Source organism: Shewanella sp. Shew256, from assembly GCF_002196695.1.
Lineage (GTDB): Bacteria > Pseudomonadota > Gammaproteobacteria > Enterobacterales > Shewanellaceae > Shewanella > Shewanella mangrovisoli.
Window position 1 is genome coordinate 1 of the sequence record NZ_NAJR01000002.1, and the last position, 57,671, is coordinate 57,671.

48 protein-coding genes and 1 pseudogene (1 of these 49 running past the window's edge) are annotated in these 57,671 nt (G+C 45.5%); 32 read left to right on the plus strand and 17 right to left on the minus strand.

Annotated features, from left to right (window positions below):
* Nucleotides 1-716: 716 nt before the first annotated feature.
* Genes B5P39_RS02895 through B5P39_RS02905 form a run of 3 tightly spaced genes read left to right on the plus strand, consistent with a single transcriptional unit; the run spans nt 717 to nt 3,915 of the window.
* Complete coding sequence (locus tag B5P39_RS02895) at nt 717-929, plus strand: OadG family protein (RefSeq protein ID WP_441347601.1); 213 nt, start codon at nt 717-719, stop codon at nt 927-929.
* Nucleotides 930-940: 11 nt separating this feature from the next.
* Nucleotides 941-2,776 (plus strand): sodium-extruding oxaloacetate decarboxylase subunit alpha, encoded by a 1,836-nt coding sequence (oadA, locus tag B5P39_RS02900; protein WP_088210407.1) that lies wholly within the window; start codon nt 941-943, stop codon nt 2,774-2,776.
* An 8-nt stretch (nt 2,777-2,784) separates the two neighbouring features.
* Nucleotides 2,785-3,915 (plus strand): sodium ion-translocating decarboxylase subunit beta, encoded by a 1,131-nt coding sequence (locus B5P39_RS02905; RefSeq protein ID WP_088210408.1) that lies wholly within the window; start codon nt 2,785-2,787, stop codon nt 3,913-3,915.
* 49 nt (nt 3,916-3,964) lie between these two features.
* Here B5P39_RS02905 and B5P39_RS24650 read toward each other — a convergent pair whose 3' ends face one another.
* The gene (locus tag B5P39_RS24650; RefSeq protein WP_176399848.1) at nt 3,965-4,132 is read right to left on the minus strand and encodes a hypothetical protein; all 168 of its coding nucleotides are present in this window, start codon (nt 4,130-4,132) and stop codon (nt 3,965-3,967) included.
* Nucleotides 4,133-4,290: 158 nt separating this feature from the next.
* Entirely contained in the window at nt 4,291-5,544 is a 1,254-nt protein-coding gene (locus tag B5P39_RS02910; RefSeq protein WP_086903826.1) for a dicarboxylate/amino acid:cation symporter, read from the minus strand.
* 287 nt (nt 5,545-5,831) lie between these two features.
* On the opposite strand from B5P39_RS02910, the gene B5P39_RS02915 reads away from it, so the two are divergent.
* From B5P39_RS02915 to B5P39_RS02935, 5 genes are all read left to right on the plus strand, one after another.
* On the plus strand, nt 5,832-6,257 hold the full coding sequence (locus B5P39_RS02915) for a YqaA family protein (protein ID WP_088210409.1): 426 nt from the start codon (nt 5,832-5,834) through the stop codon (nt 6,255-6,257).
* Between the two features lie 142 nt (nt 6,258-6,399).
* On the plus strand, nt 6,400-9,249 hold the full coding sequence (locus B5P39_RS02920) for a M16 family metallopeptidase (protein WP_088210410.1): 2,850 nt from the start codon (nt 6,400-6,402) through the stop codon (nt 9,247-9,249).
* 183 nt (nt 9,250-9,432) lie between these two features.
* The gene (gshA, locus tag B5P39_RS02925) at nt 9,433-11,082 is read left to right on the plus strand and encodes a glutamate--cysteine ligase (protein WP_088210411.1); all 1,650 of its coding nucleotides are present in this window, start codon (nt 9,433-9,435) and stop codon (nt 11,080-11,082) included.
* Entirely contained in the window at nt 11,082-11,543 is a 462-nt protein-coding gene (locus tag B5P39_RS02930) for a hypothetical protein (RefSeq protein WP_088210412.1), read from the plus strand. The genes gshA and B5P39_RS02930 overlap by 1 nt, the downstream gene beginning before the upstream one ends.
* Nucleotides 11,544-11,699: 156 nt before the next feature.
* Nucleotides 11,700-12,317, plus strand: coding sequence for a transglycosylase SLT domain-containing protein (locus B5P39_RS02935; protein WP_086903831.1), 618 nt, complete (start codon nt 11,700-11,702; stop codon nt 12,315-12,317).
* 48 nt (nt 12,318-12,365) lie between these two features.
* Here the strand turns inward: B5P39_RS02935 and B5P39_RS02940 are convergent, their stop codons facing one another.
* The 4 genes from B5P39_RS02940 to dauA form a co-directional block, all read right to left on the minus strand.
* A complete protein-coding gene (locus B5P39_RS02940; RefSeq protein WP_011717980.1) occupies nt 12,366-13,628 on the minus strand; it encodes a sensor domain-containing diguanylate cyclase in 1,263 nt (420 codons plus the stop codon).
* 152 nt (nt 13,629-13,780) lie between these two features.
* Nucleotides 13,781-14,878: a 5-(carboxyamino)imidazole ribonucleotide synthase gene (purK, locus tag B5P39_RS02945; protein WP_088210413.1), complete on the minus strand. Its 1,098-nt coding sequence runs from the start codon at nt 14,876-14,878 to the stop codon at nt 13,781-13,783.
* Nucleotides 14,878-15,369, minus strand: a complete 492-nt coding sequence (gene purE, locus B5P39_RS02950) for a 5-(carboxyamino)imidazole ribonucleotide mutase (protein WP_011626975.1) — start codon at nt 15,367-15,369, stop codon at nt 14,878-14,880. The genes purK and purE overlap by 1 nt, the downstream gene beginning before the upstream one ends.
* A gap of 243 nt (nt 15,370-15,612) precedes the next feature.
* Entirely contained in the window at nt 15,613-17,385 is a 1,773-nt protein-coding gene (gene dauA / locus B5P39_RS02955) for a C4-dicarboxylic acid transporter DauA (protein ID WP_176399849.1), read from the minus strand.
* A gap of 225 nt (nt 17,386-17,610) precedes the next feature.
* Here dauA and B5P39_RS02960 point away from each other — a divergent pair, with 225 nt between their 5' ends.
* From B5P39_RS02960 to B5P39_RS02975, 4 genes are all read left to right on the plus strand, one after another.
* Entirely contained in the window at nt 17,611-19,488 is a 1,878-nt protein-coding gene (locus B5P39_RS02960; protein ID WP_088210415.1) for a vWA domain-containing protein, read from the plus strand.
* A 44-nt stretch (nt 19,489-19,532) separates the two neighbouring features.
* On the plus strand, nt 19,533-20,135 hold the full coding sequence (locus B5P39_RS02965; RefSeq protein WP_088210416.1) for a sigma-70 family RNA polymerase sigma factor: 603 nt from the start codon (nt 19,533-19,535) through the stop codon (nt 20,133-20,135).
* Nucleotides 20,128-20,853 (plus strand): hypothetical protein, encoded by a 726-nt coding sequence (locus B5P39_RS02970; protein ID WP_088210417.1) that lies wholly within the window; start codon nt 20,128-20,130, stop codon nt 20,851-20,853. Before B5P39_RS02965 ends, B5P39_RS02970 begins: the two co-directional genes overlap by 8 nt.
* Before the next feature lie 222 nt (nt 20,854-21,075).
* A complete protein-coding gene (locus tag B5P39_RS02975; RefSeq protein WP_011717974.1) occupies nt 21,076-21,612 on the plus strand; it encodes a hemerythrin domain-containing protein in 537 nt (178 codons plus the stop codon).
* Between the two features lie 67 nt (nt 21,613-21,679).
* Here the strand turns inward: B5P39_RS02975 and B5P39_RS02980 are convergent, their stop codons facing one another.
* From B5P39_RS02980 to B5P39_RS03000, 5 genes are all read right to left on the minus strand, one after another.
* Complete coding sequence (locus B5P39_RS02980) at nt 21,680-21,865, minus strand: DUF3545 family protein (RefSeq protein ID WP_007650190.1); 186 nt, start codon at nt 21,863-21,865, stop codon at nt 21,680-21,682.
* A 216-nt stretch (nt 21,866-22,081) separates the two neighbouring features.
* Nucleotides 22,082-23,719 carry a glucose-6-phosphate isomerase gene (gene pgi, locus B5P39_RS02985; protein WP_088210418.1) on the minus strand — a complete coding sequence of 546 codons (1,638 nt, stop codon included), beginning with the start codon at nt 23,717-23,719 and terminating at the stop codon, nt 22,082-22,084.
* A gap of 20 nt (nt 23,720-23,739) precedes the next feature.
* The gene (gene tal / locus B5P39_RS02990; RefSeq protein ID WP_039978392.1) at nt 23,740-24,696 is read right to left on the minus strand and encodes a transaldolase; all 957 of its coding nucleotides are present in this window, start codon (nt 24,694-24,696) and stop codon (nt 23,740-23,742) included.
* 248 nt (nt 24,697-24,944) lie between these two features.
* Nucleotides 24,945-26,066, minus strand: a complete 1,122-nt coding sequence (locus tag B5P39_RS02995; protein WP_176399850.1) for an OmpA family protein — start codon at nt 26,064-26,066, stop codon at nt 24,945-24,947.
* A gap of 239 nt (nt 26,067-26,305) precedes the next feature.
* Complete coding sequence (locus B5P39_RS03000) at nt 26,306-28,672, minus strand: phosphoketolase family protein (protein ID WP_088210419.1); 2,367 nt, start codon at nt 28,670-28,672, stop codon at nt 26,306-26,308.
* A 430-nt stretch (nt 28,673-29,102) separates the two neighbouring features.
* On the opposite strand from B5P39_RS03000, the gene B5P39_RS03005 reads away from it, so the two are divergent.
* Together B5P39_RS03005 and yaaA are read left to right on the plus strand one after the other, a co-directional pair.
* The gene (locus B5P39_RS03005; protein ID WP_086903842.1) at nt 29,103-30,569 is read left to right on the plus strand and encodes an alanine/glycine:cation symporter family protein; all 1,467 of its coding nucleotides are present in this window, start codon (nt 29,103-29,105) and stop codon (nt 30,567-30,569) included.
* Between the two features lie 108 nt (nt 30,570-30,677).
* A complete protein-coding gene (yaaA, locus tag B5P39_RS03010; RefSeq protein ID WP_088210420.1) occupies nt 30,678-31,451 on the plus strand; it encodes a peroxide stress protein YaaA in 774 nt (257 codons plus the stop codon).
* Nucleotides 31,452-31,523: 72 nt separating this feature from the next.
* On the opposite strand, the gene B5P39_RS03015 is transcribed toward yaaA, so the two are convergent.
* A complete protein-coding gene (locus B5P39_RS03015) occupies nt 31,524-32,930 on the minus strand; it encodes a M28 family metallopeptidase (protein WP_088210421.1) in 1,407 nt (468 codons plus the stop codon).
* Between the two features lie 135 nt (nt 32,931-33,065).
* Here B5P39_RS03015 and B5P39_RS03020 point away from each other — a divergent pair, with 135 nt between their 5' ends.
* Complete coding sequence (locus B5P39_RS03020; RefSeq protein WP_006084975.1) at nt 33,066-33,362, plus strand: ArsR/SmtB family transcription factor; 297 nt, start codon at nt 33,066-33,068, stop codon at nt 33,360-33,362.
* A gap of 60 nt (nt 33,363-33,422) precedes the next feature.
* Here B5P39_RS03020 and rpsT read toward each other — a convergent pair whose 3' ends face one another.
* Nucleotides 33,423-33,689: a 30S ribosomal protein S20 gene (gene rpsT, locus B5P39_RS03025; RefSeq protein ID WP_011623708.1), complete on the minus strand. Its 267-nt coding sequence runs from the start codon at nt 33,687-33,689 to the stop codon at nt 33,423-33,425.
* A gap of 252 nt (nt 33,690-33,941) precedes the next feature.
* Here rpsT and murJ point away from each other — a divergent pair, with 252 nt between their 5' ends.
* The 12 genes from murJ (at nt 33,942) to B5P39_RS03085 (ending at nt 47,765) form a co-directional block, all read left to right on the plus strand.
* On the plus strand, nt 33,942-35,501 hold the full coding sequence (gene murJ, locus B5P39_RS03030; RefSeq protein ID WP_088210422.1) for a murein biosynthesis integral membrane protein MurJ: 1,560 nt from the start codon (nt 33,942-33,944) through the stop codon (nt 35,499-35,501).
* A gap of 65 nt (nt 35,502-35,566) precedes the next feature.
* A complete protein-coding gene (gene ribF / locus B5P39_RS03035) occupies nt 35,567-36,502 on the plus strand; it encodes a bifunctional riboflavin kinase/FAD synthetase (RefSeq protein ID WP_088210423.1) in 936 nt (311 codons plus the stop codon).
* Between the two features lie 32 nt (nt 36,503-36,534).
* Nucleotides 36,535-39,357 carry an isoleucine--tRNA ligase gene (ileS, locus tag B5P39_RS03040; RefSeq protein ID WP_088210424.1) on the plus strand — a complete coding sequence of 941 codons (2,823 nt, stop codon included), beginning with the start codon at nt 36,535-36,537 and terminating at the stop codon, nt 39,355-39,357.
* Between the two features lie 9 nt (nt 39,358-39,366).
* Nucleotides 39,367-39,879, plus strand: coding sequence for a signal peptidase II (gene lspA / locus B5P39_RS03045; protein ID WP_011623704.1), 513 nt, complete (start codon nt 39,367-39,369; stop codon nt 39,877-39,879).
* Nucleotides 39,879-40,301 carry an FKBP-type peptidyl-prolyl cis-trans isomerase gene (gene fkpB, locus B5P39_RS03050; protein WP_069454418.1) on the plus strand — a complete coding sequence of 141 codons (423 nt, stop codon included), beginning with the start codon at nt 39,879-39,881 and terminating at the stop codon, nt 40,299-40,301. Before lspA ends, fkpB begins: the two co-directional genes overlap by 1 nt.
* A 1-nt stretch (nt 40,302) precedes the next feature.
* Nucleotides 40,303-41,259, plus strand: coding sequence for a 4-hydroxy-3-methylbut-2-enyl diphosphate reductase (ispH, locus tag B5P39_RS03055; RefSeq protein ID WP_088210425.1), 957 nt, complete (start codon nt 40,303-40,305; stop codon nt 41,257-41,259).
* A 216-nt stretch (nt 41,260-41,475) separates the two neighbouring features.
* Entirely contained in the window at nt 41,476-42,036 is a 561-nt protein-coding gene (gene pilV, locus B5P39_RS03060) for a type IV pilus modification protein PilV (RefSeq protein ID WP_088210426.1), read from the plus strand.
* 18 nt (nt 42,037-42,054) lie between these two features.
* On the plus strand, nt 42,055-43,032 hold the full coding sequence (locus tag B5P39_RS03065; RefSeq protein ID WP_441347602.1) for a PilW family protein: 978 nt from the start codon (nt 42,055-42,057) through the stop codon (nt 43,030-43,032).
* Between the two features lie 15 nt (nt 43,033-43,047).
* The gene (locus tag B5P39_RS03070; RefSeq protein ID WP_088210428.1) at nt 43,048-43,482 is read left to right on the plus strand and encodes a pilus assembly PilX family protein; all 435 of its coding nucleotides are present in this window, start codon (nt 43,048-43,050) and stop codon (nt 43,480-43,482) included.
* Between the two features lie 4 nt (nt 43,483-43,486).
* The gene (locus B5P39_RS03075) at nt 43,487-47,062 is read left to right on the plus strand and encodes a pilus assembly protein (RefSeq protein ID WP_088210429.1); all 3,576 of its coding nucleotides are present in this window, start codon (nt 43,487-43,489) and stop codon (nt 47,060-47,062) included.
* An 8-nt stretch (nt 47,063-47,070) separates the two neighbouring features.
* Entirely contained in the window at nt 47,071-47,469 is a 399-nt protein-coding gene (locus B5P39_RS03080) for a type IV pilin protein (RefSeq protein WP_088210430.1), read from the plus strand.
* Entirely contained in the window at nt 47,466-47,765 is a 300-nt protein-coding gene (locus B5P39_RS03085) for a TapY2 family type IVa secretion system protein (protein WP_088210431.1), read from the plus strand. The genes B5P39_RS03080 and B5P39_RS03085 overlap by 4 nt, the downstream gene beginning before the upstream one ends.
* Before the next feature lie 25 nt (nt 47,766-47,790).
* Here B5P39_RS03085 and B5P39_RS03090 read toward each other — a convergent pair whose 3' ends face one another.
* Both B5P39_RS03090 and B5P39_RS03095 read right to left on the minus strand, forming a co-directional pair.
* Nucleotides 47,791-48,273: a GspH/FimT family pseudopilin gene (locus B5P39_RS03090; protein ID WP_088210432.1), complete on the minus strand. Its 483-nt coding sequence runs from the start codon at nt 48,271-48,273 to the stop codon at nt 47,791-47,793.
* 154 nt (nt 48,274-48,427) lie between these two features.
* Nucleotides 48,428-48,940 (minus strand): GspH/FimT family pseudopilin, encoded by a 513-nt coding sequence (locus B5P39_RS03095; protein ID WP_088210433.1) that lies wholly within the window; start codon nt 48,938-48,940, stop codon nt 48,428-48,430.
* A 237-nt stretch (nt 48,941-49,177) separates the two neighbouring features.
* Between B5P39_RS03095 and glnB the strand changes: the two genes are divergently transcribed.
* Nucleotides 49,178-49,516: a nitrogen regulatory protein P-II gene (gene glnB / locus B5P39_RS03100; protein ID WP_011073353.1), complete on the plus strand. Its 339-nt coding sequence runs from the start codon at nt 49,178-49,180 to the stop codon at nt 49,514-49,516.
* Nucleotides 49,517-49,708: 192 nt separating this feature from the next.
* Entirely contained in the window at nt 49,709-50,998 is a 1,290-nt protein-coding gene (locus tag B5P39_RS03105; RefSeq protein ID WP_011717954.1) for an NAD(P)/FAD-dependent oxidoreductase, read from the plus strand.
* 69 nt (nt 50,999-51,067) lie between these two features.
* Here B5P39_RS03105 and B5P39_RS03110 read toward each other — a convergent pair whose 3' ends face one another.
* The gene (locus B5P39_RS03110) at nt 51,068-52,084 is read right to left on the minus strand and encodes a LacI family DNA-binding transcriptional regulator (protein ID WP_086903855.1); all 1,017 of its coding nucleotides are present in this window, start codon (nt 52,082-52,084) and stop codon (nt 51,068-51,070) included.
* Nucleotides 52,085-52,510: 426 nt separating this feature from the next.
* On the opposite strand from B5P39_RS03110, the gene B5P39_RS03115 reads away from it, so the two are divergent.
* From B5P39_RS03115 to B5P39_RS03125, 3 genes and pseudogenes are all read left to right on the plus strand, one after another.
* A complete protein-coding gene (locus B5P39_RS03115) occupies nt 52,511-55,138 on the plus strand; it encodes a TonB-dependent receptor (protein WP_088210434.1) in 2,628 nt (875 codons plus the stop codon).
* 96 nt (nt 55,139-55,234) lie between these two features.
* Nucleotides 55,235-56,763, plus strand: a pseudogene (locus B5P39_RS03120) (tryptophan halogenase family protein).
* 36 nt (nt 56,764-56,799) lie between these two features.
* Nucleotides 56,800-57,489 (plus strand): SapC family protein, encoded by a 690-nt coding sequence (locus tag B5P39_RS03125; RefSeq protein ID WP_088210435.1) that lies wholly within the window; start codon nt 56,800-56,802, stop codon nt 57,487-57,489.
* Between the two features lie 18 nt (nt 57,490-57,507).
* On the opposite strand, the gene B5P39_RS03130 is transcribed toward B5P39_RS03125, so the two are convergent.
* Nucleotides 57,508-57,671 carry the 3' portion of a sulfite exporter TauE/SafE family protein gene (locus B5P39_RS03130; protein WP_088210765.1) on the minus strand. The gene runs 745 nt beyond the window's last position, so the window shows 164 of its 909 coding nt (coding positions 746-909); the start codon falls outside the window, past its right edge; its stop codon occupies nt 57,508-57,510.

Here is a 57,671-nt window from a genome sequence, read left to right on the forward strand (position 1 = left end):
GTGAAACGCAATCGCGCCGATGGTAGTGTGGGGTCTCCCCATGTGAGAGTAGGTCATCGCCAAGCGCCTAATTTTCTCGTGAAGAGAGCATGAAGCCAGCTGAATAAGCTGGCTTTTTTGTTTTTGGTGTTTGCCATTTCAACGTTCTATTCTTCAAAATACTTCTCTAATTACTGACTTCTTTAATTTATTGCCTCATATGCAGTGTTAATAGAGAGCGACTTATTGCTCCGTTTTCTTCATTCTCCAGCCTTTAGCATCATTCATTTAAATGGCTGCTGGGTCCAAATACTGTAGCGTATCGTATTGAGGTTCCTTTGATTTTTGTCCTTATAGGACTAATCGTTATATTCAAAGCTCGTACTCTTTGTATGCTCGTTTAAGGGAGATTTAGAACCTTGTTGTCAGCTCGTTTTTGCTTTTAGTTGCATCTTGGCTCGTATCTTTATCCCGTCCTCACTCCTCAACAAAGACCTCTGCTTTACTGTTTCATTAACGAATATTCATTTTATCGCTCGTTCACTAAGGATCCCTCAGACACTTGCTGCTGATCTTATGTAAATTGGTCTTACCAATTTACATTCGGCGATTGATTTTGCTATCAATGGAGATGTTGTGTAGTTGTAAATTTAATCTTTGATGCGGGTTGAGAAGCAGGAGGAGGTACTGACGTGAAAGGGGAGCTAACACAACAGCTTTTAGATGCTGTTGGCATCATGTTATTGGGCATGGGGCTGGTCTATTTATTTTTAAGTGTATTGATATTAGGTGTACATCTGGTTGCTAAGTGGTGCCGTGAAGAGCCCAAAGCAGTAGAACCTTTAAAGGTGAATGATGCGAGCTCAATCGGAGCTGCAAACACCTTAGATCCTAAATTGGTGGCTGTGATCAGCTTAGCCGTCCAGCAGTATCGTTCTCAGGCTAGATAATGGAGCGCCATATGAACCGAGTAAATTCGATTGTGGCGTCTAAGCCATTACAGTTAACCGATGTTGTCTTGAGGGATGCACATCAGTCTATTTTAGCGACGCGTTTACGCATCGATGACATGCTTCCGATTGCACCTCTGCTAGATAAAGTGGGATTTTGGTCGCTCGAGTCTTGGGGCGGAGCGACCTTTGATGCCTGTATCCGTTATCTGGGTGAGGATCCTTGGGATAGGATCCGCGAACTGAAAAAGTTAATGCCCAATACACCTCAACAAATGTTACTGCGCGGACAAAACCTTTTGGGTTATCGCCATTATGCCGATGATTTAGTGACACGTTTTGTCGAACGTGCCCATGCCAATGGTGTCGATGTGTTCCGTATCTTTGATGCGATGAATGATGTGCGTAACCTTGAGATGGCGGTAAAGGCGGTGCGTGACGTCGGTGGGCACGCGCAGGGCACAATTTCCTATACGACCAGCCCTGTTCATACGGTTGACACATGGGTCGATATGGCAAAGTGTCTTGAGGACATGGGCTGCCATTCGCTGTGCATTAAAGACATGGCGGGTCTACTCAAGCCGATGGAAGCTTTTGAGCTTATCAGTCGCTTAAAATCACAAACTCAACTTATGCTTTCATTGCACTGCCACGCCACCACAGGCCTGAGTACCGCAACCTATCAAAAGGCGATAGAGGCACGAATCGATGTGCTCGATACCGCGATTTCCTCCATGAGCCAAACCTATGGCCATACGGCAACTGAAACCGTGGTTGCCATGGTGGCGGAGACTGAGCGTGAAACTCACTATGACCTTGGCTTACTTGAGGAGATTGCCGCTTATTTCCGTGAGGTGCGGAAAAAGTACGCCAAGTTTGAAGGCGCATTAAAGGGCATTGACTCGCGCATTCTTCGCGCTCAAGTGCCCGGTGGCATGTTGACGAACATGGAGAGTCAACTCAAAGAACAAGGCGCGGCCGATAAGCTCGATGCTGTGCTGGAGGAGATCCCTAGGGTACGTCAGGATTTAGGTTTTCTGCCTTTGGTTACGCCAACCTCGCAAATTGTTGGCTCACAGGCGGTTATCAACGTACTGATGGGGCAAAGATATCAATCGTTAACGAAAGAGACTGAAGGCGTGTTAAGGGGCGAATATGGCGCCACTCCAGCCCCGGTTAATCCCGAGTTGCAGGCCAGAGTGCTAAACGGTGCGGCGGCGATAACCTGTCGTCCTGCTGATTTACTTTCACCAGAACTTGAGAATTTGCGTGCGGAGTTATTATCAAAGGCGCAGGAGCAGGGGATTAATCTCGTCTCTGTGAGTAATGAAAAGTCTCTGGACGATGATTTACTCATCTATGCGCTCTTCCCGCAGATTGGCTTACAGTTTTTAAAGCACCGTCACGATCCAACCGCCTTTGAGCCTAAACCTGAACTTGCGCCAGTGTCACCTGCTACGCCGCGAGAGGCCGAAACCTATACCGTCACAGTTGAGGGGCAAACTTATGTGGTTGAAGTCGCCGAGGGTGGCGAAATCAGTCAAATCCAACCTCAAGGGCAAGCCGCACAACAGCTTGGTCAAGCTAATCCTTCTCAGTCGAGTGCTGCGCCAGTGCCTCAAACCAGTGAAGTGAAACTTAAGATGAGTGCGCCCCTATCGGGCAATATCTTCAAAGTGCATGTCGGCATTGGCGACAAGGTGTGCGCCGGCGATGTTGTTATCATCCTAGAGGCCATGAAAATGGAAACTGAAATCCGCGCACAGGGGGATGGCATTATTACCCATCTCTTTGTGAAGGAAGGGGATTCGGTTGCAGTGGGTTCTCAATTATTGGCCTTAGCCTAGGAGTCGTTATGGATGGTTTACTGGCTTTCTGGGCCGAAACGGGCATAGCCCATTTTACTGCAGGGCAAGCCTTGATGATGGCTGTAGGCGCCTCGCTGTTATACCTTGCGATAGTGCGTGGCTTTGAGCCCCTTCTGCTGTTACCCATTGGTTTTGGCGCTGTACTGGCAAATATTCCCAACGCGGGTTTCACCGATGAGGGCGGTATGCTGTATTACGCCTACCATGTTGGGATTGAAACCGGGGTGTTTCCACTGCTGATCTTTATGGGGGTCGGAGCGCTGACAGATTTTAGTGCGCTGATTGCCAATCCAAAGACCTTGCTACTTGGCGCAGCGGCGCAGTTTGGGATTTTCGCAACCTTAATTGGGGCGATTGCGCTGAATCTGGTGCCAGGTTTTGAATTTACCATGCAGGACGCTGCAGCCATTGCCATTATTGGCGGCGCGGATGGACCTACGGCGATTTTCCTTGCCTCTAAGCTTGCGCCTGAGTTGTTGGGAGCAATTGCTGTGGCAGCCTATTCCTATATGGCGTTGGTGCCGATTATTCAGCCGCCGATCATGCGCTTACTCACGACTCAAGCCGAGCGTGAGATAAAGATGGAGCAGCTCAGGGAGGTGAGTAAAAAGGAGAAGATTATTTTCCCGCTGATGGTATTGGGCTTAACGATTCTATTTTTACCCGCAGCGACTCCTTTGGTTGGCATGTTTTGCCTTGGCAACCTAATGCGCGAGTCGGGTGTGGTAGATAGATTATCGAAAACGGCGCAAAACGAGCTGATTAATATCGTCACCATTTTCTTAGGTTTGGCCGTCGGTTCTAAACTTTCTGCGGAGCAATTCTTGCGCGTCGAAACCTTGGGGATCTTGGTTCTGGGCGCGTTGGCATTCGGGATTGGTACCGCTGCTGGGGTGTTGATGGCAAAACTGATGTGCAAATTAACCGGCGGTAAGGTCAACCCATTAATTGGCGCGGCGGGCGTATCGGCAGTGCCAATGGCGGCAAGGGTGGTGAATAAGGTGGGATTAGAGGCTAATCATCATAACTTTTTGCTGATGCACGCCATGGGGCCAAACGTTGCTGGGGTATTAGGCTCTGCGGTTGCGGCGGGAATTTTACTGGCTGTGCTTGGCTAAGCTGCGAATTTGGAGGCTAGAGCAAAGCCTATTGTGAACCAATAGGCTTTTAAGCCGTTAACCACAGGAGCAGCATAAGCAGCAAAATCACCGTGCCGCTGATGGCTATGATGTAGATAAAGCCACGTTTTCCTTGAGCCAGCGGTAAACCATTGGCTTTTAAAAACAGTATCCACACTAAGCAAAGGATAAGCGGGAATAAAAACAGTTTGGTCATGCTTCATTCTACTTTTGGTAAATAAGTGAAGAGTTTAACAGCTTGCTTGGCCTAAAGTCATGGACGTTTTATTCGTAATAAGTGAAATACTGATAATAAAAAAGACCGCATTTGCGGTCTTTTTATTGGATAAATCTTTAATGATTTACCCTGAGTGATTAATTATCGGCAATCGCCGCCGTTTGAGTCTCGTTGCTGTAGAACTGATCAACATCAAGCTCATTTTCAGATTTGCCAATTACCACGGCGGTCATCATATCGCCTGTGACGTTGGTCGCGGTGCGGATCATATCGATAATACGGTCGATGGCGGCAATAAAGGCGATACCTTCTAGGGGTAAACCAATTACGCCTAAAGTGACGGTTAACATCACCATGGCGCTGCCTGGCACGCCAGCGGTTCCGACTGAGGCCACCGTGGCTGTAACGGCAATCATCACATAATCTAAGGTATCGAGTGGAATACCGTAAATTTGAGCGATAAAAATCGCGGCAATCGCAGGGTAGATACCACCACAGCCATCCATGTTCATGGTGGCGCCGAGCGGCATAACGAAGGCGCTATAACGCTTTGAAACACCCATGGTCTCAACCGCTCTGGTACTAGCAGGCAGAGTGCCGAAGCTTGAAGAGGTACTAAAGGCCACTAATTGCGCCGGCATGGCCTTACGGAAAAATTGCACAGGGCTTAAACCCGCGGCAAATTTAACTAGTCCGCCGTAGACAAAAATCATATGGATAAGGGCGGCAATATAGATGGCGGCAATAAATTTGCCTAGAGGTAATAGGGTCGATAAACCATATTCACCGACCACCCAAGCCATTAAACCAAATACGCCAATTGGGGTGAGTTTAAGCACCATGCGTGTCAGTTGGAACATGACCTCGGCACCCGCTTCGATGGTGCGTTTTAGTGGTTCGGCTTTCTCGCCAACCTTATTGATGGCGATCCCGACTAATGCAGCAAATACAATGATCTGCAGTACTTTTCCATCCGCCAGTGAGGCAAAGGGATTCACTGGGATCATATCGAGCAACACCTGCGCAAAGCCTGGAATATTGCGCTCACGCACTTCCGTGGTGGCCAGTTGCATTGTGCCGCCCATATCGATAAGCGAGCCAACCGCTAAACCAATCAGTGAGGCGACAGTGCCTGTCAGCATGAACATGCCTAAGGTCTTAAGACTTAAGCGTTTGAGATTAGTTTGAGAGCCGAGCGAGGTGATACTGACCACAATCGCACAGAAGACCAGTGGCGCAACCAGCATCTTAATGGCGCTGATAAACAAATCGCCAAGGGGTTTAAGCACGGTAGCGGTTTCGCCTAAAAGTACGCCAACGAGCGCACCTAAAATAAAGCCAGCGAGGACTTTTTGCCAAAAAGGAATGCGGCTAATGGTTTGAAGGATCATGCGTTTTCCAAAAATATATCATTACAAGCCCATGGACCTGAGATGCTAGTATGAGTATCCACTTGAAGTGAATGAACTTATACCAAGCGACGAGTCTGGTACAGGACATTTTTTGCCATTAAAGGCATTGTATCGGCTGTGATAGGGTTATAACAAACCGATTTTCTTATAACTTATTGTGATAAATGAGTTTGTTGTGAAATGGTTAGTCGCTACATCCTTTTAACGCTGTGGTAGTTCACTGTTTGATAGCGTGAAAGAGCTGTAATTTCATAGAGTAAGCTTTTATGTCTGAATTAAGCATGATGTTTTCTGGGGCTTTTTTAGCCGCGACCTTGTTACCGGGAGGATCAGAAGTTTTACTGATTGCGTTGCTGAATAAAGCGCCGCAAGCTTGGGTCGCATTAGTGGTGGTGGCCAGTCTGGGCAATACCTTAGGGGCGATGACAAGTTTTTATCTAGGGCGCATCGGCCGGTTTGCAAAGTCCCCCGAGGCCCTAAGTGAAGGAAAACATGCCAAAGCCTTAGCCCTTATTGAGCGTTACGGTGTTTGGTCGTTATTGTTGTCGTGGGCGCCAGTGATTGGCGATCTATTATGTTTATTGGCGGGGTGGTTAAAGCTTAGGATGCTTCCCGCATTAGTGATGATTTTGATCGGCAAAACCCTACGTTACCTTATCGTTGCAGCCGCCACATTGCATTGGTTTAGTTAGTTTTTACACTCGTTGTTCGGTTAAAGGATGATAAGGCTGCAAAGGAAGTCATTGTATTGCTTGGAACTTTGCAGGGCTTAATGAGTCAGAACTCATTATTGATACTGAGCATTCTACAGGGGCTAATTTTTTTAGCCTATTGATGTATAAGGGGAATACCTTGAAAAAATGGATATTAGCGGTCGCGATTTCCGCCGCACTCGCAGGTTGTGCCACTCAAACCTCAACTCAATTACCTGCGGGCGTAAAGTTAATTGAAAATGTGCAACTGAAGGACTCTGAAGTCGGTATTCCCTATAAAAAATATCAGCTTGCTAATGGTCTAACGGTTATTTTGCATCAAGATCATTCCGATCCCTTAGTGCATGTCGATGTGACTTATCACGTCGGCTCGGCCAGAGAACTTGCAGGCCGTTCAGGCTTCGCCCATTTATTCGAGCATATGATGTTCCAGGGCTCTGAGCACGTCGCCGATGAGCAACATTTTGAGGTGGTAACCGAGGCGGGGGGCACGCTGAACGGCTCCACCAATACCGACAGAACCAACTACTTTGAGACTGTCCCTAGCAATCAGCTTGAGAAAATGCTCTGGCTCGAGTCTGACCGTATGGGCTTTTTGTTGCCGGCGCTAACCAGCGAAAAGTTTGAAGTACAGCGCGAGACAGTGAAAAATGAGCGCGCTCAACGCATTGATAATCAACCCTATGGCCGAATGAGCGAGCGCTTTAACCAGGCGATGTTCCCGGTCGGTCATCCCTATTCTTGGCCTGTGATCGGTTGGCCAGAGGATCTTAACCGTGCCACAGTGGATGATGTGAAACACTTTTTCCAGCGCTGGTACGGCCCGAATAACGCTACGCTAACGATTGGCGGCGATTTTGATGAGCTGCAAGCCTTAGCCTGGGTAAACAAATACTTTGGCGAAATCCCCCGTGGCCCCGAGGTTCAGCCAGAGCCTAAGACCTTAGTTACGCTCGATAAGACGCGCTATATCTCGATGGAAGATAACGTGCATCTGCCGCTGATCCGTATCGGCTTTCCGACTGTGTATGCCAGCCATCCCGATGAAGCCGCGCTGGATTTATTAGCCAATATCCTCGGTGGCGGTAAAACCTCACTCGTTTACAAAAACTTGGTTAAGGATGGTTATGCAGTACAGGCAAGCGTGAGCCAACCCTGCCAAGAGTTAGCCTGCCAGATGTCGATTTATGCCTTAGCCAATCCGCAAAAAGGTGCGACCCTAGCCGAACTTGAGCAGCGTATTCTCGACTCGATTAATGAGTTTGAGCAGCGCGGCGTCACCGACGATGACCTGCAAAAAGTGAAAGTGCAGTTTGAGGCCGATACCATTTTTGGCCTGCAGAGCGTAAAAGGCAAAGTGTCAATGCTTGCCTTGAATCAAACCATGTTTGGTGAGCCGAATAAGATTGCAGTAGACCTTGCGCGCTATGCCAATGTGACCAAAGACGATGTGATGCGGGTATTTAAAAAGTACATCAAAGACAAGCCCATGGTGGTGATGAGTGTGGTGCCGCAGGGAATGACGGCTTTAGTCGCTCATCCGGATAACTTCACCCCTCAAACCTTGCCAGTGGCAGATACAGCCGTAGAGGGCGATTTACCCACCGCTAAGTTGGTGTCAAGTTTCGACCGCTCCAAAATGCCAGCCTCTGGCGCGGCGCCCGTGCTTAAAGTCCCGACAATTTGGACCACTAAGTTAGCCAATGGCATCGAAGTGATGGGCACTCAAAGCAGCGAAACCCCAACGGTGGAGTTAGTGATTTATCTTAACGGCGGACACAGATTAGTGCCCGTTGAAAAGGCGGGCCTGGCAAGCTTAACCGCTGAGATGCTGAATGAGTCGACTCAAAAGCGCTCAACCGAGCAATTGTCGCAGGCGCTTGAGATGCTCGGCAGTACGGTGGACTTTAGTGCCTCCGAAACCCAAAGCACCATTAAGGTGTCGGCGCTCACCGAGCACTTGGATGAAACCTTAGCCATATTGGAAGAAAAGCTGTTCCAGCCTGCGTTTAACGAGGCCGACTTTGCGCGGGTTAAGCAACAACAGTTGCAGCAAATTCAGCATATGCAGTCAGATCCTGGCTATGTCGCCAACTCTGCGCTGTATAGCTTGCTTTATGGTAAGAATAACGCTCAAGGCGTGAGTGATGCGGGGACCTTAGATTCCGTTGCTGCGCTGACTCTTGCGGATGTGAAGGCGTTTTATGCTGAACAGTACCGTGGTGCAAACGCTAAAATCATTACGGTAGCGGATCTGCCAGAAAATGCATTACTTCCTAAGCTTGCTAGATTGAGTCAATGGCAAGGGGAGGCGAGTACATTGCCGCCACTCAAGTCATTCCCAGCTCTGAAGGGCGGGACTATCTATCTGATCGATAAACCTGGCGCCGCTCAGTCGGTGATTAACATTGCGAAACGTGCCTTACCCTATGATGCAACAGGTAATTATTTTAAATCTTACCTGATGAACTACCCGCTCGGTGGCGCCTTCAATAGTCGTATTAACCTCAATTTACGTGAGAACAAGGGTTATACCTATGGGGCTCGCAGCTCATTTACTGGTGGCGTCGAAGTCGGTGACTTTGTGGCCTCGAGTGATGTGCGTACCGATGTGACGGCCAAGGCGGTAAATGAATTTATCAAAGAGATCAAAGCCTATCAGCAGAATGGGATGACAGATACTGAGCTCGGCTTTATGCGTAACTCGGTTTCCCAAGGGCAAGCATTGGATTATGAGACGCCTTATCAGAAGGCCGGCTTTATGCGGATGATCCAGCGTTACCAGCTGAGCCAAGATTTTACTACCGAGCAGGACAAAATTATAAATACTGTAACAAAAGATGAACTCAATGCCCTCGCGGCTTCCGAGCTAGATATCTCGAAAATGATCATCTTAGTGGTGGGAGATAAGGCGAAAATTGAAGCGGATTTAGCAACTTTAGGCTATCCAATTGAAACTTTAGTATTGTAAATTAGCTTTTCGACCCAATATAAATTGCAGACAAGCTAATTGTGCAGCACAACCTCGCTGCCAGTCTAAAGTATTAACGAGTAAGACGGTGACAGCATTAGCTGTCACCGTCTGCGTTTTATCGCAGAAGAATGTAATTAGGCTTGCTCCACGGACAGGTTTAGATTTATTTTGAGGCGTATTTTGAAAGATAAGCCTCAAAATAAAGGTCTGACTGTTAACCTTGTCGCGATAGCGAATCACCAATCAGAGAAGCGCAAATTGAAGCCATTCAATGAATTAGTACAACATTTCTCGGACGCTCAAGGGCGTGCCGCACTCCTTGGCATGTTACGTGGAATTGAGCGTGAAGCGCTGCGTATCGACGAGTCAGGTTACCTTGCGTTAGATGGTCATCCATTAGAGCTTGGCTCTGCATTAACGCATTCGCGTATTACGACAGATTACAGTGAAGCACTGCTTGAATTTATCACGCCAGTAAACAATCAAGTTGGCCCCCTATTGCAAGGATTGACCGAGACCCATGCCTTTAGCGTGCGTCATTTGCATGGTCAGCGTCTGTGGCCCGTGAGCATGCCATGTTATGTGAAGGATGAGCAGAATATTCCAGTCGCCCGTTATGGCAGCTCTAACACGGGTAAGATGAAAACCTTGTATCGCAAGGGCTTAACCTACCGTTATGGCGCCCTGATGCAGATTATCTCCGGGGTGCATTTTAACTTCTCGGTATCGCAGGAATTGTGGCAAAGCCTCTATGAGTTGAGTGATAAAAGCGTGAGCTTTGAGGATTTTATCTCCGAATCTTACTTTGGCCTTATTCGCAATTACCGCCGTTTAGTCTGGGTATTACCTTATCTGTTTGGGGCATCACCTGCGCTGTGTAGCTCGTTTATCAAGGGGCAGAAGACCGATTTACGCTTTGAAAAATCGGGCCGTGGCACCCTATATCTACCCTATGCGACTTCGCTGCGAATGAGCGATCTGGGTTACACCAATAAAGAGCAGGAAGATCTCAACATCAGCTATAACTCCCTGCCCGAGTATCTGGCTGGGGTGAGAGCCGCGATTAAGATGCCATCGGCCAACTTTGCCAATATCGGCGTGAAGGTGGATGGTGAATATCGCCAGCTCAATGCCAATGTGCTGCAAATTGAAAACGAATTTTACTCGCCTATCCGTGCTAAACGCGTCACCAAAAGCGGTGAGAAACCCTCTGAAGCCCTAGCACGTGCGGGGGTTGAATATATTGAGGTGCGTGCATTAGATGTAAACCCCTTCAGCCCGATTGGGATTGAAGAGAACCAAGTGCGTTTCCTCGACTTGTTCTTACTCTATTGCTTATTAACCGAGTCGCCTAAGTCCGATGCGGCAGAAGAAGCACGTTTAAGTGCTAACTTAAAATCCGTCGTGCTTGAAGGCCGGAAACCTGGGCTCGAGTTATTAACCGAGACAGGTACACGCTCACTGCAAACGTGGCTTTTGGATCTGTTTGAGCATTTGGATTCATTGGCTAAATTGCTCGATGGTGATAAACAGGATTACCAAGCGGCCTTAGCCCATTGGCGTGAAGCCGTGAATGACCCACAAAAGACCTTGTCAGGGCAGGTCATCCAGCAATTAATCACTAACGGCCAAGACCATGGACAATGGGTGATGTCACTGGCGCAGCAGTATCACCAATACTTTATGGATTATCCCTTATCAGCCGAAGTTGTCAGCGATTATCAAGCTGAGGCGCAAGCATCGCTTAACAAGCAAGCGGACATCGAAGCGGCGCAAAGTGCGGTATCCTTTGATGATTATCTGACTGACTATTTCGGGACTTCATCCTAATGAGTCACTATTTTACCGGGCACAAACTTACACTGGCCGCCAGTCTACTTGGGCTCACGGCATTGTTGTCTGGTTGTGCCTCTTCGCCTGAAGATGACTTAAGTTGCGGCACTGTGTCCGGGTATTTACAGCCCGATGCCAGTACCCATTGGTATCGGGTAGTGGTGACTCATCTCAATGGTAAGCCCGTGGTGTCGAAACCTAATTATCAATTGGCGCCGGGGGAATATGAGTTCACTGTCGCCGAGCTGATTGATGATCCTTCTCTTGGGGTTTCCCTCAGTGCGCGTACTCCTAAAACCTTTAAGTTAATGGTGCAAGGGCATCAGCGTTACCATATTGGCGCCTTATTCCACACGGATAAGCGCTATATGGGTAAAGATACCAACTATTGGGAACCCGGTGTGTGGCAGCAAGAAAACCATGAATGCCAGTTTGATCTCAGCCCTGAAACAAAATAGTCCGATTTAACAATGGATTGTCATTTCTGTTAATGAGTTTTGCCTGATAATAGGCGCTAAGGTGATCTTAGCGCCAAAAACAGGATTGGCGCTTTGCCTCACCCTATGACTGTGCGATGATGGGCCAGTTTTATTTCTTGGGAGAACAAGTGCTGAATGAAATGGCTTTCGACAACTCTGCTATGTGCATCCATTGGTTTACTCTCTGGCTGCGCCACGTCTCCGCCTAAATCTCCCGATAACCTTTGCGATATTTTTCAAGAGCATCGTTCATGGTACGAAGCCGCCAAGGACACTCGCGATAAATGGGGTGTGCCTGTACATGTGCCGCTGGCGATGATGTATCAAGAAAGCTCCTTCAAGCATAATGCCGCGCCGCCAATGGAGTACTTTTTAGGTTTTATTCCCATCGGTCGAGCCAGTGATGCCTATGGCTATGCGCAGGCCAAAACCATGACCTGGGATGATTATGTTCGCGAGACGGGAAACAGCTGGTCTTCGCGCAGTAATTTTGATGATGCCATGGATTTTATGGGCTGGTTTATTTACAAGACTAATAAAATCAATGGCGTTTCCAAGTGGGATGCGAGGGCGCAATACCTCAACTATCACGAAGGCTGGGGAGGATATCGCCGCGGGACTTATAAGTCTAAGGCGTGGCTGGTTAAAGTTGCGGCTAAGGTGGATGACAGGGCTAAGCGCTATGCGGCCCAGTATAAAACCTGTCAGGAGGATTTAGATTCTTCTTGGCTGTGGCGCTTATTCTTCGGCTAGTAATATTTATGCGTTTAGGAGCTTATGGTTGATAAGCTCCTAATGTCACTACTGCGCCAATTGGTTATTGGCCGCAATCGCTTCGAGTGCTTTTACCGCTTTCTTCTTACCGCGTTTTTGCTCATACATGGCTTGGTCTGCCAGTTTAAATGATTTTGCCCAATCATTGTCGTATGCGGCTATACCCACGCTGAAGTTAAGATTTAAGGATGACTCTTGGTGTAACTTGACGCGCATAGCATCCAAATCGCTTTCAAGCAGCTCTAATGGACCATGGCAGAGGGCGACAAACTCATCCCCCCCGAAGCGCGAGATAATGCCTTTATGCTTCCAATAACTCAGTATGGTATTAGCTACTCGCTTAATGGCCATATCGCCGGCCTGATGCCCATGCTGATCATTAATGGTCTTGAGATTATCCATATCGATAATCACCAAAAAGCTGCCTAGATGAGCCTTAGGTTGCCAATGTTGCAGAGCATCTTCGAAGTTTTTGCGGTTATAGAGTCCGGTTAAGTTATCGAAGTTGGCGAGTTTAGTGATTTGCAATGACTTCTGGTACAGGGCAATCGCATTGCTGGCCTCATGGGTGAGAATAGAGACCAGATTGCGGTCGTAATCACTAAAGGCACCGACGCTACTGCTGTCGAGATTGAGCATGCCATAGAGTTTGCCATCGATGCGTATTGGGCTTGAGAGTGTAGAACGTATCGGTTGCTTAGCAGCGGTGAGCAAGATGTGCTGCTCTTCACCGGTGAGCGTACTGGCGGCATTGATGTTTTTCATATCATCCACTACCACCACGCGATCGCATTTGCCCTTAGTGAGTCGATATTCGAAGGATTGCTCGAGGGAAAAATTCAATTGCTTGAGCATGTTAAGATCAAGCCCAACAACGGATTCGAAGTGCAGTTTATGGGTCTCTTCGTTGACTTTGATGATGCTACCCATTTCGGCACCGTTAATGATGCAAACGGCTTTATTCAGCAGTGCATCGAGAAACGCATGTTCATTTTTATACTGGCTCGACAGATGGGCAAGCTCGTAAATGGCGTCGTTAATGCTCACCACTTGCTCTAAGTGTTGCCATAGGCGGGTTAAGCGACCCTGGTGCAGGTAGTAAATAAGGCTGTAGGCAATCACATAGATAAGACAGACAAACAGCAGCGGCAGGATAGTCCAGCCTTCGGTGGGAGCATTAAACACAAACAGTAAGACGAATAATACTATTGGCACTATCAGCAGCAATAGATGATAGCGATAGTCCAAGCGGTCTATGGTTTTACGTTTAAAATTATCCCTTAATTTCACTCGGCAGTTCCTTTGTTCGTGCTCCGGTTAGTCTGCTTCAATCACTACATCACTAACTCATTCACGCTGAGTATGGATAAGTATATAACGAAGATAAAAAAATGACTGATAAGGGAACAAATTGGCACCCTTATCAGTGGTCTGCGGCTCGGTTAGGCTTTAGCGAACTCAGCTAAAATCCAGGCGAGTGGCGCTTGGTATTGGCTTGGCATCCAAGTTTGCAGCGCGCTAATACTGTCTTTTAACACGGCAGTATTCGGCACAGAAAGGTTTAAGTGTCCGACTTTACGGCCAGGACGAACCTCTTTGTTGTACCAATACAGCTCGGCATTGGGCAGGCTTAGCCAGCTGGGATCGTTTTCGATACCAATCAAATTGACCATCACGCATTGAAAGTTCACCTGTGGTTGCGGAATCGCAATACCGCACAGGGCTCTTAAATGCAGTTGGAATTGATCCATATGGGTGCCTGCTTGGGTCCAATGGCCTGAGTTGTGTACCCGCGGGGCTAACTCATTAACCAGCAGCTTATCACCAACACGGAAACACTCCATTGCCATCACGCCGATATATTCCAGCTCATGCATAATGGCGCTGAGCATGCTTTCCGCTTGGGCTTGCAGGTGATTCAGGCGAGTCAGTGGCGAAATTGAGGCCATCAAAATGCCGTCTTGGTGCAGGTTGAGTGTTAATGGATAAAACACGCATTGACCTTCACGGGTACGTACGCCGACTAAGGAGACTTCTTCATCGAAGTTGATTGCTTGTTCGGCAATGGCCAAGTTACGCCAATCTTGGGGTATCTCTCCCGCTTCAGCTTGTTTTAGCCAGTGTTGACCTTTGCCATCATAACCACCTGTGCGGCGCTTCATTAGTACGCGAGGGCCAAAATCTTGGTACAGATTTTCGACGTCGGTTTTATCATCGACAAGTGTCCAAGGCGCTGTTGGGACTTGGATCTGATCGAGTAAGCTTTTTTGGCTGTAACGGTCGGCTAAACGGCTAAATACTGGGCCGTTAACAAAATGCGGATGGGTGCTGAGTTGTAAGCTTAAGGCGGATTCGGGCCACTGCTCGCGTTCGGCGGTGATGATATCGTGAGGCGCTAGCGGCAGGATTTCATCGGTGGGCGTCATGATATCGACGGCGCGAACATCAATCGCCAAAGGCTCGCCCGCGTGGGTCAGCATGGCGCCAAGTTGGCCATTACCTAATACCCAAACCTTAGGTTTTGCACTTGCTTGAGTCATTAGGCTTCCCTCGGGTCGGGATTGTCCAGCACTGCGCGGGTTTGTTCTTCTCTAAAGGCTTCTAAACGTGCGGCAAGTTCAGCATCGTTATTGGCTAAGATTTGGCAGGCGAGTAGACCGGCGTTAAAGGCACCTGCGGTTCCGATGGCCAGAGTGCCAACGGCAATGCCTTTTGGCATTTGCACGATAGACAGTAAGCTATCCATGCCCGACAGCGCTTTGCTTTGTACTGGTACACCTAATACGGGTAAGCGAGTTTTTGAGGCAATCATACCGGGTAAGTGAGCAGCACCGCCCGCACCACCGATAATAATTTTAAAACCACGGTCAGCGGCTCCGGCTGCAAACTCCATCAGTTTATCTGGCGTTCTATGGGCAGATACGACTTCAACATGGTAAGGCACTTGCAGTTTATCCATGATCTCAGCGGCGGCTTCCATTGTGGGCCAATCACTCTTAGAACCCATAACAACAGCAACAAGGGCTTGCATGATAACTCCTTAACTCACTAATTTTAATTATATTTTGACCTTGTATCAGGTCTGGGTACAGTCGATGTCCGCAACCCCTATCAGAGCCGGGAGCATCATGGCGCAGAATAATAGCATGTAAAGCCTGATTTCTGACGTTTTTTGCGCGTAAAAATAGCGCTTTTAGCGTGGATAAAGTGTTCGCTGAATGGGCTTAAATCCCCTGAGACCATTAAAGGTTTCAGGGGACAGGTATAAGAAGGGTTAACTTGAGGGTGACTGAGTGACAGTCGTACTTGATTCGATAATCTGTTCTGGCACAGGCGCTTCTGCCAAGGCTTCACGCAGAGTGGGATAAAACTTCAGTACGCCTTCAATCGGTTGTACTTTAGCTCTCGCTAGGGTGCGAATGGGTTGGAACTGCAAATCGGCAATGATCAGCTTAGTGTGGTTAAGTTTACATTTATCTATGAGCTTATTGAGTGCCGCAAGACCACCCGCATCGAGGATGGATACCCCATCTAAGTAAAGGACGATGACTTGTTTGTCTTGGGTGAGGCTCGCTATCTCGGCAAAAATTCGATCTGCCGCGGCAAAAAACAATGGGCCGTTAATTTTTATCACCGCCCAGTCAGCGGGGAGGGGTTGATCGACATAGCGCTTATTGGTGCTGATATCATAGAGCTTGGTCATCTCAGCAATTTCTTTCATAAACAGTAGCGCGGCTAAGATAATCCCCACGCTGATGGCGATCACCATATCGAAAATGACTGTGAGTGAAAAACAGGTTAGAAACACCAAAATATCGCTGGTGGGCGCCGTTTTCAGTAAATGCACCGCTTTGGGGGCTTCACTCATATTCCAAGCCACCACCAATAATAATGCGGCCATGGCTGACATGGGTAAGTAGGCTAATACTCCCGCGAGCGCGACTAAACCCACCAAGACCACTATGGCGTGGATCATCGATGCTATTGGGCTCTGGGCTCCCGCCTTAACGTTTGCCGCGCTGCGTGCGATGGCCGCCGTTGCTGGGATACCGCCAAAAAATGGGGTAATGATGTTACCTATCCCTTGGCCGAGAAGCTCGCTGTTCGCGCTGTGGCGTTTTCCTGTCATGCCATCAAGCACTACTGCACACAGCAGCGATTCAATCGCACCTAACATGGCAATCGCGAAGGCGGCGGGCAGTAAGGCTTGAAAGGTGGCTAGGTTAAATTCAAAGGCTTGACCGTTTGCGCCTGTTTGTAACCAAGGCCATTCAAAGTGGGGGAGTACAGCGGGAATACCTGTGCCGACACTGCCGTCGCTTAATTGATAATGAAAGCGTGTTCCTATGGTTTCAATATCGGCGCCCATGGCATTTAACACTAGGGCAAGAATACTGCCTAAGGCGATTGCGGGCAGATGGGCTGGTACTGGGATCTTCAATTTAGGCCAGAGTAGCATAGTGGCTAAGGTGGCCGCGGCGACTAACAAGCTCGGCAAGTGAAGGCTGGGTAATGCCTGGCCTAAGGCCATGATTTTGGAAAAATATTGCTCCGGCATGTGCTCTATATGCAGGCCAAAGAAGTCTTTTAGCTGCAAAGTTGCAATCACTACCCCAATCCCTGCGGTAAAACCTAAGGTGACGGATTCTGGGATGTAGAGGATCAATCTGCCGAGCCTTAACATCGCCATGGCGACTAACATCATGCCTGACATCACAGTCGCAATGAGCAGCCCTGCCAAACCAAATTGCTGGGCGATGGGATAGAGTAATACGACGAAGGCGGCCGTTGGCCCTGACACGCTATAACGGGAGCCGCCCGTCATCGCTATGATAAAACCACCGACAATGGCGGTGTATAGGCCATATTGTGGGGCGACACCGCTGGCAATGGCCAGTGCCATTGCGAGCGGAATGGCAATAATCCCGACGGTCAGTCCCGCCAGCAGATCTTGTCCAAAACGTTTAACCGAATACTTATCTTTTACGCACGCCTCGCTAAGGGCGTGGGCAATTCTTAATGAAAACAAATGAGCAGAGTGTGACACGTGTGGGTCCATAAACGCGGCTTGTTACAAGGCTCTATTTTAGAGTCCAGAAAAATGTCCTTGTGTGATCATAGTTGCAAAAGGCGGTTAAATGTCTTTGTTTTTGATAAATACTGTGCTTGGCAAAGTGAATGTGACAATTTCTCTTATCAAATAACCCTTTTATGCCGGAGCTGCGTTTATAGGGATATCCACCATTGAGAACACTTTTATTAGGTCACTATCATGAGATATCCATCTTCAGTCTTTCGTCATAAAGCGCATTTAAGTTTTGTTGTTTCGGGATTAACACTCGCCGTATTACTTGGATTGAGTGCTTGTAGTGATAAAACTGCAGAACAGCAAAACCCTGCTGAATTAGCTGCTCAAGCAAAACTCGTCGCCGAGCAACAGGCGGCGCTTAAACAAAGTGCAGAGCGTCATGAAAGAGCAGAGCGTCAGGCCAATAGGCAAAGAGATGCCGCAATCGCGATGCATGAACAAGCTTCGTCAGCAAAATTGCGGACAATGAGTGCTGAGAGTCGAGCCTATATCGCGCAACCTGCTGCTAGTATCAGTGCGGCGCCCGCGTTAAATGGTGATTGGCCAGGGGCTGTGCCACCCGAGCGCAATCGCTTCGAGAAGCAAGTGCAAAACGGCATCATGGTTGCGGGGGAAATCCCGGTCTCCACCTTTGCAATCGATGTCGATACCGGTAGTTACACGACCTTAAGACGAATGTTGAAGGAAGGGCGATTACCACAGAAGGACACGCTGCGAGTTGAGGAAATGCTGAATTATTTTTCCTATGACTATCAGTTGCCGGGAAAAAATGATGCGCCCTTTAGTGTCACGACCGAGCTTGCTCCATCGCCCTATAACGATGACATGATGTTACTTCGCATCGGTTTGAAGGGATATGAGCAGAGTAAGGCTGAACTGGGGGCCAGTAACTTAGTGTTTCTGCTGGATGTGTCAGGGTCGATGGCATCGCCCGATAAGTTACCTTTGCTGCAAACTGCTTTGAAAATGCTGACTCAGCAATTGGATGCTCAGGATAAGGTATCGATTGTCGTCTACGCCGGCGCCGCTGGCGTAGTGTTAGATGGCGCAGCAGGTAACGATACCCAAACCCTTAACTATGCGTTAGAGCAGCTCAGTGCTGGCGGTTCAACCAATGGGGCGCAGGGAATTCAGCTTGCCTATCAATTAGCACAGAAACATTTTGTTGAAGGCGGTATCAATCGAGTCATTCTCGCGACCGACGGTGACTTTAATGTCGGCACGACCAACCTCGATGAGTTAATCGATTTAGTTAGCATACAGAAACAACAGGGTATAGGGCTCACGACACTCGGCTTTGGCATGGGCGACTACAATGACCATTTGATGGAGCAATTAGCCGATAAGGGCAATGGGCAATACGCCTATATCGATTCTCTCAATGAGGCGAGAAAAGTGCTGGTGGAACAGTTAAGTGCAACCTTACTCACCATAGCGAAAGAAGTGAAAGTGCAGGTCGAGTTTAATCCCGCTCTTGTGGCCGAGTATCGCTTGATTGGCTATGAGAACCGAGCCCTCGCGCGTGAAGATTTTAATAACGATAAGGTGGACGCGGGCGAAATTGGCGCAGGGCATACGGTCACGGCGCTTTACGAGTTGCGTTATGTGGACGCAGGGAATTTGGCCAATGATAAGCTTCGCTATGGTTATAATCCCAAAACGGGCAATGAAAAATATAGCCGCGACGAAATCGCCTTTCTGAAATTACGTTATCAGCTACCGGATGCGACTCAAAGCCAGTTACTGAGTTATCCGATTCGAGCTGAGCAAAGGGTAAAATCATTAGCGCAGGCGAGTGACGATTTTCGTTTTGCCGCTGCAGTGGCTGGTTTAGGACAGTTGCTGAATCAAAGCCACTATTTGCATCAATTTGATTATAATAAGCTTAGTGCGCTCACACGTTCTGCGCTGGGGGAGGATACCAGCGGCTATCGGCATGAATTTATGCAACTTGTCGATACCGCTGCGGCACTCGCACAAACACAGCGAGCGCCAATCAAAAAATCCTTTGATGCCGGAGATAAGCCTTTCCCGCCCGAGGATAAACTACATCAGCAATGAGCCAGATAATTATTTTTCAGTTAGTTAACCATTAGGGAGCTGCCATGGCCCTAGCGATACCGCAAATGCATGCCCATGAGCATACCGATGAACAGTTAATGCTGCGCTATGCCAAGGGCGATGGCATAGCGTTTGAGCAGCTTTATCTTAAACACAAAGGCGCCTTGTACCGTTACTTTGTGCGCCAACTCGGCGACAAACAGTTAGCCGAAGATTTATATCAAGAAACCTGGGGACGGGTGATCCGTGCCGCAGCCAACTATGAGCCGAGCGCCAAGTTTAATACTTGGCTCTATCGGATTGCCCATAATCTGTTGATTGACCATGTCAGGGCCGTCAAACCCGTCGACTTAGTCAGCCACGATAACGAGGAAGGGCTAGACACCTTTGTGGGGGCGGAGCAGGAACAACCCGATGTACATTGGCAGGAAACGCAAAAGAGCCTGTTACTGAAGACCTGTATTGCCCTGTTACCCCAAGTGCAAAAAGAGGCCTTTATTCTCAATATCGAAATGGGCTTTACCGCAGCAGTGATCAGCGATATTGCCGGGGTAACACTCGAGGCGACTAAGAGCCGCATTCGTTACGCGTATCAAAGCTTAAAAGATTGTGTCAATGCTAAATGGCAGGAGGTTGGCCATGAGTAATTCCACTCTGTCATCGGAAGAAGAGGCACTACGTCAGGAAGTCTCGGCTTGGTATCATAAACAAGCACTGGAAATGCCGCCTGAGAGGCTCGACCAAGATATTTTGCGCCTATCACAGGCCCGCCTAGCTGAAATGAATGTGAGCCAACTTAAGCCTGTAGCTACGCCCGTGTGGCGCCGTTTCCCATGGGCGTTATCGAGCGCCGCCTCCTTAGTGCTTGTCGTTGGTTTAGTGACCCTTAACCGAGGCTATTTTGAAGAGGAGTTAGTCGCGCCAGCCGCTTTGACTATGAGTGCGCCAATGCCCGCTCAAACTCAGTTAGATAACGCTGCGCAGCAAGCCGAGATGGCGCATCAAGCCAAAGTGGAAGAGGCCGCCACACAAAATCGGCAAAGGGAAGTGATAAAGGCACAGGCTAAGATGTCTGCGCAGGAAAATCAGCAAGTTGAGTCTCGTGCTGCACCACAAATTGCGCGGGCACTGCCGCAGCCAGATCAAGCTGTAATACCTCGTGATGAGGCTTTGATGGAGTATTTAACACGCTTACAAGCCTTGATTGAAGCCAAAGAAACCCAGGAGGCATCTGCCTTAGCGCAAACGCTGCTGAAGCAATATCCTGAGTTGGCAAAAAGCGAAACAGAGCCTGTAATGGTTGATGCTAAGATGATTGCCAAATTTAAAGAATTGCAACAACAGCTTAGTGATTTAAATCCATAATCATCAAGTTACAGTGGGTTAGAGATAGTTGTCCTAACTCACTGTCAGTGCTCACTATTGTGACATAAAGATGTTTTGCCTATTAATATTGCCTTTTTTACAGACTCTCGTGTTAATTACTTGATCATGGTCATAAAGTGAACAGGAATTCGCCTGTTATATTGGAGATCGATAAACGACTTGACTAGTATCAATAGTCAGAGCCCAATTTCAGGAGGCGATATGCTTAAAAGACTCATGCATGATCATAAACATATAGCAGTTTTATTGAATGTCTTGAAAAACAAGCAGATGAAATTAGCTGAAGGCGAGGCGATTAATTTTATCGTGGTTCGGGACATTGTAGAGTATATGCAAGGATATGCTGAGCGTAGCCATCATCCTGTGGAAGACATTATCTATGCTTATTATTTGGCAAATAAGGCAAATGATGAAATTGATAAGCTTAGCGCCGAGCACCAAGTGGTAACCGCGGCCTCCTCGGCATTAATGAATACCTTGAATTTGATCCTGAGTGACATAGTAGTCGCGAGAGATAAATTGGTGGCTGATTTTGCCGAATATGTCGACCTGCAAGAAAAGCATATGCAAATGGAAGAGCGGGAAATCTTCCCGTTATTGGCTAAAACCTTAACTGATAAGGATTGGCACCTTATTGAGCAACAATGCCAAGCCTCGTTAATCGATGATCCGTTATTCCTAGACCGTGAGCAACAGGCCTTTGATGAGCTGCGTTCTTATCTCAGGACAGCTGAGTAGATGAGTGTAGAAACAGAAAAAGCGCCATTGGCGCTTTTTCTTTATATGCTGTTTATCAAACAATGGGTTACAACTGGATAGCGTCTATATCGTAATCAAAGTTGTTATCAATCTCTTGAAGTTCCTTGAGTAAACGATGTTTGTCCTTTAACGCTTCAATTTCTCGCCACTTACGCTTTTTATTGGAGCCTCGCGAGCGATCGGGTCTTTCTACGACTTCATCTAGCGCACAACCATAATCTAAACGATCCATGGTAACCTCCTGTTGTTGTATGTTTTGTCAGCGATTAAATAACATATTTTCAAAACAGGGTGCAAGAATTATGTTTCATTTGTGTTAACTTGAAATGAAGTTTGAATGATATGTCATTGATCTTCGCGAGAGCGCTAGAGGAAGTTGTGAGCGAATATTTTAGGTTTATTAATAAGATAAAATAAAAAAGCCAGCGATTGCTGGCTTTTTGTTCGATCAGATTTTACCCTGTCGATATAGGTTAATTAACCCATTGCTTGAGGCATCTAAGGCGGTGGCGTCTTGCTCGGCGCCGATGCGGGCGAGGACGTCATTACCTAAGCTTTTTCCGAGTTCAACACCCCATTGGTCGAAGGAGTTGATATCCCAAATGGCGCCTTGGACAAAGGTTCTGTGCTCATAGAGCGCAATCAGTGCACCTAAGGTTTCAGGAGTCAGCTTATCCATTAACAGCGTGTTGCTTGGCTTATTGCCTGGCATGACTTTGTGTTTGGCGATAAGTAACTTCTCTTCATCACTTAAGTTGCTCTTGCTCAATTCGGCCAGTGCTTCATCCAAGGTACGGCCTTGCATGAGTGCTTGGGTTTGTCCGAAGCAGTTAGAGGCTAACTGATCATGGTGCTCTCCGATAGGATTATGGCTTTGCAGCGGCATAATGAAATCGGCAGGGATTAATGCGGTACCTTGATGTAGCAGCTGGTGGTAAGCGTGCTGACCGTTTGTGCCTTCGCCGCCCCAAATTACAGGACCCGTGCTGTAATCCACATGAGTACCATTGAGCGTGACCGATTTACCATTACTTTCCATATCCAGTTGTTGGAAGTAAGCGGGAAGTCCGCGTAGGTAATGATCGTAAGTCAGTACCACATGGCTCTGGGCATTAAAGAAATTGCCATACCACAGAGAGAATAAGCCCATGATGACGGGCATATTTTCGGCCAGAGGCGCATTGGCAAAATGGGTATCCATTTGGTGCGCGCCCTTTAATAGGGAGCGGAAGTTATCCATGCCGATAAGTAAAGCGATGGGTAAGCCAATGGCTGACCAAAGTGAATAACGACCACCAACCCAATCCCACATCGGGAAGATATTGTCGGCATCGATACCAAAGTCAGTCGCTTTTACCACGTTAGAGGTCACGGCAACAAAGTGCTTCGCCACATCAGACTGTGAACCACCTTTGGCTAAGAACCACGCCTTGGCAGTTAAGGTATTGGTCAGCGTCTCTTGTGTACCAAAAGACTTAGACGACATGATAAACAGGGTGGTTTCTGGATCGAGCAGCTTAAGTTTTTCACTGATCGAGGTGCCATCTACGTTGGCGACAAAATGGCAATTGAGACCTGTTATCCAGTAAGGGCGTAATGCTTGGGAAACTATCTTAGGGCCAAGGAACGAACCACCGATACCAATGCTGACGATATCGGTAATAGTTTTGCCAGTGAAACCTTTCCATTGTCCAGAGGTAACTGAAGTGACAAATTGCTGCATCTTGTTCAGCGTTTGCTGTACTTCAGGAACGATATCTTGACCCTCGGCAATGATGGTTTGCTCGGCGGTGCTGCGCAGTGCGGTATGCTGCACGGCACGTTTTTCGGTGGTGTTAATAATATCACCAGCAAACATCGCCTTGATTTTAGCGTCAAGCTTTGCCTCTTGCGCCAGTGTCAGCAGCAAGTTGAGTGTCTCTGGTGTCGCTCTATTTTTTGAATAATCTAAAAATAAGCCACAGGTAGAAAGCGACATATTGCTAAAGCGTGCAGGATCGCCTGCAAAGAGTTCCCGCATATGCGGGATCTGCTGGCTATGCGCGGCTAACGCTTGCCAAGTTGTGCTTTGGGTCAAGATAGTCATCGAATCGTCTCCGAAGATACTTAGTTTGCCAGTTTTGCCTTGAGCATGACTTCGAGTTTGCCTTGGTCGATGGCGAAGTTGCGGATACCTTCTGCTAACTTGTCGACAGCCATAGGATCTTGGTTGAAGTCCCAGCGGAATTGCGCTTCGGTTAAAGGCTCACCCGCAGCAACTGTGGTGCTGGCAGGAAGCAGTTTAGGCTGAATAGCAACTTGAGAGTTTGCCAGCTCTTCGAGTAATGAAGGGCCAATAGTCAGGCGGTCACAACCCGCTAATTCGATGATTTCACCGATATTACGGAAACTTGCGCCCATGACGACCGTGTTATAGCCATGCTGTTTGTAGTAGTTGTAAATTTCAGTCACAGAAACGACACCTGGGTCATTTACTGCGTCATAGTCTTTACCTGTGTCTTTTTTGTACCAATCGAGTATGCGGCCAACGAATGGAGAAATTAAGTACACGCCAGCTTCAGCACAGGCACGCGCTTGAGCGAAGCTAAATAGTAGGGTTAAGTTACAGTTGATGCCTTCTTGCTCTAACTCTTTGGCGGCACAAATGCCTTCCCAAGTTGAGGCTAATTTGATCAGAATGCGAGATTTATCCACGCCAGCTTCTTGGTATAGACGTACTAGTTTGTGCGCTTTCGCAATGGATTTTTCTTTATCGAAGGACAAGCGGGCATCGACTTCAGTTGAAATACGGCCTGGAACCAGTTTCAGAATTTCCACGCCAATGTTCACGGCAAGTTTGTCGCTGGCATCATCAATCTGTTGCTCAATATCAGCACTTTGTAATTTAGCCCATGCGATAGCATTGTCGATTAGAGCGCTATACTCGGGGATTTGAGCCGCTTTTAATATGAGTGATGGGTTGGTCGTTGCGTCTTCTGGCTGATAGCGTTTGATCGCTTCAATATCGCCAGTATCGGCCACAATCGTAGTGTATGACTTGAGTTGCTCTAATGTATTTGCCATGAAAAACATCCTTCTCAGATAGCGGTCTAAACTCAGAAATGAACTGATGACTATTAGAAGCGATTTTGCCAACTTTTCCAACCATCAATGTAAAAAAATTACAAAAATGGTAAAACTATATCGTATTAGCGCGAAAAGCTGTGATTGCATTACAACGATTAGCTAAGCATCATCAGATTGCATAGTGTAGATGTTATAAAAATAAAAAGTCGCTGCAAGCAGCGACTTTTTTATTCTTAAGAGTGCAATTACTTCAGAACAGGCTGTTTTTCAGTAGTTGTCACGATAGCTTCGATGCGACGGTTAGCTGCATGAGCTTCTTTAGAGTCACCAGCCACTAATGGCTTAGTGATACCGTAACCGTTAGAAGTTACACGGCTTTGGCTGATGCCATATTTTTCAACAAGGATCTTAGCAACAGCGTCAGCACGCTTGTCAGACAGAACCATGTTGTATTCTGGTTTACCTACGTTAGAAGCGTGACCCGCAATTTCAACAGTGAATTCTGGGTTCTTGTTCATGTAGTTAGCCAGTCTTTCGATGTCTTTGTAGTACTCTTTCTTCACTACTGCAGAATCGTTAGCAAACTGGATAGAACCTACATCTTCTTGCTTCTTAACGTTTTCGTAGATAGTACAGCCAACAGAGTCAACTTTGTGAGTTGCTGGAGTTGCTGGGCACTGATCTTTATCGTCGTAAACACCATCGTTGTCAGAATCAACTGGGGTTGCTGCAACAACGGCCGCTGCCACTGGTGCTGCCGCGGCAGTACCAAAACGGTAGCTTAATTCTAAGCCCCAGTAGTTGCTGTCTGCATTTACTGGAACGATCGCACTGGCACCAGCGTTATCGTCTAAGTTTTCATAGCGACGGTATTTAGCTTGTAACTTCAGGTTATCAGTGAAGTTATAGCCAACACCCGCACCGAAGTAAGGTGCGAAGTCGTTTTCGCTGTAAGAACTAGATACGCCACCAACGCGTTGGTTGTTTTCTAGGGTGTAGTACATTGCGCCAGCTTCAGCAGACAGGCTCCAACGGTTACCTAGTGGCCACACGCCCACTAAGCCAAGAGTTGCACCTTTTACATCTGCATCATTGCCAATGCCTGCATAGGTCCAATCTGCACTACCTAGATCACGATAGCCGATTTCAGCACCAAAGTAGTCATTAAACATATAGCCTGCGAAGATGTCCCATGCGTATGGGTTGTCATCGCCGTTGTCAGTTGCAATGTGTTCATAGTTATTAACGCCTAAACCTGCACCAACATACCAAGGTGTTAGCTCTTGAGATGCACTGGCAGCAAGTGGAAGCATTGATGTAAGCAAAACTACTTTTAATGTATTCTTCATCATTTTCTCTAAGTCCATTGTTTATGATTCTCCACCAATATGCTTTGCAGGTTTTATGCAAAACATTGCTAGCACTTAGTGTGGGGATCCTTTGGTATTGTAGCCAGCGATTAATTATCACTGCATTTGTTAAATTTTTCCAGTGCTTACTCTGAAGTTTTTTTATCGAATAGAATATTGTTACTTTTGATTGATGTTAAAAAGGCATCCCGAAGGATGCCTTTTAATTGTATCAAACTTGTTAATTAAGTTTTGAATTAACGAGTCCAAACCCAATTTTCAATTTCAACAGGGTCAACACCGTTTGCTTTAATATAGTTGCGATGATCAACCAGTCGTTGCAGCATATCGGTCGTGATTGAAACGTGCTTAGTTTCATCAATGACGCCTTGCTGGAATAGTTTGTAAGCCATATCAATAACAAGGTGATAGCGAGAAGTGCCATTGCGAACACCCATATCAAATGGTGTTGTTGTTGAACCTTCTTCCTCATAACCTTTAATTCTGAAACGGCGACTTCCTTTGTAGTCAAAAATTAACTTTTTGATCGTATTTGGATAACCGTGATAGTTAAATACTACCCCTTTATCTTGGGTAAATATTTCATCCATCATCCATGGTTTTTCTTTAAATTTACGGCTACCTAAGCCATCACTGCTTAATTCGGTCACGCTGACAAAACGAATTCTGACCCTTGGTAACAGTTCACGAATAATCACTAAAGAGGCCATACATTCTTGAGTGACATAATCACCACAACCTGCAAGCACGATATCTGGATTTTCATCTGAAGCAAAATCCCACACCATCACACCGTCTTTAGCTTGTTTACGTGCTTCTTCTAAGCTCAACCATTGTGGTAGTTCTTTTTTACCAGCAACTAGGATGTTTAGTTTGTCACGATCTGCAAAAGCGCGTTCGGTATAAACTAAGGTGCTGTTTGCATCAGCAGGTAAATAAGCAGAGATAATCTTTGGATGTTTTTCTAACATCGCACCGAGGAACGATGGGTTTTGATGCGAGTAACCGTTGTGATCCTGACGCTCTAATAATGAAGAAAGTACTACGTTGCACGCCGGTAGAGGTTTGCGGAAATGCACCCCTTGGCTGGCGTAAACATATTTACAGTATTGGTCGGCCATTGAAGATACAACCTGTGAGAAAGACTCATAGGTTGGGAACATGCCGTGGCGACCCGTTACTGTGTAGCCATGCAACATACCAAATAGCAAGTTTTCAGAGAGTAACTCGAGCACGCGGCCATCACGAGTCATATCCTCGTCCCAGCTTTCAATTGGCCATTGCCATGCGCGGTCGGTTTCTTCAAATACTGCTTGCAGTTGGTTTGAATAGGTTTCGTCTGGGCTAAAGATACGTAAGTTGCGTTGGTCACGGTTCAGTTTGAATGCGTCACGCATCCATTGACCCATTTTCAACATAGAGTAACCACGGTGTCCACGTGGCACTTCTGGACCGTAGCTGAGTTTTTCGAGATCAGGATTGGATAACGCTCTAACAACTTCACCACCATAAGTGAGATGTTGGCGACCACAAGCTAAATGCTTAGGTGGGATCAAGGAGCTAATATCCGCATCAAAAATCAGTTCACCCTGGCCATTGATTTGGTAAAGCTCTTGGAACTGATAGCTAGCCAACCAATTATCCAATGCGCTGAGGTGGCCTTTATCGGTCGCACATTTGTTGACGATAACTTGGTGCGATTCGCAGTTACCTTCTAATTTTGTACCATTATATTCGCTTACACCTGTCCAGCCTTTGGCGGTGCGCATTAAGATCACTGGCCAGCGAGGTTTGACAATATCTTCACCCTTACGTGCGCGGGTTTGGATATCGTTGATCATGCTATAAGCAGTATCCATCGCGGTTGTCATTTGGACGTAGATATCTTCTTCTGCTTCGCTGTCGACAATAATGGGGTGATAACCTAAGCCGCGGAATTCAAGATCTAGCTCTTCATGGCTCATGCGTCCCATACGGGTTGGGCCTGAAATTTTATATCCGTTGATATGTACTATAGGTAACACTGCACCGTTGGTGGCAGGGGAGACTAAACGGTTAGCATACCAAGAGGCTGCTAGAGGACCGGTTTCTGATTCACCGTCACCCACTAATACGGTTGCGATAAGATCAGGATTGTCTAATACCGCGCCCCAACCTACAGCTAACGAGTAACCTAATTCGCCCCCTTCAAGGATTTGACCGGGTGCTTCAGGGTTTGCGTGGGAAGGGTAACCATAGGCTGCCGAAAACTTCTTACAGATATCTTCGATACCGGTTTCATTATAAGGAATGGTTTCTGGATAAAAGTGGCTGAGTGAGCCTTCGATGAATAGGTTAGCTTGTACTGCGGGGAAACCATGGCCAGGGCCGACTAAGTAAATGAAAGGACGATTATGTTTAACAATGAGTCGGTTGACGTTGGCATAAACGAAGTTAATCCCTGGACAAGTCCCCCAGTGCCCTAGCAGGCGAGGTTTAATGTCCGAATGCGCAAGTGGGCGCTTATGTAATACGTTTTGCTTTAGGTAAATCTGAGAGGTGGCGAGGAAGTTAGTGGCTCTTACATATTTTTTAAGAGCATTTATCTCATGTGTAGTCGTCATATTAAGCCTCACTAGAGCAGACGGAATTGAACTGTGTTGTGTTGGGATTACTATATTTGTAATTTTCTTACAAAAATGTGCCCTGCATCCAAATTTTAAAACTTGTGTTCGTCGTTAACGCATGTGGATTAAGTTTGTTAAATTGTTAATTTAATATTAACAGTGACTTATCTAAGCTTTACGAGTGTGAGGTTGTAGCTATTTAACGATGCAAACCTAGGCTTGATCACATGAGTAATTTCGAATACTGTGCTATTTTGCTGCGTTGAATTCGGTAGCCGTGATGTTGTAAATTCACGGAAGGATAATTTGAAAGAATAAATCTACCGATATTCTTACCTTTATTTGGAAGGATTCATTCACCACAAATGTTGCACCTCGCTAAGTATAGGTGGAGGGAGGCATTTGCTACGGGAAGAAGTAAAATAATATGTTAGAAACGATTGTAAACTTTTTGAACGCACTGCTCTGGGGCAAATTGCTCGTTTACGGATTGGTGGGTGCGGGGCTTTATTTCACCTTACGACTTGTATTTATTCAACTTACACACTTCAAGCACTCTCTAAAAGTCATGACCATGAGCCGCCAAGGTTGTGAAAGTGGTCTGTCTTCGTTCCAAGTATTCTGTACCAGTATGGCTGCTCGGGTTGGTGCCGGAAACATGGCCGGTGTAGCTGTGGCGATTGGCGCCGCTGGACCAGGTGCTGTGTTCTGGATGTGGCTTATCGCCATGTTGGGTATGGCGACCGCCATGGTAGAGTCGACGCTTGCACAAGTATATAAGGTACGAGACACCAACGGTCAGTTTCGCGGCGGTCCTTCCTATTATATGGAGAAGGGACTTGGTCAGAGGTGGATGGGGGTGTTGTTCGCTTTCTTCCTGATCATCGCCTTTGGTTTAGTGTTTAACGCGGTGCAAGCCAATACCATTACAGGCGCAATGGAGCGGGTGTTTGGCTTCAACCCGACCTATGTTGGTATCGGCTTAGTGTTAGCCAGTGGTTTTGTGATTGTCGGTGGCTTACGTAAAGTTGCGAGAGTATCAGAGTTTATCGTGCCTATCATGGCACTGGCTTATATTCTGATCGCTTTTATTATCGTGCTGTTCAATTTAGAACAACTGCCAGCCATCATCAGCTTGATTGTAAAGAGTGCGTTCGGTTGGCAAGAGGCCGCCGCAGGTGGTGTTGCTTATACGGTCGCTCAGGCTATGCAAGCGGGAATCGCCCGTGGTTTGTTTTCAAACGAGGCGGGGATGGGCAGCGCGGCAAACGTGGCGGCGAGTGCCTCACCTAATCCTAATCATCCTGCATCCCAAGGTTTTGTGCAGATGATGGGAGTGTTTGTCGATACCATCGTTATCTGTACAGCAACTGCGGCGATTATTTTGCTTTCAGGCGATATCGGTTCTAGCGAAGATGGCATTCGTCTCACCATCAATGCGATGTCAAACCACGTAGGAGATTGGGGCGGCGCCTTTATTGCGATAGCCATCTTCCTATTCTGCTTTACCTCTATTATTGCTAACTATTCCTACGCCGAAACCAATGTGATGTTTTTAACGGGTAACAGCACTAAGGCGTTACCACTATTTCGTCTGTGTGTATTAGGCATGGTGATGTTTGGTGCTGTAGCCAAAATCAGCTTAGTGTGGAACTTAGCGGACGTGTCTATGGGACTGATGGCCACGGTCAATATCATTGCATTGCTGCTGTTATCTGGTTTGGCAATACGGGTTATCAACGATTACTGTGAACAATTGAAGAGTGGCAAAATGCCTGAGTTCGATCGCAGTAAGTTCCCCGAATTGATGGAACAACTCGATGACGGTATTTGGCAGGATAATAGTGCCAACGAGCAGGCGAAAACGCGTACAGAATCTGCGCTTAGTCGCTAAACTCAAGTTCACTGATTAGCGCTATCGGAAAAACCACGTCATCCGTACGTGGTTTTTTTATGCTTGTTCAGTATCATAGTGGCGTATTTTATTTGTTGGAGCGTGTTAATGTTGATTTTGGTTTCACCGGCGAAAACCCTAGATTTTGAGCAACCTCCCTTGACTCAAACCCACACTCGGCCCGATTTTTTAGCTTATAGCCAAGAGCTTATTCAAGTCTGCCAACGGTTAACCCCCAGTGACATAGCAACATTAATGAAGGTGAGCGATAACATCGCAGGTTTAAATGCCGCGCGTTTTGGGGAGTGGGCACCCGATTACAGCATTGATAATGCTAAGCAGGCGATTTTTGCTTTTAGAGGCGATGTTTACACGGGGTTTGATGCTGATACGTTGACACCCGAACAGCTCGAACGCAGCCAGTCACAGTTGCGTATTTTATCTGGGCTCTACGGTTTACTGCGCCCCTTGGATTTGATTTTACCTTACCGCTTAGAAATGGGGACGGCGCTTGCCAATCCTAAAGGTAAGAATCTCTACGATTTTTGGGGTAATACACTCACCGAAGCGGTCAATAATGCGGTCGCTGCGCAGGGGGATGACATCATTATCAACCTCGCATCCAATGAATATTTCAAGGCGATAAAACCAAAACAATTAGCAGGTCAATTAATCACCCCTGTCTTTAAAGATTTTAAAAATGGCCAATATAAAGTCATCAGTTTTTTTGCTAAAAAGGCAAGGGGAATGATGGCAAGATATATCATTGACCAGCAAGTGAGTTCGATTGAGGAATTAAAGGCGTTTGATGTGGCAGGTTATTACTACAGTGAAGATTTGAGTAAACCGAATGAGCCAACATTCTTGCGTGAAGCGCAGTAACTCATAATGCGTTAAATAAAAAGAGCAGCCTAGGCTGCTCTTTTTATTTACGAAGGATGTGCTGGCGGAAGATTATTTCGACTCAGTACTAATCGGTGTTAACACTAAATTCGAGTTCGCCATGATATAGGCAAATTGTGCATATGCCGCCACATTTTGCGCGAGCGCCTTAGGATCGATTTTATCTAAGGTATCGTTAGGGGTATGGTGATAATCGAAGTAATCGTGGCCATCCTGTCTTAATGACGCAACAGGTACGCCTAATGCGGGCAACATAGAGACATCAGGGCCACCAGAGGCTTGATTATTACCAAGGGCGACACCGTTATATGTCATTGGCTTTATGCTCTCTTGGACTTGTGCAAAAACGCTATCATTTACCTTGGTATCGATTTGATAAATCGGGCCTGCGCCAAAATCCGATTCGGCAGCAATATAATGCAGAGGTAGCTCGGCTTTGTGTGCTTCAGCATAAGCTTTGCCTCCCACTAAGCCAATTTCTTCGGCAGCGTAAAGTACCACTCGTACAGTACGCGCAGGCTTTTGCGGAAGATCTTGAATATGTTTCGCCGCGGCAGTCACAATCGCAACGCCAGCGCCATCATCAATCGCCCCCGTCCCTTCATCCCAAGAATCTAAATGGGCGCCAATCAGCACGATTTCATTGGGTTTACTACTGCCAGTGACTTCTGCAATCACGTTATAAGAGGTATTCGTACCTAAATCCTTCGGTGACATATGCAGCTCGAGCACCGCATTAGGATCGCGTTTTAACATGGCATCGATTAAGTCGGCATCGGGATTTGACATCGCCGCCGCAGGGATTTTAGCGACTCCATCTTGATAACGCATCACGCCAGTATGCGCCATGCGGTCATGATCGGTGCCAATTGAGCGAATGACGATTGCAACGGCTCCCTTTTGTGCCGCAGCGACTGCGCCTTTTGAGCGGCCGCCGACACTTTTGCCATAACCTTCACCCGTGATGTGACGTTCTGTTTTTTGATCGATAAAGGCAATCTTGCCTTTTACATCATTAGGATTTGCCGCTTGCAGTGCCGCAAGGCTATCAAAACGAGCAATTTTAGCCTTAATACCTTCAATTGGCGTTGCAACACTACCGCCTAGGGCTGTGATCACTAAAGGTTGTTCCACTGGCGAGATAATCTTGGCTTTGGCTTCTCCACGTTCCCAAATAGGAACCTGCACTGGCTCTTTATAAACCTTATCAAACCCGAGGCTGGTTAACTTATTCATTGCCCAGTTCACGGCAATAATGTCTTTTGGGCTACCAGCAAGGCGCGGTCCAACTTCAACCGTAAGGGATTCGACGATGTCATATCCCAAAGAAGAAGCTAACGCGGTTTGCTGTAATTGCACGGGAATATCATTTTTTACGGGTGTTTCTACGTGGGTTTGACAAGCGCTCAAACCGCCAATAAATAGACCAGTTATCAATGTTGTTTGGTAGGATTTCATAGGTTTCCTTTATTTTTATTAAGCATGTCCCATTTTTGAAAACAATCTAGCAAAAAGTGTGCTTTATGTCCCGACTATATCTGTAAGGCAACGCTATATTAGCGCAGGGGTTAGTTTTAGGAGAAAAAGTGCGTAATGAATATTGAATTGATGCAGGAGCGAGCCGATCATGCCGTAGTGCTATTAAAAGCACTCGCAAACGAACGCCGTTTATTTATCCTTTGTTATTTATTGAACGAAGGTGAAATGTGCGTTGGCGAAATGAATAAAAAATTAGGCTTAAGTCAATCGGCACTATCACAACACCTTGCTTGGTTACGCAAAGATAATTTAGTAACCACACGCAAAGAAGCGCAAACCGTATTTTATTCGCTTAAGAGTGATGAAGTGCGTGAGATGATCCATTTACTGAACAATATTTATTGTCATTAATGGTAATCATCAGATATAAAAAAACCGGCAATTGCCGGTTTTTTATATTCACTAAGAAAATTAAGCAGCCAGTGCTTTGATCTTAGCGTTCAAACGAGCCTTATGACGGGCAGCTTTATTCTTGTGAATAAGACCTTTAGTCGCCATACGGTCAACGATTGGTTGTGCAGCAGCGAAAGCTTCAGTTGCTGTTTTGTGATCGCCAGCTTTGATAGCAGCGATTACTTTTTTAACGTATGTACGTAACATTGAGCGACGGCTGGCGTTGTGCTGACGACGCTTTTCAGATTGAAGCGCGCGCTTCTTTGCAGACTTGCTATTAGCCAAGGTGCAACTCCTAAAAACTGGATTTGATACTTTTAAAGGCCGAGGAATATGCCTGCATTTAGTCACTTTGTCAATGACTATGATTGAATAATCATCATAAAGATAAATTAATTCAACCCGCCTTGGCTATCTTCAACCCAACTCGTGTAATATGTGGCGCAATTCTAACAGCTATTGCCGCAGTGTGACAGAGCCTGAGTCGATTTTTTGAGATGAATCACCTAATCCATTCGATGTAGGTCTGGGGGACGTTTGAGTAAAAAATTATTGAAATCTGGCATGATTGTTAGTGCTATGACGTTGATTTCTCGTGTTTTAGGTTTGGTTCGAGATGTAGTTGTTGCCAATTTAATGGGGGCAGGGACAAGCGCCGACGTTTTTTTCTTCGCTAATAAAATTCCTAACTTTTTACGCCGATTATTTGCTGAAGGTGCTTTTGCTCAGGCATTTGTTCCCGTACTGACCGAATATCAAGAAAAAAATACATCGGATGAGACCCGAGAGTTACTCAGTAAAGTGGCGGGGACCTTAGGGCTGTTGGTGACCATTGTGACGCTTGTCGGTGTCATCGCATCCCCCGTATTGTCGGCCTTATTTGGTGGCGGCTGGTTTGTAGCTTGGCTTAACAATGAGCCCGATGGCGCTAAGTTTGAGCTGGCAACCGTTGTGCTTAAAATCACCTTCCCGTATCTGTGGTTTATCACCTTTACTGCGTTAGCGGGATCCATCCTTAATACCCGTGGTCGTTTTGCGGTATCAGCTTTTACCCCTGTATTCTTAAACGTCGCTATTATTGCGGCGGCAATGTTTTTTGCGCCGACGTCTTCCCAGCCTGAAATTACCTTGGCATGGGGGGTGTTCTGTGGCGGTTTAATTCAGTTTTTATTCCAGATTCCCTTCTTACTTAGAGAAAAGGCCTTAGTTAAACCATCATGGGGTTGGAAGCATCCAGGTGTGGTGAAGATCAGAACCTTGATGATCCCTGCGCTGTTTGGTGTGTCAGTTTCACAAATCAATCTATTATTCGATACTTTTATCGCCAGCTTCCTCATGACGGGCTCCATCAGCTGGCTTTACTATTCAGACCGCTTATTAGAATTTCCACTCGGTTTATTCGGTATTGCCATTGGCACCGTGATTTTACCAGCTTTATCTCGCAATCATGTGAATGCCGAAGGGGATGGCTTTGGTAAAACCATGGATTGGGGCATTAAGGCGATTCTTTTATTAGGATTACCCGCCATGATGGGGCTGATTGTGCTGGCCCAACCTATGTTGATGGTGCTGTTTATGCGCGGCGCCTTCTCTATCCAAGACGTCGAGATGGCATCCTACAGCTTGATGGCTTATGGCAGTGGTTTACTCAGCTTTATGCTTATCAAAGTGTTAGCGCCTGGATATTACTCACGCCAAGACACAAAGACTCCTGTGCGTTACGGCATTATCGCCATGATCACTAACATGGGCTTTAACCTCATTTTTGCGATTCCCTTTGGTTATGTTGGCTTAGCGATTGCGACATCGATGTCGGCTTTACTGAATGCGACCCTTTTATATCGCGGCCTACACAAAGCGGGTGTTTACCGAATTTCTAAGCCAACAGTGGTGTTTTTCCTTAAAGCCGTGGTTTCAACGGCCTTGATGGTGGTAGTCTTGTACTATTTCTTACCTACGCAATCCCAATGGTTGGAATGGCAGTTAGTTGGGCGTGCTAAGGCTTTGATTGGTTTGATTGCTGTTGGCGCTATGACGTATTTACTTGGCTTATTGGCGTTAGGAATTCGTCCTTGGTCAATGAAACGGGGAGTTTGATTGCTGATTCTTATCGTTAGCTGTTATATAATCAGCCGATTTGCGCTTGGCAGTTGTCTAAAGTTATGGAATTAATCCGCGGTATACATAACATTTTGTCATCTCACCATGGCTGTGTGCTGACGATAGGTAATTTTGATGGCGTGCATCGCGGCCATGCACAGGTGATTGCTAATCTGGTGCAAAAGGCCAAACAGCTCTCGCTACCGTCGACTGTGATGACATTTGAACCTCAACCACAGGAGTTATTCCGTGGTGAGAATGCGCCCGCGCGTCTGAGTCTATTGCGGGATAAAATCATCCTGCTCGATGAGTTAGGCGTTGAACGGTTAGTGTGTGTTAACTTCAATCGCGCCTTTGCCGATCAACCAGCGGAGCATTTCATCGAAGAACTGCTGGTGCGCAAGCTCGGGGTAAAATACCTTGTCGTTGGCGATGACTTTTGCTTCGGTCAAGGCCGAAAAGGCAATTTTGAAATGCTGATGCAGGCGGGAGCTCGTTATGGCTTTACCGTGGTTAGCACCCAGAGTTTTATGGTGGGCTCGCAACGTGTGAGTTCGACCGCGGTAAGAGAACAATTGGCTAAAGGAAACCTAGAGCAGGCGAGACGCCTACTCGGTCATCCCTTTACCTTAAGCGGCCGCGTGGCCCATGGCCAAAAAATTGGTCGAACCATAGGTTTTCCTACCGCTAATATCGCCCTCAAGCGCAATGTAGTGCCGGTGCGCGGGGTGTTTGCGGTGAAACTCTATTGGGAAGATAGCGATATTTATGAAGGGGTTGCCAACATTGGTTTCCGCCCGACCGTAAATGGTCAAGTTTGTCAGCTTGAGGTGCATCTTTTTGATTTTGAAGGTGACATTTATGGCAAGCATGTTGAGGTTGAGTTAGTGGCAAAACTTCGTGATGAACAACCCTTTGATTCATTGGATGCACTAAAACAACAGATTTTGAATGATGCAAATGAGGCCAGAGCTTTATTTGGTAACGATGCAGGCTGATATTTATCAGTTTAATTAACGGTATAGGATCAATGAGCGACTATAAATTTACTTTGAATTTGCCGGAAACTGAGTTTCCGATGCGTGGTAATTTGGCAAATCGCGAGCCAGAGATGTTAGAACGCTGGACGAAAGACGGTCTGTATCAGCAGATCCGTGATAGCCGAATTGGCCGCACACCTTTTATTTTGCATGACGGCCCACCGTATGCGAACGGCAGTATTCATATTGGTCACTCAGTAAACAAAATTCTTAAGGACATTATCGTTAAGTCAAAAACCATGGCTGGTTTTGACGCGCCATATGTTCCAGGTTGGGATTGCCATGGTCTGCCAATCGAACTAAAAGTGGAGCAAAAAGTCGGTAAGCCAGGTCAAAAGATTTCAGCAGCCGAATTCCGCGAAGAATGCCGTAAATATGCCGCCGAGCAAGTTGATGGCCAGCGCGCTGACTTTATTCGTTTAGGCGTATTAGGTGATTGGCAAAAGCCATATCTGACAATGGACTTTGCGACCGAAGCTAACATCGTTCGCTCGCTATCTAAGGTCATTGAAAACGGTCACCTACATAAAGGTGTTAAACCAGTTCACTGGTGTACTGACTGTGGTTCTGCGCTGGCTGAAGCCGAAGTTGAGTACGAAGATAAAACATCTCCTGCAATCGATGTGGCATTTACTGCGACCGATAGCAAAGATGTGGCCGCTAAGTTTGGTGTAAGCGATTACTCACATCCAGTATCTATGGTGATTTGGACTACTACACCTTGGACACTGCCTGCCAACCGCGCCTTATCTATCAGTCCTGAGCTTGATTACAGCTTGGTTGAATTTGTCAAAGATGGCGTGACGAAAGCCGTTATCCTAGCAGACGTCTTAGTTGAAGCCTGTATGACACGTTACGGCGCCGAGAGCCACAGCGTTTTAGGTAAAATCAAAGGCGCTGTACTAGAGTTGGTTCGCTTCCAGCACCCATTCTTAGCCTTTGATGTACCTGCGATTTTAGGCGACCACGTGACCACTGATGCCGGTACTGGCGTAGTTCACACTGCACCTGGTCACGGTCAAGACGACTTCGTTGTAGGTCAAAAATACGGCTTAGAAGTGGCAAACCCAGTTGGCGATAACGGTGTTTATAAGCCAGATACCGAGTTCTTCGCCGGTCAACACGTATTCAAAGCCAACGATAACGTGGTAGCTCTGCTGAAGGAAAAAGGCGCGCTATTACATCATGTTGCCTATCGTCACAGCTATCCACATTGCTGGCGCCACAAAACGCCAATTATCTTCCGTGCAACGCCGCAGTGGTTTATCTCTATGGATAACCATGGCCTGCGCAAAAATGCACTGAGCGAAATTGAACAGACGCAATGGATCCCTGATTGGGGCCAAAGCCGTATCGAGAAGATGGTTGAGAATCGCCCTGATTGGTGTATCTCACGTCAACGTACCTGGGGCGTGCCTATTACCCTGTTTGTACACCGCGAAACCGAAGAGCTGCACCCTGAAAGCGTCTCGTTAATGGCACGTGTTGCAAGCCGTATCGAGCAAGAGGGTATTCAAGCTTGGTGGGATCTCGATGCTGCAGAGCTATTAGGTGAAGAAGCCGACCAATACCGTAAAGTAACAGATACCTTAGACGTATGGTATGACTCAGGTTCTACCTTTGCATCGGTTGTGGCCGCTCGTCCTGAATTCCATGGCCATGGCGTTGATTTATATCTTGAAGGAAGCGACCAACACCGCGGCTGGTTTATGTCATCACTGATGATTTCTACCGCCATGACTGGTAAAGCACCTTACAAACAAGTTCTGACCCACGGCTTTACCGTTGATGGTAAAGGTCGCAAGATGTCGAAATCTATCGGTAACGTCATTGCGCCGCAGCAAGTCACTAACAAGTTAGGTGCAGACATTCTGCGTCTTTGGGTTGCTGCAACCGACTACAGCGGTGAAATGACGGTATCGGATGAAATCTTAAACCGTAGCGCCGATGCTTATCGCCGTATTCGTAACACCGCTCGTTTCTTACTGGCTAACCTTAATGGCTTCGATCCTGCTAAGGATTTAGTGGCTGTAGAAGATATGGTGGCGTTAGATCGTTGGGCGGTGCGCCGCGCGGCAGCTCTGCAGCAAGAGATTATCGAAGCTTACGAGCAATATAACTTCCATATCGTGACCCAAAAGCTGATGCAGTTCTGCTCGGTTGAGTTAGGTAGTTTCTATTTAGACATCATCAAAGACCGCCAGTACACCGCCAAGCAGGAAGGACATGCTCGCCGTAGCTGTCAGTCGGCACTGTTCCATATCGCCGAAGCTATGGTGCGTTGGATTGCGCCAATCTTAAGCTTTACAGCCGACGAAGTGTGGCAATTACTGCCAGGTCAACGCGATGCCTATGTCTTTACTCAAGAGTGGTATCAAGGCCTTCAATCGGTCACCTTAGACACTGACTTAAGCGATGCCTACTGGGAAAATCTGCTGACCGTTCGTAACGAAGTCAACAAAGTGATTGAGCAGGCTCGCCGTGATAAACGTATCGGCGGTTCATTAGAAGCGGAAGTGACTTTATTTGCCGATGCCGCATTAGCTGAGCAATTAACCCATATCGGTGACGAGCTTCGCTTCGTGTTGTTAACGTCAGAAGCTAAAGTGTTGCCATTGGCGGATGCGACAAGCGATGCAGTTGAGACTGAACTTGCTTCGTTAAAACTGATTGTTAGTGCGACACAAGCGCAAAAATGTGAACGTTGTTGGCACCATAGGGAAGAGGTTGGCACTATCGAAGCCCACTCGACTCTGTGTCATCGCTGTGTAACCAATATTGAAGGTGACGGCGAAGTTCGTCTGTTTGCGTAAAGGATCTGTATGCCATTAACTTGGAAAGACAGTGGCTTACGTTGGTATTGGGTAGTTGTATTGGTGTTTTTGGCCGATCAACTATCCAAACAATGGGTCTTAGCCAATTTTGATTTGTTCGAATCGGTGAAGTTATTACCTTTTTTTAATTTCACCTATGTACGTAACTATGGCGCCGCATTTAGCTTTTTAAGTGAAGCAGGTGGTTGGCAACGTTGGTTATTTACCTTAGTGGCCGTTGGTTTCAGTACCTTGTTGACTGTGTGGCTGCGCAAGCAATCGGCATCCCTATGGAAGTTAAATTTGGCTTACACCTTAGTGATTGGTGGCGCCCTAGGTAACTTAATCGATCGATTGATGCATGGTTTTGTAGTGGATTTTATCGATTTTTATTGGGGTAAGAGCCATTATCCTGCCTTTAATATCGCTGATTCCGCGATTTTTATCGGCGCAGTGCTGATCATTTGGGATTCGTTTTTTAACAGCAAATCCGAACAAGATAAAACCGAAGAGGTGAAGTAGTGACTGTGACACGTTCGTTATTGTGCCATATGAATATTGTGCTTGAAGATGGTTCGACCGCCGATAGCACTAAAGCCTCGGGTAAGCCAGCACGTTTAAATATCGGTGATGGTACTTTAAGTCCTGCATTTGAAGCGCAGCTTGCTTCCTTAAATGAAGGCGACAAGCACAGCTTTACGCTTGAAGCCGTCGATGCATTTGGTGAGTCAAATCCCGATGCGATTCATTATATGGATAGAACCCGTTTTCCTGCTGATATGGAGCTTGAGGTTGGCGTTATCGTCAGTTTCGCCGGCCCTGGTGGCAGTGAGATCCCCGGTATTGTGCGTGAGGTTGCGGGCGATTCGATTACGGTCGATCTCAATCACCCTCTAGCTGGACGGAAAGTCACATTTGAACTCGACGTGGTGAAGGTACTGTAAGATGAAATTAGATCCTACCAGCCCAAGTTTAAATATTATGCTGGCTAATCCTCGCGGCTTTTGTGCTGGTGTGGACAGAGCCATTAGCATTGTTGAGCGCGCGCTCGAGTTATTTTCGCCGCCAATTTATGTTCGCCATGAAGTCGTGCATAACCGCTATGTGGTGCAAAACCTGAAGGACCGCGGTGCGGTTTTTGTTGAAGAGTTAGACCAAGTACCGGATAACAATATTGTTATCTTCAGTGCGCATGGGGTTTCTCAGGCGGTACGCGCCGAGGCTAAAGCGCGTGGGTTGCGAGTATTCGATGCGACTTGTCCGTTAGTCACCAAAGTGCATTTACAAGTGACCCGTGCGAGTCGCAAGGGGATTGAATGTATTTTGATTGGCCATGCGGGGCATCCTGAAGTTGAAGGCACAATGGGACAATATGATAACCCCAATGGTGGTGTTTATCTGATTGAGTCCCCTGCAGATGTCGAGACTTTAGAAGTTCGCGATCCTAATAACCTCTGTTTCGTGACTCAAACGACGCTGTCGGTGGATGATACGCTCGATATCATCAGCGCCTTATTAAAGCGTTTCCCGTCCATCGAAGGCCCGCGTAAGGATGATATTTGTTACGCGACGCAAAACCGTCAAGATGCGGTACGTAATTTATCCGCCGATGTGGATCTGTTAATTGTGGTCGGTTCGAAAAATAGCTCTAACTCTAATCGCTTGCGTGAGTTGGCATTAAAAACCGGAACTCAATCTTATCTGGTTGATACCGCTGATGATATCGATTCATCTTGGTTTGAAAATGTGACAAAAGTTGCAGTGACCGCTGGCGCATCGGCACCAGAAGTGCTGGTTCAGCAAGTGGTTCAAGCGATTGCAAAATTAGCACCGAGTGTCGTCACCGAAGTTGAAGGGCGTAAAGAAGATACCGTCTTTGCCGTACCAGCGGAATTACGCTAGTTCATTCTAATCAATGTGATGAATAAAAAGAGGCCAATGGCCTCTTTTTTTATTATCAAAATTCACCAAATACAAACAAGGCATAATGGAATTAACGCTTATATGCTATTGTTACTGGCTACTTACATTTTACTCATCTATTATTAACTGCTAGCAATGTTTTTATCGTAAGATTAAGATTTAAAAGGGTAAATAGCTGAAAAGCTTGTCAAAAATATGACTAAATTCGAACGGTTGACGCATAACAGAATTCAACGGGGCTTCTCTTTAATTGAAGTGCTTGTCGCATTGGTGATTCTAGTGATTGGCTTGATCGGTATTTTTAATTTACACATTGTGGCCAAGCGCGGCAGCTTTGAATCTTTTCAGCAAACACAAGCCTCCTATTACGCCAATGATATTATCAACCGCATGAAGCTAAATCGAACGCAGCTTGATAGCTATGCAGGAGAATACACTGGCGCGCCAAGTTCCGTCGCAAAGGTGTGTGAAAACGCAACACTTTGTAATCCAGCAGAATTAAAGTTGTGGGATATTTTTGAATGGCAATCTTCGTTAACCGGAGAGTCTGAGACTGTTGGCACTCAAAACGTTGGGGGATTGGATTCTCCTACAGCTTGTATTGAAGTGAATAATCGTGATGTTCTAGTTGTGATTACTTGGCGAGGCATACGTGAGACCAACATTGATACTTCAGCCGTTGCGGATGCAGCAGACACTTGTGGTGCTGACACTGAAAATAGGCGCATTTTTTCACTTAAAACAGTGATTATTTAGATGAAAAAATCATTTCGTATGACGTTAAGTAAAACCATGGAACGGGGAATGTCACTCGTTGAGTTGATGGTCGCTATGGTTATCGGGCTTTTTTTGACTGCCGGTGTATTTACCATGTTTAGCATGTCGTCATCAAACGTGACAACGACAAGCCAGTTTAATCAGTTGCAAGAGAATGGTCGTATAGCCTTGGCCATAATGGAAAGAGATATTAGTCAGTTAGGTTTTATGGGGGATTTAACGGGAACTGATTTTATCGTCGGGACAAATACTAACATCGAGGTTACTACCATAACCGCTGATTGTGTTGGTGATGGGTTGAATAACGCGACGCTACCTAACAATCAGCCGGCCCATTTTAGGCGTTTGTGGGGATATGAAAATACCGCAACAAGTACTCATCTTAGTTGTTTAGGGGATAGTGATGTTAATGCGGATACAGATGTTTTGCAGCTAAAACGCTTTATTGGACCCAATGTCGCGGCTGGGAGTGCAAACTCAGTGTATGTCGCTGCAAATTCTTCTCAGGCGGTATTTTTTGTTGGTGCGACTCCAACAACGACGCTTGAAAATCCGAGAACATGGGAATATCAACACCATGTGTATTTTATTGCAAATGATGCAAATCAAATTCCTATCCTAAGGCGTAAAACCTTAACCAGTACAGGCATGAGTAACGATGAGCAGTTAGTTGAAGGCATTGAGAACATTCGATTCTTATATGGTTTTGATAATGACGGGGATAGCACTCCTGATAGCTTTATGCCTGCTGAAGATGTCACATCATTGATGTGGGATAACGAAGGCTTTCAGCGATTGGTCGCGATAAAAGCGTTTGTACTGGTGAGATCGATTAACGAAGACAAGAGCTATACCAACGAGACTGAGTACCTTTTGGGAGACAAAACCATCACTATTCCTGCTAACGACCATTATCGTCGTAAGGTATTATCGACAACAATAGTATTGGAAAATCCTGTGCTTATACGCAGTTAATTGAGGCCATGAGTGATGAGAAAGCAGAAAGGGATAGTGTTATTTTTTGCATTAATTGTCTTGGTCCTTATGACAGTTATTGGTGTTGCGTTGGCGGTTAACTCTACACAATCGTTGCGAATGTCAGGGGCGGGTGCAGAAAGAATCGAAGCTAAAGCCATTGCCGATGGTGGTTTAGAACAGGTGATTTCAGATTATTCGGGTGAGCAATTGGCAAACCTTAACGCAGAAGCAGATACAACAGTATTTAATAGTCGTCAGACATTGAAGCCATTGCCTGAAACTGGTGTGCGTGATGTAGGATGTCAAAGAACCTCAAATGCGACAGGGGCAAATTTGGTTAGCTGTAGAAGGGCCGAGATTAGCAGTTCAGTGACCTTTGGTCGGGACAATCTTGGCTCATTAACCGTTGTTTCAGGTGTAGAGCAACAAGTGCTAACAGGAAACTAAAGTTATGTTGAAAAAAATCTTTTGTGCTCTTATGGCTGCTACAGTCATTATTGCAGGGCAAATACATGCAGATGATACAGAGCTTTATCTTGTTGACTCAACGGTAAGGACTGGCAAGCGCCCACAGGTGTTATTTATCTTTGATAACTCAGGGAGTATGTCAACGGAAGATCAGAATGCTGTCAGCTCATATTGTTCCCAAGCTGGTCATGCTGCAGGTACTTGTACCTATCCTGCAGGATTTGAGACATATATGAATAGTTATTCTGGATATATCAATGATAAAGGCACTTATTGGAATGCTGGCGGTATAGATAATACTAGCAATATGCCTACACCTGATGATCCTAACGATGGTCGTCGTTTTTATTTAGGGAATAATAATTGTAATACGGCAGCCAAAGCTTTAGTGGATAAGGGGCGTTACACTGGATACTTACGTGAATTTAACAAGAATAGGTGGGAGTCTTTAGCAAACAATAATGGTTTTAATCAGAACGATATTGTTGATTGCTACGAAGATATTCTCAATAAAGACCCTAAAAATCCAGGTTCAACTAATAAAAACACAACGTTTGCAAATGGTTATCCTGTTGATTCTAATAAAATGTATACATCGGGAAGCTCTGAGACAGATCGTTTATATAGCTTAAATAATACAAAGTTTGGAACTGAAACACCGGTGACACTTTACTCTGCACATTACTTAGTGTGGTACAAGTGGGCTACAACTACAACAGAAGGGCAGAACAGTGGCGGTACTGGTACTCGTTTAGATGTCGCGAAAAATGCACTTAAGTCAGCATTAGAGTCATTGGCTATTCCTATTGATGCTGCTCTTGCCGTTTATAACTTGAACTATCCAACCGAAAATTATGCTGACGGCGGACGTATTATTTATGATATGACCGAAATGACGGAAGCAAATAAGTCGTCTTTAATCTCTTTAATCAGAGATATGCCAGCTCAAACCAATACACCTCTGTGTGAAACATTATATGAGGCTTATCAGTTTTTTAGTGGCGGCCCAGTCACCTTTGGTAATGATGATAAAAACGCGACTGGAAATAACAAAGTTGATAACTATACGCCAAATAGTCCTTCAAGCATCTTGATGAGTGGAAACTACGCAACGAAGTTTAAAACATGCCCGGACACCGCATATGTGATTTATATTACCGATGGTGCGCCAACACTCGATCATGCAGCGGATGATTCGATTAAGCAATTAACTTCAACCGCTAAAGTCGCTGGTGACTACAGTGCGATGAGTTTCAAAAATGACCGTAATCAAGATGATTTTAGCTATTTGCCTGCTTTAGCGGCTTATATGTACAACAATGATATTGTTGTTGGGCCGAAAGATTCGAATGGTGTTGATAACAAACAAAACGTGAGATTGTTTACCATTGGCTTTTCTGACGGTGCGGACAAAGCAGCAGCGCTATTGGAAGAAGCGGCTTTCAGGGGCGGAAGTCCAAGAGTGAATGGTGTATCTAAAGGTTATTACGTTGCTAAAACGGGCCTTGATTTAGTCGAAGCGATGAACGACGCATTAAAGTCTATTCTGACCATAGATTCATCATTTACCTCTCCGAGTATTGCCAGTAACAACTTCGATAAAACACAGACCTATAACTCAGCTTACTTTGCTATGTTTTTACCCGGTGGCGGACCTCGCTGGAGTGGCAATTTGAAAAAGCTGAAGGTCAATTCCTCTGGTGAGATTGTCGGTCCCGGTGGAACAACGGGAGCAATTGATACTAATGGTAATATTTCAAGTGATACTTGTACCTATTGGAATACCTGTCCTGCGGGTAACATCGATGGTAATAAGGTTAAATCGGGTGGGGTGTTACCGACCTTAAAGTCCCAATTGAAAAATAGAAAAATATACATAAATGATGGAAGTGGTTTGAGTTTGCTTACCACAATAAGCGACTCGAGTTTTTATTCTCTTCTAGGAAGTCCTGCAACTAGCTCCGTTTCTGATACTGTCTCCAAGAATAGAGATTGGATTTATGGTGTCGATGTTGATGATGAAGATAATGATGAAACCTATACCGACCCCCGAGATGATATTATGGGGGATCCTCTTCACTCGAAACCTCTCGCTATTAACTTCGGTAATAAACCTACAACAGATGCAGATGGCAATGTGACATCTGAAAATCTTGATGTTCGAATCTTAGTTGGTACCAATCAGGGATTGGTACATATGTTTAAAGATTCAGACACGGGTAGTGGCGACTATGCTGTTGGTTCTGTTACTGAGTCCTGGGCATTTATGCCATCTGAATTAGTGCATAACATTCCAACACTAAGACAGGATGATTCGACAGGTACTCACAGTGTTTATGGGATGGACTTATCACCCGTTGCTTATACTGAAACGGATTCGGTTGGCAAGGTCAATAAGGCTTGGGTTTTCCTTGGAATGAGGCGCGGCGGCACATCTTACTATGCGTTAGATATCACAAATCCAGATTCACCACAGTATAAGTGGATGATCAATTCTAGTACGGAAAAGTTTGAAGACTTAGGTCAAAGTTGGTCTGAACCTGTCGTGACTTTTATCCCATCAATCTCTGAACCTGTGTTGATTTTTGGTGGCGGGATGGAATCAGCAGATGGTTCTGGGGCGGCTGTTTATATTGTCAAAGCATTTACGGGTGAATTTGTGACCAAGTTTACCGCAACGGGAATGAGCAGTATCCCAAATAAAGTGGCTGTTTTAGACAGTAATAATGACGGTATATCTGACCGGATATATGCAAGTGATATTGAGGGTAGTATTTGGCGAATAGATTTACCTTCGACCGATAAAACCAATTGGTCTGTATTCCAATTTGCTAAAATTTCAACAACGAGTGCCCCTAATAACAGGATGTTTTTTGCTGAACCTACAGTGGCACAAACCCAGTTTAATAATATTCATTCTGAAAATGGGGTCTTATCCTATCAGAGTATCCCTTATGACGCTGTCACAGTGGGTACGGGTAATAGAACGCATCCATTGGACATCGCCACTAATGACATGTTTTATGTATTTCAGGATAGAAATGTTGTCACTAAACAATTCACTGGCACCGATATACCGGCCCCTCTAACAATTTCTAATCTATATGATGTTACCTCTGCAGCACCTAGTTCGCAGAGTGATAATATTGCTTTTGGGCAAAAGAGAGGTTGGTATTATGATTTCCCTGCCACGGGAGAGAAAAGCCTATCTTCCTCACTAATTTTTGATGGTAAGGTTTATTTCACCTCATTTGTTCCGCCGACGAACCAAGCCGTTGATTTGGATGCGGGGGTATGTGGTTTTTCAGGACAGGGACGACTTTACGTATTTGACCTACATAAAGGTACTCGAACATCAAATACACTTTACTATGAGGTTGGTGAACGTATTCCTGATACTCCCCAGATTGTTATCCCTGAGCCAAAACCAGGTGAAGAGCCGAAAGCGTATGTTATCGGTGTAGGTAAGGGCGAGTGTGAAAACGGTGAATGTAAGGGAACGATCGAATTGGGTAGCGGCTTAAAGACTAACAAAATTTATTATCATATTGATGAGTAAGAACATTAATGAAAAAGAATAGACTGCTAGGGTTTACGTTAATTGAAGTCATGATCGCTGTTGTTATTGTGGGGATTTTGGCTTCGATAGCCTATCCCTCATACATTGATTACGTGGTTAAGAGTGGGCGGTCTGAAGGTGTTGCGGCGGTTATGAAGGTTGCGAATCTTCAAGAGCAGTATTATTTGGATAACCGAGCCTATGCGACAGATATGACCAAGCTGGGGTTAGCCGCTAGTCCTTTTGTTACAGAGCATGGGCGTTATAGTTTAGCGTCAAGTGGTACCAGTTCATTCACTATTACTGCGACTGCACAAGGTTCGCAGGCTAGTCGAGACTCAACGTGTGCGACTATTACGATGACATCTGCTGGTGTAAAGGGGCCTTCTGCGGAGTGTTGGAAATGATAAGATATTGTATTGCTTTAGCATTAGCTTTGCCTACATTTGTGTTTGCTGCGGAACCTACAGTTGTTATGCAGGATTACAAATGCCATGTCACAACGACAAATGGTGATAAAGTGCTGTTTTATCGATGGAGGATTAAAGATGTCAATTTGAATATGGCTAGTCTTCCTAGTAAGCAAAAAGTAGGTGGAGATAAAAAGAAATTCTTTATTAAAGAGGTAGTCGAGTGTGTTGAGCTTAGCCAAGAGTTCACTAATGAAAACAGTAAAAAAATGGATGAGCTAACCTTGAGATAAGCTAATGTGTGCGGAATATCTTCTGTCACGAACAGCTTTTACCATCTGCTCCGTAAGAGATTAGCCCACTAGAGCTTATGTTTACACTCTTGGAGTTTGTCGCGGAGCCACCTGGGCAATAGATGATTTCTACAGCACTGTTTGCTGATAACATGCCTTCAGAGCTAAAGGTAAAACTCGCCGAATTGCTTTTTACACTGTCATTTGTATTGAATGCGTCAATAACACGAATATCTTTATTATCAGGGCTGACAACTTTAATCCCATTTCCCCAATTCGTACCACATGCACTTCCGTTTGATGCACAAACTTTAATTGTTGCGCCATAACTGACCGCTTGATTTCTGGCAAAAACCATAATGTCATGAATTTTGGCGATATTATTATTAACGCGCACACCTTCATAGACGGATATTAAAGATGGTACACCGATGGTTAATAATATTGCGGCCACTGCAATCGTAACCATCAGTTCAACCAGTGTGAAACCAAGCAATTTATTTAGCATGCACTCAACCCTCACTTATACAAACTAAAGTATAAGCGAGAATAGGCGGGATTTCAGTATCTAAGTTGCATCCTTTGTGCTGTTTAGTTTCTAAAAGGTAGTCTTAATCCTGTTATGCTGTCAGTTGATAATGCCTTCAATCAATACGCGTCATTTATCCGCAGCGGATATTGGCATCAGTCGATAGTCTTGCCCTGCCAGCTTGATTTACCACAATCCCTCGCGAGTAGGGGCTCGTGGGACTTGATGGGCAATACTTCAATGTTCCATTCGTACCAGACGCAAGACCATCTGGTTGAAAACGAATTAAGGTTCGATTGTAGATAACTGTATCTCTGGTATTAAAAGCATTAGTGGTAAAAATAGTCGTTTCATTGCTATCGAGTTGACTATTGCTGTTAACATCGATAAATACCGTCAAACCAAGCTGCCAGTTAGATATGCACTGATTGTTGCTTAAGGCGCAGACTGTCACTTTTCGATTGAAGGAAATGGCATGATTTCGGGCGAGCATCAGTGTTTGCTGGATGACTTTGATATTACTATCAGCTCTGAATCTCGTGTTGAAATCGCTTAACGAAGGAGCACCAATCGATAACAGAATGGTAGAAATGGATACCGTAGTGATGAGTTCAATCAAGCTAAAACCATATGGTAGAGTTTTCATAACAGATCCTTTGTTATAAATGTCGCTCGCATCCTACGAGCCTCTGGAGCAAAACTGCTGCTGTTTAAGTATAGAAGCGTACTGATGAGCCTTTTAGATTTTTACGGACTAAGAATTGTTTTATAGAAACTGTGTTTTATGAGGAAAGCGCTGCCTATACTTCAATAATCGCCTAACCCCGTGTAAGCTAATGGCATTCTATTTGATTATCTGTCAGCAAGTGCCGAGGAATGTTTGATGAAAAAAGTTGAAGCGATTATTAAGCCTTTTAAATTGGATGATGTACGCGAGTCACTTGCTGAGATAGGTATCACCGGGATGACAGTGCTTGAGGTAAAAGGTTTTGGCCGTCAAAAAGGGCATACCGAGCTTTACCGCGGCGCTGAGTATATGGTCGACTTTTTGCCTAAAGTTAAAATTGAACTCGTCATTCAAGATGATTTAGTCGACCAAGCGATTGATGTCATTGTGGAAACGGCTCGCACAGGTAAGATCGGCGATGGCAAAATTTTCGTGACTGATGTGGAGCGTGTTATCCGCATTCGAACTGGCGAAGAGAACGAAGAAGCGGTGTGATTTATCCGTTTCTAAACAGGGCCGTTAGGCCCTTTTTTGTTGCTTAAAATTTATGAATGATGGGACTAAGTCTTTCTGTTCCTGAAATATCTTTAATGCAAAATAGCCTGTTTAGTTAGACTAAAGTAGTTATCTCTTATCTGTTCCATGGTATAACTTAGCCACTTAAATAGGCTTGTTGAGGTTGTTATTTTGGCTACGAAACGAATCGTGATAGTAGGTGGTGGGGCGGCAGGCTTAGCGCTAGCCTCTAAATTAGGCCGCAAGATGGGCGGTAGTGATGTCGTCGATGTTTGCTTAATTGATAAAAGCCCAATCCATATTTGGAAGCCAAAATTACACGAAGTCGCAGTTGGGGTTATTGACCAGTCTATAGAGGGATTACTGTATCGAGATCATGGCCTTAAGAATGGTTATCGATACATTCGTGGCGAAATTGAGCAATGTGAGCCCGATGCCAAAACAATCCAACTTGCTGCGGTTTATAGTGACTCGGGTGAATTGCTGCTTGAGCCCCGCCAAATTGAATACGATTACTTAGTGCTGGCCTTAGGCGGGGTCTCTAATAGCTTTAATACCTTAGGTGCTGAGAAACATTGTATTTTCCTTGATAGTTTAGATAACGCTAACTTATTCCATCAAAAATTATTAGATGCATTACTGCAACTCAATGAAACACAAGAGAAAGTCAGCATAGGTATTGTTGGCGCTGGCGCCACAGGTGTCGAATTAGCCGCTGAGCTTCACCATGTCATTGAATCGGTGAAAGAGTATGGCTACCTCAATATCTCTAAGCATCATCTTGATGTACACCTTATTGAAGCATCACCAAAAATTCTCCCACAGTTACCCGAGCGTGTGAGTGCAAGAGCTCAAGCTGTATTGGATAAAATTGGCATCCGTTTGCATATCGGGGTGCAGGTTAAAGAAGTCACCCGCGATGGCTTTATTACACAGGATGGTGATGTTATCGAGGCGGGGCTTAAAGTGTGGGCGGCTGGTGTAAAAGGTCCAAAAGCGTTTCAGAACTTCTCTAAGTTGCCCATTACGCCGCGCAATCAAGTGGAAGTTGATGCTTGTATGCGAGTAAAAGGTCATCAAGATATTTATGCGCTTGGGGATTGCGCTTTATTAATTCTAGAGTCCGGTCAACCTGTGCCACCTCGCGCTCAAGCGGCTGCTCAAATGGCGGATACCCTGTATGAGAATATTGTGAACCGTTTGCAAGGGAAGGCGGAAAAGCCTTTTGTGTATAAAGACTATGGTTCTCTGGTGTCTTTAAGCCGCTTTTCTGCGGTAGGTAATCTAATGGGGAATTTGCGTTCAGGGACTTTCTTCGTGGAAGGACATATCGCAAGGATCATGTATATCTCGTTATACCAAAGACACTTAGCGAGCCTATATGGCTGGTTCTCCGCGATTATTTATCGCATTGCGCAAAAACTACTGAAATGGCAAAGGCCAAAGCTGAAATTGCATTAACTCATTAATTGAAAAACAAAACAGAGAGCCAAGGCTCTCTGTTTTGTTTTGGTCTTACTGGGCTGGAGATTAATGTTTGGGAGAGGCTGAAGAGTCTCGGATCACAGGCTCTGGCGTAAATGTTTTTGCAAACTTGGCATCTTGTTCGCGGCGTTTCGCGATTAACAATTCTGTTGCCACTTGGGCAATTTCAGCGTTAGGTTGATGCACTGTTGTCAGTTTCGGCCAAGTTTGGCGTGAGAATGGGCTATCTTCGAAGCCGACAATGGATAGATCGCCCGGAATATCTAGCCCTGCTAAACGAGCAGCAAAAAGTGCCCCTGCTGCAATTTCGTCGTTACAGGCAACAATTGCTGTTGGACGGTTCTTTTGTTTGATCAGTGTGTTAGCGCCTTCTACACCCGACTCAAATGAGTATTTTCCTTCAATTATGTAATCTTCATTCAGAAGCAGGCGATTTTTTGTTAATGCTTGTTTATAACCAAGTAACCGCTCTTTGGTGGACTCGTGGTGTAGATCGCCACTTAAAAAGGCAATTTCTTTATGGCCTAAGTCGATTAGATGTTGAGTAATTTCAACCGCACCAAATTTGTCATTGACTAAAATCGTCAGCCCATCCTGCTCTTTATCACCTTCGCCGGCAATAATTCGCACATAGTTAGCGTCAATATCACTTAAGGCTTTAAGGACTTTAGGATCTTCAGAAAGAGGCGGTGTTAACACTAAACCTGCCAGTCGCGAATGTTTCACTAGTTGAGTCAGTTCATCGCAAATGGTGTCAGATTTGGCGTTACAAGGATGAATAACCAGCTCATAGCCTTTATCTTTACAGGCCGACAAAATCCCGTTTTGCATATCAATAATGTAATAAGCGTTGGGATTATCATAAATAAAACCAATGGCATAGGATTTTGTGCCGGCAAGGTTTCTGGCCGCGAGATTGGGTTGGTAGTTTAATGCCTTGATGGCCTCGTTCACTTTATCAACCGTGGCTTGTTTTACCGAAGGTTCGTTATTGGTTACGCGGGAAACTGTCTTGATTGACACTCCAGCATATTTAGCGACGTCGTTGATAGTGACTTTCATTGATCTACAAACTCTTTATTCAAATGTGCGAAGGGCAAGCTAATTGATGAACCTAAATCCTTTAGGCGCAATTTACAAGCCGACAGCGTTGTCAGCTTACTTTTTATTATGCTTCTTATAGTGCGAGCATTTACCGCGTATAGCAATGCTGAATTGTTACAAACTGAGGCATTTTTCAACTGTTAACACTCGGTTATAAGTTGTAATTTTACATCAAAAAATCTAAGTGATTATTTTTGCTTGAATATATTGATTTTTCTCTTCTCAATACTTCGCTTTATGACATTTTTTTTCGTACAGAGTTATTTTGTTGTGGCAAGGCTGTTAATTATTGTGTAATGTTTGCACTAGACATGACAGCGTTGTCATTCCATCGGAATGGTTATGAATACTAAAACGATAATAAAGTTATGGAAGGGAAACGAGATGCGACCATCATCCTTTAAGAAAAGTGTACTAGCTACAAACATTGCTATCCTACTCGGCAGCGCTGTTTCAATCGGAGCTGTTGCTGCTGAGGCTGAAGCCGCCGCTGCGGCAGTGCCAGAAAATATTGAGAAAATTGAAGTTCGTGGTATGAGAGCTTCGATGAAAGCTTCTGTTAACGACAAACGTTTTTCTGACTCAGTCGTTGATGCTGTGACTGCTGAAGATATCGGTAAATTCCCTGATGGTGACGTAGGGGAGTCCTTAGGTCGTATTCCTGGCGTTGCTGTAAACCGTCAGTTTGGTCAAGGACAGCAAGTTTCTATCCGTGGCGCTTCAAGCCAATTAACGAGCACCTTACTGAACGGCCATTCAGTTGCTTCGACTGGTTGGTTTGATCAACAAGCGATCGACCGTAGCTTTAACTACAGCTTAATGCCTCCAGAAATGGTTGGTGGTATTGAAGTTAAGAAATCTTCACAAGCCGATATTGCAGAGGGCGGTATTGGCGGCACAGTGTTAGTTAAGACACGTAAACCGCTTGATTTAGATGCTAATTCGGTATTTTTAAGTGCAAAGGGGGATTACGGAACCGTTTCAGAAGAAATTGATCCACAAACTTCAGGCTTGTACAGCTGGAAAACGGAAGATGAGAAGTTCGGTTTCCTAGTGGCTGGTTCTCTGGATCAGACAGAATATCAACGTAACGGTATTGAAACTCTATTAGGTTGGGGGGAAATTGTTCCCACGACTTTCCAGCAAGAGCGTGAGCGCACAGCTTTAAATGCTGCATTCCAATACAGACCAACTGATAATCTCGAATTCGGTCTGAATCTGATGAGCTTACAGCTCGATGCTAACAACGCGAACACATCAATTTTCTTATTCCCAACCCAGCAAGGTGAGAATACTTGTCTTAAGAAAAATGCTGCAGGCGTATGTACTTTAGTTGAACACACTGGTAACGGCGGATTTGCTTGGGCACAAACATGGGCTCGTAAAGCAAGTATGTCATCAGATACTGTGGATTTAGATTTCGCGTATCAAGCAGATAACTTCAAATTAGAAGGCCGTATCGGTAAAACTAAAGCTGAAGGTGGTACCGATCTTACTTCTAACTACGGTCAATCAATTGGTAAACCAGAAGATTTCGCAGGGACTTATGATGCAACTGGTGATGTGATTGACATCAACATTGCAAACAACTCATTTGATGCTGGTGACTTCAACGGTCAATTAGAAACGGCTGGTTGGGCACTGAAAAAACAACCTAACACAGACGAAGAATCATTTGCGACCTTCGATATTACAGTTCCGGTTGAATTTGGCGTTATTACCTCAATTAAATCAGGTATTAGCTATGCAGACCACGATGTAACTCAAACGACAGAGGCTGCACAATCATCTAATATCGTCGCAAAAGATGCCTCAGAATATTACTCTGGCACTATGTCATCTGGTGCAGGTTTTACCTTACCTAAGCCAATTTTTGACAATATGATCAGAGATGCTTATGGCGCAATCGATGGCTTTACTTTAGATAAGTCTGGTTACGGTACTCTGCAAGAGAAAAACTTAGCCCTGTACACTATGGCTACTTTTGCTGGTGAAGGCGTACGCGGTAACTTCGGTTTAAGATATATCTCTACCGATGTTGAGTCTGACTACTACGCGTTTAGCCAAACTGGTACCTATGCTGATGATTTAAGTACTGATAAAGCAAGCTATCACGATGTCTTACCAAGCATGAACATTGCGTTTGACTTGGCAAGTGACTTAATTTTAAGAGCATCAGCTGCGCAAGTTATTTCTCGTCCTAACTATGCAGATCTCTTCGCCACGTCTAAGTTACCAGGTTTTAACGATGGTACGCCTGGCAACGAGAAGAAAGTGACTGGTAGCGTGAATCTGCAGCCGTTCAAAGCCTCTCAGGCGGATCTGAGCTTAGAATGGTACTTCAGCGGTGAAGGCTTATTTGCTGTTACTTACTTCATTAAAGATGTTAACTCTTTCATTTCGACTAGAGAAAAGCTGAACCAACAGATTGGTATTGATGACCCTAACTTAGTTGCTCAAGGTGGCAGTTCTTGTGGTGCTGGCATCTATGACTGCTGGACCGTCAGTGAAAACTATAATGCTAACGGTGGCTCTATCGATGGTATTGAGTTGCAGTTGCAAGACTCATTTGACAATGGTTTTGGTTACTCAGCTAACTACACCTTTGCAGATGCTTCATCTCCAGCTGAAAACTATGCGGACCGCGTAGGTGTGTTCTCAGACTCATCTAAGCATACCGTTAACTTAGTGGGTTACTATGAAATTGATGATTTCTCTGCTCGTGTAGCTTATAACTGGCGTTCTGAGTACATGATGCGTGAATTACCAGGCTTCTATGGTAACCGCGAGCACCAAGCTTACGGCACGCTAGATTTAAGTGCTAACTACGATGTAACTGATTACTTATCTGTGACATTTGAAGTGGTTAACTTACTTGAAGAAGATAGCATTCAGAAAGGTGTATCACCTGTTGATGCTGAAGGCGTTATCAGTGAGTTTAAAGATAACTACCCAGTGTGGAGCTTCGATGGTGAAGCTCGCTACAAACTTGGTGTAGCACTGCGCTTCTAATTCAATTCAGTGACGAAAAAGCCTAGCAATCGCTAGGCTTTTTATTATCAAAAACACCAACAATAAACTCAGCTTACGCAATTTTAGAGGCGCGTTATGACAATCAGAAAAATAGCCATTATAGGGGGCGGGACTTCAGGTTGGTTAGCGTAGCGGCGAATCATTTAGGACGAGTGTTGCAGGGGCGCTCTGAACTATCCATCACGCTGATTGAATCTCCTGATATTCCTATCATCGGTGTTGGTGAAGGTACTGTTCCGTCCATTCGGAAATCACTACAGAGTTTTGGGATCAGTGAATCAGAGTTTATTCGCTCATGCGATGTGACGTTTAAGCAGTCAATTAAATTTGTAAATTGGTTAGATAAAGCGCGACATGGTAAGGATAATTTCTACCACCATCTATTTGATATCATTAATTTACAAGGCATAGATACTGTTTCTGCTTGGTTGGCCGAGAAACAAGGTGACTTTGCTGATTATGTTTCTCCCCAGCATCTTGTTTGTGAGGCCGCCAAAGCGCCAAAGCTGATCACTACACCTGAATATGCCGGGGTGTTAGGTTATGCCTATCATCTAAATGCGGCGAAATTTGCCAAATTACTGGCGAAAAACGCGATTGAGAAATTCAACGTTGAGCACATTTTTGCCACGGTGCAGGATGTTCGTTTAGGCGATGATGGTGCAATTTCATCTTTGCTGACTGAGCAAGGGACTCTCTCTTTCGATTTCTATATTGATTGCAGTGGCTTTGAATCTATTTTGTTAGCTAAAGCATTAAAAGTGCCATTTATCAGTAAAGCGCATCAACTGTTTATTGATACTGCATTAGTCGCGCAAATCCCAACGCAACCTACGGATATCATCCCCCCTTATACTCAAGCAACGGCCCATCAAGCGGGTTGGATTTGGGATATTGCATTGACCCAGCGCCGAGGCACGGGATTTGTCTATTCGTCCGCTCATATGACGCAGTCAGAGGCTGAGCGAAAGTTTGACCATTATCTTGGTGGCAAACTTGCCGATGTTCCGCATCGTAAAATTCCAATGACAGTGGGCCATCGTCAACAGTTTTGGGTAAAAAACTGCGTAGCTTTGGGGCTAGCTCAAGGATTTTTAGAGCCGATTGAAGCGACATCCATATTATTAACGGATTTCTCCGCGCGTTTTCTGGCAGAACGTTTCCCTGCACATACAGATGATGTTGATTACTTAGCAAAGCGGTTTAATGATACCGTGGGCTACGCATGGGAGCGGGTCGTAGAATTTGCCAAACTGCATTACTGTTTATCGAATAGAACTGACTCATCATTTTGGCTCGATAATCAGGCTTCAGAGACCATTCCCGAAGGATTAAAACAACGACTCGAACTATGGAAATCCTATAGTCCTATTGCTGAAGATTTTCCATCTAAGTTTGAAGTGTTTAACTTAGACAATTATTTATACGTTCTTTATGGCATGAAATATCAGACTAATTTGCGTGCCGGCTCGTCGGCAACACCGGCCTCTTTGAACATGTATATGAACAAAATGTCGAAGCTAAAACAACGGATGCTAGATGGTTTGCCTGAGCATAGGGAATTGCTCGATAAAATCTGTACCTATGGTTTGCAATCTATTTAATCGTTTTAAATTTAATGGGTAAAAAGGAAAAATATAATGAAAACACAATTTGTACCTTTAAATGACTCGAGTCATAAGAATTTGGCTATTGGTGATAAGGTCGATTACAGCTACTTTGAAACTGTGCATATGCTACCACTGCAAGTGCAAGAGTTTATGTCGGCTGCGACAAGCTTTCCTATTGTTTTTACAAAGAATAACCAAACAGGTGAGTTTGTCTCGATAGCGATTACCGCGCTAAAACCGAATACCAATAAGCTACTAAAAAATGGGCTGTGGCAATCACGGTACTTACCAATTCAAGTGCAGTTATATCCATTAGGCATGACCCATGTCGATGAGGAAAAGATTATTTTAGGCATAGATATTAACAACTCATCCGTGGCTGAAAATGAAACTCACCGGTTATTTACTGAGACAGGAGAGAAAACGGACTACTTGTCCAAGAAGCTCGAACTCGCGGGTTTACAAGCTAGCTATCAAGATATGACGAAGTACTTTATCAAAGTATTGTTGGAGCACGAGTTATTACAACCAAGAACACTTACTGTTACGGCGCTGGATGGCACAAAAACGAATATCGACGGTATCTATACGATTGATGAGCCTAAGCTGCAACAGCTTGATGATGCAACTTTATTGAATTTTGCGAAACGGGGCTTCTATTCGGCCATTTATGCGCATCTTTGTTCATTAAGTTTAATTGATTTAGTAATGGATAGATAAGATAGCGAGCTTTCTATTCTAGTTTGCGAGCATGACGCTCCCAGTCAAGATAATCCAACTTGAGAAAAACAGCTTTAAGGTTTTGACTGGGAGAAATAGCGCCAGTTTTCGCGCTAATAAACCGCCGATAATTGCGCCTGGGCCCGCAAACAGTACCAGCTCGAATAGGGCATGACTGCTAC

What these genes read in the sequence shown, in the direction of transcription:
- B5P39_RS03115 (WP_088210434.1), top strand. Translation starts at nt 52,511, where the DNA reads ATGCGACCATCATCCTTTAAGAAAAGTGTACTAGCTACAAACATTGCT.
- ispH (WP_088210425.1), top strand. Translation starts at nt 40,303, where the DNA reads ATGAAATTAGATCCTACCAGCCCAAGTTTAAATATTATGCTGGCTAAT.
- B5P39_RS02915 (WP_088210409.1), top strand. Translation starts at nt 5,832, where the DNA reads ATGTCTGAATTAAGCATGATGTTTTCTGGGGCTTTTTTAGCCGCGACC.
- B5P39_RS03125 (WP_088210435.1), top strand. Translation starts at nt 56,800, where the DNA reads ATGAAAACACAATTTGTACCTTTAAATGACTCGAGTCATAAGAATTTG.
- B5P39_RS03085 (WP_088210431.1), top strand. Translation starts at nt 47,466, where the DNA reads ATGATAAGATATTGTATTGCTTTAGCATTAGCTTTGCCTACATTTGTG.
- B5P39_RS03110 (WP_086903855.1), bottom strand. Translation starts at nt 52,084, where the DNA reads ATGAAAGTCACTATCAACGACGTCGCTAAATATGCTGGAGTGTCAATC.
- B5P39_RS02965 (WP_088210416.1), top strand. Translation starts at nt 19,533, where the DNA reads ATGGCCCTAGCGATACCGCAAATGCATGCCCATGAGCATACCGATGAA.
- B5P39_RS03000 (WP_088210419.1), bottom strand. Translation starts at nt 28,672, where the DNA reads ATGACGACTACACATGAGATAAATGCTCTTAAAAAATATGTAAGAGCC.
- B5P39_RS03095 (WP_088210433.1), bottom strand. Translation starts at nt 48,940, where the DNA reads ATGAAAACTCTACCATATGGTTTTAGCTTGATTGAACTCATCACTACG.
- lspA (WP_011623704.1), top strand. Translation starts at nt 39,367, where the DNA reads ATGCCATTAACTTGGAAAGACAGTGGCTTACGTTGGTATTGGGTAGTT.
- ileS (WP_088210424.1), top strand. Translation starts at nt 36,535, where the DNA reads ATGAGCGACTATAAATTTACTTTGAATTTGCCGGAAACTGAGTTTCCG.
- B5P39_RS03065 (WP_441347602.1), top strand. Translation starts at nt 42,055, where the DNA reads ATGACGTTAAGTAAAACCATGGAACGGGGAATGTCACTCGTTGAGTTG.
- B5P39_RS02975 (WP_011717974.1), top strand. Translation starts at nt 21,076, where the DNA reads ATGCTTAAAAGACTCATGCATGATCATAAACATATAGCAGTTTTATTG.
- B5P39_RS02980 (WP_007650190.1), bottom strand. Translation starts at nt 21,865, where the DNA reads ATGGATCGTTTAGATTATGGTTGTGCGCTAGATGAAGTCGTAGAAAGA.
- B5P39_RS02910 (WP_086903826.1), bottom strand. Translation starts at nt 5,544, where the DNA reads ATGATCCTTCAAACCATTAGCCGCATTCCTTTTTGGCAAAAAGTCCTC.
- B5P39_RS02895 (WP_441347601.1), top strand. Translation starts at nt 717, where the DNA reads ATGTTATTGGGCATGGGGCTGGTCTATTTATTTTTAAGTGTATTGATA.
- B5P39_RS02960 (WP_088210415.1), top strand. Translation starts at nt 17,611, where the DNA reads ATGAGATATCCATCTTCAGTCTTTCGTCATAAAGCGCATTTAAGTTTT.
- B5P39_RS02905 (WP_088210408.1), top strand. Translation starts at nt 2,785, where the DNA reads ATGGATGGTTTACTGGCTTTCTGGGCCGAAACGGGCATAGCCCATTTT.
- B5P39_RS03020 (WP_006084975.1), top strand. Translation starts at nt 33,066, where the DNA reads ATGAATATTGAATTGATGCAGGAGCGAGCCGATCATGCCGTAGTGCTA.
- B5P39_RS03070 (WP_088210428.1), top strand. Translation starts at nt 43,048, where the DNA reads ATGAGAAAGCAGAAAGGGATAGTGTTATTTTTTGCATTAATTGTCTTG.
- B5P39_RS03075 (WP_088210429.1), top strand. Translation starts at nt 43,487, where the DNA reads ATGTTGAAAAAAATCTTTTGTGCTCTTATGGCTGCTACAGTCATTATT.
- ribF (WP_088210423.1), top strand. Translation starts at nt 35,567, where the DNA reads ATGGAATTAATCCGCGGTATACATAACATTTTGTCATCTCACCATGGC.
- glnB (WP_011073353.1), top strand. Translation starts at nt 49,178, where the DNA reads ATGAAAAAAGTTGAAGCGATTATTAAGCCTTTTAAATTGGATGATGTA.
- oadA (WP_088210407.1), top strand. Translation starts at nt 941, where the DNA reads ATGAACCGAGTAAATTCGATTGTGGCGTCTAAGCCATTACAGTTAACC.
- B5P39_RS24650 (WP_176399848.1), bottom strand. Translation starts at nt 4,132, where the DNA reads ATGACCAAACTGTTTTTATTCCCGCTTATCCTTTGCTTAGTGTGGATA.
- purE (WP_011626975.1), bottom strand. Translation starts at nt 15,369, where the DNA reads ATGCAAGCCCTTGTTGCTGTTGTTATGGGTTCTAAGAGTGATTGGCCC.
- B5P39_RS02935 (WP_086903831.1), top strand. Translation starts at nt 11,700, where the DNA reads ATGAAATGGCTTTCGACAACTCTGCTATGTGCATCCATTGGTTTACTC.
- B5P39_RS03080 (WP_088210430.1), top strand. Translation starts at nt 47,071, where the DNA reads ATGAAAAAGAATAGACTGCTAGGGTTTACGTTAATTGAAGTCATGATC.
- B5P39_RS03015 (WP_088210421.1), bottom strand. Translation starts at nt 32,930, where the DNA reads ATGAAATCCTACCAAACAACATTGATAACTGGTCTATTTATTGGCGGT.
- B5P39_RS03005 (WP_086903842.1), top strand. Translation starts at nt 29,103, where the DNA reads ATGTTAGAAACGATTGTAAACTTTTTGAACGCACTGCTCTGGGGCAAA.
- B5P39_RS02995 (WP_176399850.1), bottom strand. Translation starts at nt 26,066, where the DNA reads ATGGACTTAGAGAAAATGATGAAGAATACATTAAAAGTAGTTTTGCTT.
- pilV (WP_088210426.1), top strand. Translation starts at nt 41,476, where the DNA reads ATGACTAAATTCGAACGGTTGACGCATAACAGAATTCAACGGGGCTTC.
- pgi (WP_088210418.1), bottom strand. Translation starts at nt 23,719, where the DNA reads ATGACTATCTTGACCCAAAGCACAACTTGGCAAGCGTTAGCCGCGCAT.
- B5P39_RS02920 (WP_088210410.1), top strand. Translation starts at nt 6,400, where the DNA reads ATGTATAAGGGGAATACCTTGAAAAAATGGATATTAGCGGTCGCGATT.
- B5P39_RS02930 (WP_088210412.1), top strand. Translation starts at nt 11,082, where the DNA reads ATGAGTCACTATTTTACCGGGCACAAACTTACACTGGCCGCCAGTCTA.
- tal (WP_039978392.1), bottom strand. Translation starts at nt 24,696, where the DNA reads ATGGCAAATACATTAGAGCAACTCAAGTCATACACTACGATTGTGGCC.
- yaaA (WP_088210420.1), top strand. Translation starts at nt 30,678, where the DNA reads ATGTTGATTTTGGTTTCACCGGCGAAAACCCTAGATTTTGAGCAACCT.
- B5P39_RS03090 (WP_088210432.1), bottom strand. Translation starts at nt 48,273, where the DNA reads ATGCTAAATAAATTGCTTGGTTTCACACTGGTTGAACTGATGGTTACG.
- purK (WP_088210413.1), bottom strand. Translation starts at nt 14,878, where the DNA reads ATGACTCAAGCAAGTGCAAAACCTAAGGTTTGGGTATTAGGTAATGGC.
- B5P39_RS02970 (WP_088210417.1), top strand. Translation starts at nt 20,128, where the DNA reads ATGAGTAATTCCACTCTGTCATCGGAAGAAGAGGCACTACGTCAGGAA.